Annotated in this window: 40 protein-coding genes, 3 tRNA genes, 1 other RNA gene and 1 pseudogene; 43 read left to right on the top strand and 2 right to left on the bottom strand. The window is 60.1% G+C overall.

Going from position 1 to position 41,885, the window contains the following annotated elements:
- The 38 genes and pseudogenes from AUJ55_02480 (at position 1) to AUJ55_02295 (ending at position 34,681) form a co-directional block, all read left to right on the top strand.
- Positions 1-248: pseudogene (locus tag AUJ55_02480) on the top strand (hypothetical protein).
- 97 nt (positions 249-345) lie between these two features.
- On the top strand, positions 346-969 hold the full coding sequence (locus tag AUJ55_02475; GenBank protein OIO60167.1) for an ATP-dependent Clp endopeptidase, proteolytic subunit ClpP: 624 nt from the start codon (positions 346-348) through the stop codon (positions 967-969).
- Between the two features lie 30 nt (positions 970-999).
- On the top strand, positions 1,000-2,250 hold the full coding sequence (locus AUJ55_02470) for an ATP-dependent protease ATP-binding subunit ClpX (GenBank protein OIO60166.1): 1,251 nt from the start codon (positions 1,000-1,002) through the stop codon (positions 2,248-2,250).
- A 68-nt stretch (positions 2,251-2,318) separates the two neighbouring features.
- A complete protein-coding gene (locus AUJ55_02465) occupies positions 2,319-4,766 on the top strand; it encodes an endopeptidase La (GenBank protein OIO60165.1) in 2,448 nt (815 codons plus the stop codon).
- A 73-nt stretch (positions 4,767-4,839) separates the two neighbouring features.
- The gene (locus AUJ55_02460) at positions 4,840-5,115 is read left to right on the top strand and encodes a hypothetical protein (protein ID OIO60164.1); all 276 of its coding nucleotides are present in this window, start codon (positions 4,840-4,842) and stop codon (positions 5,113-5,115) included.
- A 26-nt stretch (positions 5,116-5,141) separates the two neighbouring features.
- A tRNA-Val gene (locus AUJ55_02455) sits at positions 5,142-5,217 on the top strand.
- 115 nt (positions 5,218-5,332) lie between these two features.
- A tRNA-Val gene (locus AUJ55_02450) sits at positions 5,333-5,407 on the top strand.
- A gap of 117 nt (positions 5,408-5,524) precedes the next feature.
- Entirely contained in the window at positions 5,525-7,444 is a 1,920-nt protein-coding gene (locus tag AUJ55_02445; protein OIO60169.1) for a threonine--tRNA ligase, read from the top strand.
- Positions 7,445-7,519: 75 nt separating this feature from the next.
- A complete protein-coding gene (locus AUJ55_02440; protein OIO60163.1) occupies positions 7,520-7,990 on the top strand; it encodes a translation initiation factor IF-3 in 471 nt (156 codons plus the stop codon).
- 107 nt (positions 7,991-8,097) lie between these two features.
- Entirely contained in the window at positions 8,098-8,295 is a 198-nt protein-coding gene (locus AUJ55_02435; GenBank protein OIO60162.1) for a 50S ribosomal protein L35, read from the top strand.
- Between the two features lie 53 nt (positions 8,296-8,348).
- Positions 8,349-8,696 carry a 50S ribosomal protein L20 gene (locus AUJ55_02430; GenBank protein OIO60161.1) on the top strand — a complete coding sequence of 116 codons (348 nt, stop codon included), beginning with the start codon at positions 8,349-8,351 and terminating at the stop codon, positions 8,694-8,696.
- Between the two features lie 106 nt (positions 8,697-8,802).
- Positions 8,803-9,834, top strand: coding sequence for a phenylalanine--tRNA ligase subunit alpha (locus tag AUJ55_02425; protein OIO60160.1), 1,032 nt, complete (start codon positions 8,803-8,805; stop codon positions 9,832-9,834).
- A gap of 5 nt (positions 9,835-9,839) precedes the next feature.
- Entirely contained in the window at positions 9,840-12,182 is a 2,343-nt protein-coding gene (locus tag AUJ55_02420) for a phenylalanine--tRNA ligase subunit beta (GenBank protein OIO60159.1), read from the top strand.
- Between the two features lie 74 nt (positions 12,183-12,256).
- A complete protein-coding gene (locus AUJ55_02415) occupies positions 12,257-12,568 on the top strand; it encodes an integration host factor subunit alpha (protein OIO60158.1) in 312 nt (103 codons plus the stop codon).
- Positions 12,569-12,620: 52 nt separating this feature from the next.
- On the top strand, positions 12,621-13,046 hold the full coding sequence (locus AUJ55_02410) for a hypothetical protein (GenBank protein OIO60157.1): 426 nt from the start codon (positions 12,621-12,623) through the stop codon (positions 13,044-13,046).
- Between the two features lie 46 nt (positions 13,047-13,092).
- A tRNA-Pro gene (locus tag AUJ55_02405) sits at positions 13,093-13,169 on the top strand.
- 67 nt (positions 13,170-13,236) lie between these two features.
- The gene (locus tag AUJ55_02400) at positions 13,237-13,986 is read left to right on the top strand and encodes a 5'/3'-nucleotidase SurE (GenBank protein ID OIO60156.1); all 750 of its coding nucleotides are present in this window, start codon (positions 13,237-13,239) and stop codon (positions 13,984-13,986) included.
- A 14-nt stretch (positions 13,987-14,000) separates the two neighbouring features.
- Positions 14,001-14,669 carry a protein-L-isoaspartate O-methyltransferase gene (locus AUJ55_02395; GenBank protein OIO60155.1) on the top strand — a complete coding sequence of 223 codons (669 nt, stop codon included), beginning with the start codon at positions 14,001-14,003 and terminating at the stop codon, positions 14,667-14,669.
- Positions 14,669-15,241 (top strand): hypothetical protein, encoded by a 573-nt coding sequence (locus tag AUJ55_02390; GenBank protein OIO60154.1) that lies wholly within the window; start codon positions 14,669-14,671, stop codon positions 15,239-15,241. The genes AUJ55_02395 and AUJ55_02390 overlap by 1 nt, the downstream gene beginning before the upstream one ends.
- Before the next feature lie 16 nt (positions 15,242-15,257).
- Positions 15,258-16,052, top strand: coding sequence for a hypothetical protein (locus AUJ55_02385; protein OIO60153.1), 795 nt, complete (start codon positions 15,258-15,260; stop codon positions 16,050-16,052).
- Between the two features lie 32 nt (positions 16,053-16,084).
- Positions 16,085-16,600, top strand: coding sequence for an adenine phosphoribosyltransferase (locus AUJ55_02380; GenBank protein OIO60152.1), 516 nt, complete (start codon positions 16,085-16,087; stop codon positions 16,598-16,600).
- A 53-nt stretch (positions 16,601-16,653) separates the two neighbouring features.
- Positions 16,654-17,019: RNase P RNA component class A (gene rnpB / locus AUJ55_02375), an RNA gene on the top strand.
- Positions 17,020-17,112: 93 nt separating this feature from the next.
- Positions 17,113-18,813: an acetolactate synthase, large subunit, biosynthetic type gene (locus AUJ55_02370; protein OIO60151.1), complete on the top strand. Its 1,701-nt coding sequence runs from the start codon at positions 17,113-17,115 to the stop codon at positions 18,811-18,813.
- Between the two features lie 21 nt (positions 18,814-18,834).
- The gene (locus tag AUJ55_02365; GenBank protein OIO60150.1) at positions 18,835-19,350 is read left to right on the top strand and encodes an acetolactate synthase small subunit; all 516 of its coding nucleotides are present in this window, start codon (positions 18,835-18,837) and stop codon (positions 19,348-19,350) included.
- Positions 19,351-19,420: 70 nt separating this feature from the next.
- Entirely contained in the window at positions 19,421-20,437 is a 1,017-nt protein-coding gene (locus tag AUJ55_02360) for a ketol-acid reductoisomerase (GenBank protein ID OIO60149.1), read from the top strand.
- A gap of 60 nt (positions 20,438-20,497) precedes the next feature.
- Positions 20,498-21,148 (top strand): phosphatidylserine decarboxylase, encoded by a 651-nt coding sequence (locus tag AUJ55_02355; protein ID OIO60168.1) that lies wholly within the window; start codon positions 20,498-20,500, stop codon positions 21,146-21,148.
- 14 nt (positions 21,149-21,162) lie between these two features.
- Positions 21,163-21,963, top strand: a complete 801-nt coding sequence (locus AUJ55_02350) for a CDP-diacylglycerol--serine O-phosphatidyltransferase (protein OIO60148.1) — start codon at positions 21,163-21,165, stop codon at positions 21,961-21,963.
- Between the two features lie 3 nt (positions 21,964-21,966).
- Positions 21,967-23,499: a 2-isopropylmalate synthase gene (locus AUJ55_02345; GenBank protein ID OIO60147.1), complete on the top strand. Its 1,533-nt coding sequence runs from the start codon at positions 21,967-21,969 to the stop codon at positions 23,497-23,499.
- A gap of 50 nt (positions 23,500-23,549) precedes the next feature.
- Positions 23,550-24,848 (top strand): 3-isopropylmalate dehydratase, encoded by a 1,299-nt coding sequence (locus AUJ55_02340; GenBank protein OIO60146.1) that lies wholly within the window; start codon positions 23,550-23,552, stop codon positions 24,846-24,848.
- Positions 24,845-25,207, top strand: a complete 363-nt coding sequence (locus AUJ55_02335; GenBank protein OIO60145.1) for a hypothetical protein — start codon at positions 24,845-24,847, stop codon at positions 25,205-25,207. The genes AUJ55_02340 and AUJ55_02335 overlap by 4 nt, the downstream gene beginning before the upstream one ends.
- Positions 25,208-25,215: 8 nt before the next feature.
- Positions 25,216-25,779, top strand: coding sequence for a 3-isopropylmalate dehydratase (locus AUJ55_02330; protein ID OIO60144.1), 564 nt, complete (start codon positions 25,216-25,218; stop codon positions 25,777-25,779).
- On the top strand, positions 25,779-26,159 hold the full coding sequence (locus AUJ55_02325; GenBank protein ID OIO60143.1) for a hypothetical protein: 381 nt from the start codon (positions 25,779-25,781) through the stop codon (positions 26,157-26,159). The genes AUJ55_02330 and AUJ55_02325 overlap by 1 nt, the downstream gene beginning before the upstream one ends.
- A gap of 205 nt (positions 26,160-26,364) precedes the next feature.
- Positions 26,365-27,450 carry a 3-isopropylmalate dehydrogenase gene (locus AUJ55_02320; protein ID OIO60142.1) on the top strand — a complete coding sequence of 362 codons (1,086 nt, stop codon included), beginning with the start codon at positions 26,365-26,367 and terminating at the stop codon, positions 27,448-27,450.
- A gap of 3 nt (positions 27,451-27,453) precedes the next feature.
- The gene (locus AUJ55_02315; protein OIO60141.1) at positions 27,454-28,467 is read left to right on the top strand and encodes an aspartate-semialdehyde dehydrogenase; all 1,014 of its coding nucleotides are present in this window, start codon (positions 27,454-27,456) and stop codon (positions 28,465-28,467) included.
- 76 nt (positions 28,468-28,543) lie between these two features.
- Positions 28,544-32,458, top strand: a complete 3,915-nt coding sequence (locus AUJ55_02310) for a hypothetical protein (GenBank protein ID OIO60140.1) — start codon at positions 28,544-28,546, stop codon at positions 32,456-32,458.
- 38 nt (positions 32,459-32,496) lie between these two features.
- Positions 32,497-33,267, top strand: coding sequence for a hypothetical protein (locus AUJ55_02305; protein ID OIO60139.1), 771 nt, complete (start codon positions 32,497-32,499; stop codon positions 33,265-33,267).
- Positions 33,267-34,097 (top strand): tRNA pseudouridine(38-40) synthase TruA, encoded by an 831-nt coding sequence (locus tag AUJ55_02300; protein OIO60138.1) that lies wholly within the window; start codon positions 33,267-33,269, stop codon positions 34,095-34,097. Before AUJ55_02305 ends, AUJ55_02300 begins: the two co-directional genes overlap by 1 nt.
- Positions 34,094-34,681: a guanylate kinase gene (locus tag AUJ55_02295; protein ID OIO60137.1), complete on the top strand. Its 588-nt coding sequence runs from the start codon at positions 34,094-34,096 to the stop codon at positions 34,679-34,681. Before AUJ55_02300 ends, AUJ55_02295 begins: the two co-directional genes overlap by 4 nt.
- Here AUJ55_02295 and AUJ55_02290 read toward each other — a convergent pair.
- Positions 34,638-35,471 carry a hypothetical protein gene (locus tag AUJ55_02290; protein OIO60136.1) on the bottom strand — a complete coding sequence of 278 codons (834 nt, stop codon included), beginning with the start codon at positions 35,469-35,471 and terminating at the stop codon, positions 34,638-34,640. The genes AUJ55_02295 and AUJ55_02290 overlap by 44 nt on opposite strands.
- A gap of 25 nt (positions 35,472-35,496) precedes the next feature.
- On the opposite strand from AUJ55_02290, the gene AUJ55_02285 reads away from it, so the two are divergent.
- The 4 genes from AUJ55_02285 to AUJ55_02270 all read left to right on the top strand — a co-directional run bounded on the left by AUJ55_02285 (position 35,497) and on the right by AUJ55_02270 (position 38,914).
- The gene (locus tag AUJ55_02285) at positions 35,497-36,504 is read left to right on the top strand and encodes a biotin synthase BioB (protein OIO60135.1); all 1,008 of its coding nucleotides are present in this window, start codon (positions 35,497-35,499) and stop codon (positions 36,502-36,504) included.
- Between the two features lie 47 nt (positions 36,505-36,551).
- The gene (locus tag AUJ55_02280) at positions 36,552-36,941 is read left to right on the top strand and encodes a hypothetical protein (protein OIO60134.1); all 390 of its coding nucleotides are present in this window, start codon (positions 36,552-36,554) and stop codon (positions 36,939-36,941) included.
- Between the two features lie 10 nt (positions 36,942-36,951).
- Positions 36,952-38,133, top strand: coding sequence for a hypothetical protein (locus AUJ55_02275; protein ID OIO60133.1), 1,182 nt, complete (start codon positions 36,952-36,954; stop codon positions 38,131-38,133).
- 109 nt (positions 38,134-38,242) lie between these two features.
- Positions 38,243-38,914 (top strand): hypothetical protein, encoded by a 672-nt coding sequence (locus AUJ55_02270; protein OIO60132.1) that lies wholly within the window; start codon positions 38,243-38,245, stop codon positions 38,912-38,914.
- 74 nt (positions 38,915-38,988) lie between these two features.
- Here the strand turns inward: AUJ55_02270 and AUJ55_02265 are convergent, their stop codons facing one another.
- The gene (locus tag AUJ55_02265) at positions 38,989-40,143 is read right to left on the bottom strand and encodes a hypothetical protein (GenBank protein ID OIO60131.1); all 1,155 of its coding nucleotides are present in this window, start codon (positions 40,141-40,143) and stop codon (positions 38,989-38,991) included.
- A gap of 402 nt (positions 40,144-40,545) precedes the next feature.
- On the opposite strand from AUJ55_02265, the gene AUJ55_02260 reads away from it, so the two are divergent.
- Positions 40,546-41,604: a hypothetical protein gene (locus AUJ55_02260; GenBank protein OIO60130.1), complete on the top strand. Its 1,059-nt coding sequence runs from the start codon at positions 40,546-40,548 to the stop codon at positions 41,602-41,604.
- Positions 41,605-41,885 lie beyond the last annotated feature (281 nt).

The following is a 41,885-nucleotide window of genomic DNA, read 5'->3' as shown; positions in this document are numbered from 1 at the left end:
AACAACAGATTCTCATCAGCATGGACGGACGGGGCCGGGCGCTGGACAACGTCTTCATCGAACGTTTGTGGCGCACGGTGAAGTACGAAGAGATCTACCTGTACGACCATGCCGATGGGGTGGCGCTGCACCAGGGGCTCGACCGCTACTTCCGGTTTTACAACACCGAGCGCCCCCACAGTGCCCTCGGCGGCAAGACCCCAGAACAGGTCCATCAAACCCACGGCGGAACCACCCACCGCCACTAACCGTTTACAAATTTTCGCCCCCAAACTGTCCAAGGAGTGGGGTCCACCCCAGCAACAGCATTGAAGATTATAGATATACCCCCAAAAAGAGGTCGTAATGATTGCTGAGCACGCGCTTGGACTTGTTCCAATGGTTGTGGAGCAGACCCACAGAGGTGAACGGGCGTTCGATATCTATTCTCGTTTGCTTAAGGAGCGTATTATTTTCTTGGTGGGCCCGATTAACGACCAAACCGCCAATCTCGTTGTTGCACAGCTTCTTTTTTTGGAAGCGGATAACCCCAAGAAAGATATTTATCTGTATATCAATAGTCCTGGGGGTGTTGTAACGGCGGGCCTGGCGATCTTCGATACGATGCAGTTTATTCGTCCTGATGTTGCCACATTATGTGTCGGTCAGGCCGCCTCAATGGGGGCATTTTTGCTGGCTGCTGGCGCCAAGGGAAAACGAGCGGCATTGCCAAACAGTCGGGTCATGATCCACCAGCCCCTTGGCGGATTCCAGGGGCAAGCAACCGATATTCAAATTCATGCCCGAGAAATCCTTAAAATAAAAGATAAACTCAACAAGACGTTGAGTGAGAGAACCGGGCAGTCACTCAAACGGATCGAACGCGATACAGAGAGGGACTACTTCTTGGATGCCAACGAAGCAGTGGAGTATGGTCTGGTAGATTCGGTTTTAACCCATCGAGAAAATCTGGAATATCCTGAAAAATAGTATTAAAGAAGTATGCAAAGGTCTTAATGCATGTCATCTAATAATAATCAAACAACTCAATATTGCAGTTTTTGTGGTAAAACCACGCAGGAAGTGGAGCGCATGGTTGCCGGGTCGACTGTGCGTATCTGCAATGAATGTGTCGACTTGTGTAACCAGATTTTAAAGGACGAACGCAAAAAGGATCTGATTGATCACTCCGAAGAAATCCCCCCCCCCAAAGATATATATGACTACCTCGGCCAGTATGTTATTGGCCAAGAACGCGCAAGAAAAATTCTTGCCGTTGCCGTCCATAATCATTACAAGCGAATTCGCTTTGGTGGGGTCATGGACGATGTCGAGTTGGCAAAAAGTAATATCCTCCTTGTTGGGCCGTCAGGTTCGGGTAAAACGTTGTTAGCCCAAACCTTGGCGAGATTGTTAAACGTTCCCTTTACGATTGCCGATGCAACGACCTTAACTGAAGCCGGTTATGTTGGTGAAGATGTCGAGAATATCTTGCTTAAATTGCTTCAGTCTTGCGAATTCGATGTTCACAAGGCTGAGCAAGGAATCGTGTATATTGATGAAATCGACAAGATAGGAAGGAAAAGCGATAACCCGTCGATTACCCGCGATGTGTCGGGAGAAGGGGTGCAGCAGGCACTATTAAAATTGATTGAGGGAACCGTTGCAGCTGTGCCGCCGCAAGGTGGGCGCAAACATCCAGCCCAGGAGTTTATACAAATAAACACCGAGAATATTCTGTTTATTTGTGGCGGAGCGTTTTCAGGACTAGAAAAAATCATTCAACGGCGGCAAAAACCAGGTGGAATGGGTTTCTCCGCTGAAATATCGAATAAAGACACGGACGATGCGGCGCTGGATTATTTTTCAGATGTAGAACCTGACGATCTTTTGAAATTTGGACTCATACCGGAATTGGTTGGGCGTCTTCCGATGGTTGCGACGCTCGACAGTCTCACAGAAGAGACCATGGTTGAGATTTTAACAAAACCAAAGAACGCCTTAATCAAGCAATACCAAAAACTCTTTGAAATTGAAGGGGTTGAGTTGAAGTTCACAGATGATGCGGTTCGAGCAGTTGCCCGCAAGGCAATGTCCAGGAGGACCGGAGCGCGCGGGCTTCGGGCGATCATGGAAGAGGTCATGCTCGACTTGATGTATGCGGTCCCATCCCGAACAGACGTGCGAGAAGCGCTTATCAATCGTGAAGTCATCGAAGAGGGGGCGGAGCCGCTTTTGATCTTGGTTCAAGACATGGCGAGCGCATCGTGACCTCTTGATGCTGCATGAAGAGGCCTTATCTAAAAGGCACCGTCCAGTAGCGCAACCTAGAGGTGCATATGTCAACGATAAATGTTTTTCCAAAAGACTCAGCCGGAGGCGATGAAGGGATTCCGCTGTTGCCCCTACGCGATATCGTCGTTTTTCCTCATATGATCGTCCCCCTCTTTGTGGGGCGACCGAAGAGTATTGCTGCTTTAGAGGCGGCCATGCAGAGGACCAAACAGATCTTGCTTGTGGCACAGAAGGATCCCTCTTTGGATGATCCTTTAGCCGAAGATCTATATTCGGTTGGAACGCTTGGGAATATTCTGAACCTTCTAAAGCTTCCTGATGGCACTGTGAAGGTGCTTGTCGAAGGGGAAGAGCGCGTCCAGATCAGTCAAATTCGGGAGCAGATCGATTGTTTTGATGCCGTTGTTTCTATGTTTGAAAGTAGCGGCGAAGACGATAGAGAGTTAGAAGCTCTTATGCGTTCAGTCGTTGCTGAGTTCGAGCAATATGTCAAACTGAATAAGAAAATCCCCCCCGAAATTTTAATGACCGTGGGTGCCATTGAGGATCCGGCGCGGTTGGCAGATACGGTAGCGGCACACCTTAATTTGAGGGTAGAGGGTAAGCAGGAGTTACTTGAAATTGATGTGGTTTCAGGGCGTTTAGAGCGCCTTCTCTCCATCATGGAAGGGGAGATCGAGGTGCTTCAAGTTGAGCGTAGGATTCGATCCCGCGTTAAACGTCAAATGGAAAAATCCCAGCGTGAATACTACTTGAATGAGCAGATGAAGGCCATTCAAAAGGAACTCGGGGACGATGATGTTCGGCAAGAATTGGGGGAGCTTGAGCAGAAGATCAATGCAGCCAGAATGCCGCGAGATGCCGAGGATAAAGCACGGTCAGAACTAAAAAAACTCAAGATGATGTCGCCTATGAGTGCTGAGGCAACTGTGGTCCGCAATTATGTGGATTGGTTGGTGAGTATGCCGTGGAAAAAGCGCAGCAGGACGCGAATTGATCTAAAAGAGGCCGCACAAATTCTAGACGACGATCATTTTGGCTTAGAAAAGGTGAAGGAACGGATCATCGAGTACCTTGCGGTCTTGAAATTGGTCAAAAACATGCGCGGCCCCATCCTGTGCTTGGTGGGACCTCCAGGTGTAGGCAAGTCAAGCCTAGCCAGATCTATTGCCAGGGCGACGAACAGGAAGTTTATTCGATTGTCCCTTGGAGGGGTTCGCGACGAGGCCGAGATCCGCGGCCATCGCCGTACCTACATTGGTGCCCTGCCGGGAAAACTCGTTCAATCGATCAAGAAGGTTCAAACGAAAAACCCCATGATTCTGTTGGATGAGATTGACAAGATGGGGGCAGACTTCCGAGGGGATCCAAGCAGTGCCATGTTGGAAGTTCTGGATCCAGAGCAGAATAAAGAGTTTGTCGATCATTATCTTGAGGTTGAGTTTGATCTGTCGGAGGTCATGTTTATTGCAACTGCAAACAGCCTCAGTATCCCCCGGCCCCTGATGGATCGGATGGAAATCATTCGGCTGTCAGGGTACACGGAGGTTGAGAAAGCACAGATTGCCCGCCGCTATTTGATACCCAAAAGCGCTAAAGAGCATGGCTTGAAGCCGGATCAAATGTCCCTCTCGGATGCAGCGCTGTTGAATGTGATTCGTTTGTATACCCGTGAGGCTGGGGTTCGCAATCTGGAGCGGGAAATTGCAACCATATGTCGCAAGGTCGCAAGGACCGTTGCAGAAACTCCCGAAATTGTTCCCGTTCGGGTGACGGATCAAAACCTTGAGAAATTTCTCGGCATAGAGAAATTTAGGTTTGGGGTCGCAGAAGAAGACGATCAAATTGGTGTGGTGACGGGACTAGCATGGACAGAAGTGGGGGGCGAGCTCCTTACTATTGAGGCGGTGGTGTTACCGGGTAAGGGGCGCATGACCATAACCGGAAAGCTGGGTGACGTTATGCAGGAATCCATCCAAGCAGCAATGAGCTACGTGCGATCACGTGCGCATCATCTGGGCTTGGAAGAGGGGTTCCACCAGAAAATCGACATTCATATCCACGTGCCAGAGGGAGCGATTCCAAAAGACGGCCCCTCAGCGGGATTGGCCATGGCGACCGCAATTGTTTCGGCTTTGACTCGGATTCCCGTGCGTCGAGAGATCGCCATGACTGGCGAAATAACGCTTCGGGGCAGGGCTCTGCCGATTGGTGGTCTTAAAGAAAAGTTATTGGCGGCAATGCGTGGCGGTATCGCCAAAGTGATGATTCCGAATGAAAACGCTAAAGATTTAAGGGAGGTGCCGGCAGAAATTCTAGAAAGCCTAGAGGTTGTGCCGGTTGGCTCCATGGATGAGGTCTTGTCCTTGGCTCTTCTTGGGTTGCCGCAGCCAAGGATGGATGTTTCCAGCAATGACGAGGAAAAAACGCTTGACGGCCCGGCAAAAAACGAAGAAAAAGCCCAAACGGCAGGGGTGGTATTGCCGCACTGATTGACGAGCACGATGGGGTACGGGGACCGCCCCCGTGCGTTCTCAATATCAACTTATACCCAAGGGGGGAGTAATGAACAAAAGCCAGTTAATTGAGCGCGTGGCTGAAAAGGCTGGGATGACGAAAGCCGAGGCCGGTCGCGCGGTTGATGCAGTGGTGGCCTCTGTGGAAGAGGCGTTGGCTCAGGGCGGATCGGTCCACCTAGTTGGTTTTGGGACGTTTTCAGTGACCGAGCGCGCAGCTCGGGAGGGCCGGAATCCTGCGACCGGCGACAAGATTCAAATTGAATCGAGCAAGTCGGTTCGCTTCAAGCAGGGTAAGGGTTTGAAGGATCGCCTGAACGGCTGATCCGTTGGTCGGCATAGGGCTGCCAAGGGCGAATAGCTCAGCCGGGAGAGCACCGGCCTTACAAGCCGGGGGTCACAGGTTCGAACCCTGTTTCGCCCACCAGTATGTGCAAAAACGGCGGCTTATGGCCGCCGTTTTCATTTTGAGTTTCGGCGTTGACAAGCGGCTGCCGATTCGTAGAGTTCCCCGCCCCGAGAGAGGTTGTCTTGGGATCTGCAGGCGCGTAGCTCAGTGGGAGAGCGCTACCTTGACACGGTAGAGGTCGGCGGTTCGAAACCGCCCGTGCCTACCAACTCCAAAAGAAGGAGCACCCATGGGTGCTCCTTCTTTTTTTCTGCTCCAGCGTTTGAGTGGAGCCCCCGTACGGTCCGGCGTGAATCACTAGAGGGCAAGGACAGTGGCATCCTCGATTTCCATCATCCTCCCCGATCAGTCGCAGCGACAATTGCCCACCGGATCTACTGGTGTGGATTTGGCTGCAAGTATCGGACCGGGGCTGGCCAAGGCCGCGCTTGCTCTTGTCGTAAATGGGGCTTTTCTCGATTTAACTGCCGAATTGCACGACGGAGATCGCGTTCGGATTTTGACGGCTCGGGACAGTGAAGGGGTTGAAATTCTTCGTCATTCGATGAGTCACCTTTTGGCGGAGGCCGTCAAGGAGCTTTACCCCGAGGCGCAAGTTACCATCGGTCCCGTGATCGAAAATGGCTTCTATTACGACTTCGATTATGTCAGACCTTTTACGGAGGGGGATCTAGAAAAGATCGAAGAGCGCATGCACCAGATCGCCCTTCGAGATAAAGCGATTCATCGGGTACAGATGGATCGTGACGACGCAGTCCGCTTGTTTCTTGGAATGGGCGAGCACTACAAGGCCGAAATCATCGGGGCTATTCCTCAGGGCCAGGTGATCTCGTTGTACCGACAAGGCGAGTTTCTTGATCTCTGTAGAGGGCCTCACGCACCGCGCACCGGGGTGCTGACGGCTTTTAAGTTGTTGAAGGTCGCGGGAGCGTACTGGCGTGGCGATTCGCGAAACAGGATGTTGACCCGTATCTATGGGACCGGTTGGGCGTCTGAAAAGGATTTGAAAGGGTATTTACATCGATTGGAGGAGGCGGAAAAACGGGACCATCGCCGCCTAGCCAGGGAGATGGACCTTTTTCATATTCAGGAAGAGGCGCCTGGGATGATCTTCTGGCATGACCGCGGCTGGACCCTCTATCGGCAAGTCGAGGGGTTCGTTCGCGATGTCATGAGAGATCATGGTTACAAAGAGGTGCGTACCCCTCAGCTGGTGGATCGTAGCCTGTGGGAACGTTCCGGGCATTGGGGCAAGTTCAGGGACGAAATGTTCACGACCGCAGCTGAAAATCGCGACTACGCGGTCAAGCCCATGAATTGCCCGTGCCACATCCAAATCTTCAATCAAGGGATTCGCAGCCACCACGACCTTCCGTTGCGATTGGCCGAGTTCGGCTCTTGCCACCGAAACGAGCCTTCAGGGACGCTCCATGGCTTGATGAGACTGCGCAATTTCGTGCAGGACGACGCTCATATTTTTTGCACCGAAGAGCAGATTCAGGATGAAGTGGGGCAGTTCATCGAATTGGTCGTTCAGGTGTATCGGGCCTTTGGTTTTGAGGACATCTTGCTCAAGCTATCGACCCGCCCCGAAAACCGCATCGGGGATGATGCGCTTTGGGATAAGGCCGAAACCGCTTTGCAGCTGGCTTTAGAAGACAAAGGGTTGGCCTTCCAGCTCAATCCGGGTGAGGGGGCTTTTTATGGTCCCAAGGTTGAATTTTCCTTAAAAGACTGCCTGGGACGGGTATGGCAGTGTGGGACGATTCAGGTCGATTTTTCAATGCCGGGTCGGTTGGATGCCTCCTATGTGGACTCCGACGGAGTGCGCAAGACTCCCGTGATGCTTCATCGGGCGATCCTGGGTTCATTGGAGCGGTTTATCGGGATTTTGATCGAGCACTACGCAGGGCACTTGCCTCTATGGTTGGCGCCACTGCAGGCCATGGTTCTAACTGTGACGAGCAGGGCCGATGAACATGCCCAGGCGGTAGCAGCTCGCTTGGGCCGCGCTGGGATTCGGGTTGATGTCGACTTGCGGAACGAAAAAGTGGGCTATAAGATCCGCGGCCACTCGCTCGTCCGGGTGCCTGTTATGCTGGTTGTTGGGGATCGCGAGGTTGACGAAAACACTGTTTCCGTGCGGCTCGCGGGCGAAAACATCGGTACTATGACCGTCGACGAGTTGTTGGTGTGGTGGAATCGCGAAGGTAGTGCGCCATCCTTGGGTGCAACGTCTGATTGAGGCTCTTGAAGGGGAGGATTCGCCATCTCGAAAGAAAAAGAGGTCCGGGTTAACGAAGAGATCCGGGCATATCGTATTCGGGTTATTGCCGATGATGGAGAGCAGTTAGGGGTTCTAACTCCTCGTGAGGCACTGGCGATCGCGCAAGAGCGTGGGTTGGACTTGGTCGAGGTTGCGGCGCAAGCCGACCCGCCCGTCTGTCGTTTGATGGATTTTGGTCGGTTCAAGTATGAACAGGCCAAAAAAATGAATGAGGCGCGAAAGCGCCAGAAGATCATTCAGGTTAAAGAGATCAAGCTTCGCCCCAAAACCGACGAGCACGACTATCAGGTTAAGCTTCGGTCGGCGCTGCGTTTCTTGGAAGACGGCGACAAAGTCAAATTTACGTTGCGTTTTCGTGGACGTGAAATGGCCCACGTTGAGCTTGGAGCCAAGGTATTGCAGCGTATTGAGGCCGATCTTCTTGAGATTGGGGTGGTGGAACAGCATCCCAAGATGGAGGGCCGTCAGCTCGTGATGGTTATGGCCGCTCGCGCCAAAAAGTAAGAACCGACATGACTTGCATTCAGCTTGCCCCACCCGAGAGGTGGGGTTTTTGCTCCCTGGGTGGGGGTAGCGACCTTGGGGTCGAGGTAGATTGAGGAGTTATTGAAATGCCGAAGATGAAAACCAACCGTGGCGCGGCCAAGCGTTTTAAGAAGACCGCCAACGGCCATTACAAGTACTCCAGCGCCTTTCATAACCACATCCTCACGAAAAAGAGCCGCAAGACCAAGCGGAACTCCCGTGGGACCGAGGTGGCGTCTGCTAACGACGAGAAGTCGCTCAAGCGGCTGCTCCCCTTCGTTTGATTATTTGTGGCCTCCCCTTGCGGGTAGGCCGTAGTCGGAAGAGGTAACAAAAGATGGCTCGTGTAAAAGGTGGCGTGACCGCTAAGGCGCGGCACAAAAAAATCCTCAAGCTCGCCAAAGGGTTCCGTGGCCGGAAGAAGAACTGCTTCCGCATTGCCAACGAATTCGTTGAGCGTGCCTTAGCCTATCAATACCGGGACCGGCGCAACCGTAAGCGCGATTTCCGTCGTCTTTGGATCGTCCGCATCAACGCGGCGGCCCGTCTGCACGGTATGAGCTATTCGGTCTTCATGAATAACCTGAAGAAGGCCGGTGTTGAGCTGGACCGTAAGGTTTTGTCCGATATGGCGATTCGTCAGCCTGCTGATTTTGGGCGGTTGGTGGAGCAGGTTCGCCACTAAACGATAGGCGTATCCGGCGGGGTCGGTTTTCTGGCCGCCCGGTGCCCCCAATGAAGGGAGAGGATCGCCTCTCCCTTTTTTTTTGTGCGGGTGTGAGGTAGTGGTGATGGATGACATCATCAGGCAGATTGATACGGCAAAAAGCGAGTCATTGCAGGCCGTCGAGCTGGTGCAGACCCTTCAGGCCTTGGATGAGGTTCGGGTTCAATACGCTGGTAAAAAAGGGATCTTGACCGGCCTGCGCCGCATGTTGGGGGACCTTTCCCACGAACAACGCCCTGCGGTAGGCAAAGCCATTGGCGACGCCATCACCGCTTTCGAGCAGTCGCTGGCTTTGCGGCATGAGCTCCTTGGTGCTCAGGCGCTCAATGCCAAATTGCAAGCCGACCGGGTGGATATCTTCCTGCCTGGGCGCGGTGGTAGCGAGGCGATACGCCACCCCATTCGCCGTCAGCTTGATCGCATACTCGACATCTTTCAGTCGTGCGGTTTTGAGGTTGCAACCGGACCTGAAATCGAAGAGCAGGACTACAACTTCACCCACCTGAACATTCCCGAGCACCACCCCGCTCGGGATATGCACGACACCTTCTACCTCCCCGACGGGCGGGTGCTGCGCACCCATACCAGTCCCGTTCAAATTCGGGTGATGGAAAGTCGCCAGCCCCCCCTGGCGATAGTGGCCCCGGGCCGGGTGTTTCGCTGCGATTCCGATGTTACCCACACCCCGATGTTTCATCAGGTCGAGGGCTTCTTGATCGATGAAGGGATCTCGTTTGCCGATCTCAAAGGGACACTTTCTGCGTTCCTTGCTGCTTTTTTCGAGCGGGAAAACCTTCCTGTGCGATTCCGCCCCTCCTTTTTTCCCTTCACAGAGCCGTCGGCCGAGGTCGATATCGGCTGTGTGTTGTGCGATGGAAAGGGGTGTCGGGTTTGCAAGAACACCGGGTGGATCGAGATCCTGGGTTGCGGGATGGTCCATCCGAATGTGTTTCGGTCGTGTGGACTTGATCCCGATCGGCATCAGGGGTTTGCCTTCGGCATTGGGGTCGAACGTCTGACCATGTTGGCCGAGGGGGCCGACGATTTGCGGCGCTTCTTCGATGGAGATGTCCGCTACTTGAGCAACTGGCGGTAAGGGCTATGCGTTTTTCTCTTTCATGGTTGCAGGAGTGGATTGATCCCCAGTGGGACTTGCCGACCTTTTCCGCACGGCTCACCGCTGCGGGGCTTGAGGTTGCCGCCATTGAGGATCGTAGCCTTGGGTTGGAGGGGGTGGTTGTTGCCCACGTCGAAGCGGTGCGCCCCCATCCCGACGCTGACCGGCTTCGTTTGGTGACGGTGAATTTCGGCGCTGCCGAGCCGCTTGAGATCGTTTGCGGCGCCCCCAATGTCGCGGTGGGAATGAATGTCCCCCTGGCACAGGTCGGCGCCACCCTGCCCAACGGGTTAAAAATCAAGAAGGGCAAGATTCGCGGCATCGTATCGCCCGGCATGTTGTGCTCCGCGACCGAGCTGGGGTTGCCTCCGGTAACCGAGGATGGATTGCTGAGATTGTCCGCGCAGGCGGTACCGGGAACCCCCATGGCTCAATTACTCGGATTGGACGATCCGGTGATTGAAATTGAACTTACCCCCAATCGTGGCGATTGTCTGAGTGTGAGGGGGGTGGCCCGGGAGATCGGCGCTTTGAGTGGGCGAGAACTCAAGGGGCCTGCTATTGCTGAACTGCCTTCGCCGGATGGGACTGCGGTTCCTGCTCTGAAGATCGAGGATGTGGCTGGATGTCGCCGGTATGCATTGGCCCGGTTGAAGGTTCGCAACGGTCCCTCTCCGCAGTGGTTGATTCGGCGCCTGGAGGCGGTGGGACTTCGCCCGCGCAACATCCTGGTCGACGTCACCAACTATGTGATGTGGGAGCTGGGCCAGCCACTTCATGCTTTCGATTCCGCCCTGGTTTCTGGAGACGTGACGGTTCGTGCGGCCAAAGAGGGGGAGCGCTTCGAGGCGCTGAACGACCGGGAGGTGACACTGACCCGCGATGATTTGGTTGTTGCGGATGCCCAGGGAGCCATTGCGTTGGCCGGGGTGATGGGGGGCGCTGGTAGCGCCGTATCCGACCAGACCCAAGAAATCCTATTAGAGGCGGCTTGGTTTGCCCCCAATCGCGTTGGGCCCACGGCTCGACGCTACGGACTGGGCAGCGATTCCTCCCACCGCTTTGAACGGGGGGTCGATCCCGACGCTGTAAATCAAGCCCTTTGCCGTGCGGTTTCACTTCTGCAAGATCATGCGGACGGGCAACTGATGGGTTGGTCCCAGGTGGACTTGGGCGCTGGGCGCCGTCCGACCATCGACCTCGATTTCGACCGTTTGGCTAAACTTCTGGGGATGTCGGTACCCGACAACGAGGTGATCGCCCTGCTGGCTCGTCTCGGTGGTGTTGTGACGCAGCGAGAGGGGGGCATAAGCGTGATTCCTCCCGGGCATCGCCCCGACTGGAGCCTTTTTCAGGATCTGGCCGAAGAGGTGGCGCGGATTGTTGGACTGGATAGCATCCCCAACAAACTGCCCCAACGTCCCATGAATCCAACCACGACCATTCGCCACTTCGAGTCCCATTTGACCGAAGCGGCGCTGGCGGTGGGGGGGATTGAGGTCATTACCTTCCCCTTCCTGGCCCGAGACGACTGGGCTGCTTTTGCCGCCCCCAGTGAAGAGCCGGTGTTGTTGAGCAATCCAATCCAGGCTGATCGTCCCTGCATGCGTGGCTCCTTGCTGCCTGGTTTGGCTCGGACGGTGGCATTCAACCGAGCACGTCAGCAAGAAAACTTGCGGTTGGTGGAGTCGGGTCATGTCTTTAAGGCCGACGAGGAGCATTTGGCGTTGGGGGGGGTGTTTTGCGGCGCTCTCCGCCATTGGTCGGGCAGCCGAGCGGTCGACTTTTTCGATTTGAAGGGGTGGGTGGAGGGGGTGTTGCAGCGGCTTGGCATCGAGGCCATAACCCTGACGACAGAGGCGTTGCCCCCGTTCCTTCATCCCGGGCGCAGTGGTTGGATCGAAGCCGGGAATGTGCGCATTGGTTGGATGGGGCAGATTCATCCGCGGTTGTCGCAGATATGGGAGGGTGGCGAGTTGTACGGGTTCGAGCTCGACGCCAAAGCGATTGCCGCAGTTCAATCTTCAAGTCGAAAACTCGATATTCCCTCCGATCAGCCTATGATGCGCCGCGATCTGGCTTTGTGGGTGTCGCGGTCGATTCCCGCCTCGGCGCTTTTAACAGAGGCGGCAAAAAGTTCGGCGCTGATCCGTCATGCCGAGGTGTTTGACCGCTTCGAGCCCAATCCCGGCGCCGAACGTATCAGCCTGGGTTTAAGATTGACATTCCAGGCCTCCGACCGGACTTTGGCTTCGGAAGAGGTCGATCAAATGGTCGACAAGGTGTTGAAACGGCTTGAAGTTCGCTTTGAGGCAGGTCTGAGATAACGGTTTCTACGTTGACGCGCTCATGTAAATATCGTTAAAGTTCAGAATCTTCTAACGTTTAAGTGGAGTAGAGGATGAACAACGAGATTGATCCGGCAGGCAATACGATGACCAAGGCAGAAATCGTCGACGCGGTTTTTGAGCGTGTTGGTCTGCCCAAAAAAGACACCGCTGCGGTGGTGGAGCATGTGCTCGATTGCGTGCGGGAGACGGTTGCACGGGGTGAGACGGTAAAAATCTCGCAATTCGGCAACTTTACGGTGCGGCGTAAGGGTTCGAGGGTGGGGCGCAATCCCAAGACTGGTGTGGAGATCGAGATTCCTCCGCGCAAGGTATTGGTCTTCCGTCCCAGCCAGATTTTACGCACCCGGCTCAATGACGAATGAATGGTGTTTCTCCCCTTGAAGGGCCGACTGTCGGCCAATGAAGGAGGGCCACGTGGCGCAGGAAAACAAAGCCATCGCCTACCCCATCGCGGTTCCTGAGCTTCCGGACAAGCTGTTCTTCTCGATCCGGGAGGTCAGCGACATCTGTGGGGTGGAGCCTCATGTGCTGCGCTACTGGGAGTCGGAGTTCGACGTCATCAGCCCCACCAAGCGTTCGGGCAACCGTCGTTTCTACCGCAAAGAAGACATCGTCAACATTTTGCAAATCCGCAGTCTGCTGTACGACCGCAAATTCACCATCCGGGGTGCGCAGCAAGAGATTCAGCGTTTGCGCGACGGAGGTGAGCCTCTTGAAGAGACGATTCAGCCGATTGAGCCCCCCCACGTAAGCAACGATATGCGTCCGGTGCTGCGTGAAATCCGGGATGAACTCAAGGCGATCCTCGCCCTGCTGGACCAGCCCCAACAACGGGGTTGACGAGACGGCGCCGGATTCTTAGGATCCGCGCCCTTTCGGGAAGTGACGGGGCGTAGCGCAGCCTGGTAGCGCACTTGCATGGGGTGCAAGTGGTCGGAGGTTCAAATCCTCTCGCCCCGACCATTTCCGAAAGACCAAGCCGCCCTCGGGCGGCTTTTTTTTTGTCCCCCCTCGGGACGGAGGTGTCCTCTTGATCCTGGTCTCCAACGACGATGGCATTCGCGCGGCTGGTTTGGAGGCGTTGGCCGAGGGGTTGGCGGCTTTGGGGCGCCGAGTGGTCGTGGTCGCTCCCGACCGCGAACGCAGCGGTGCAGGCCATTCTCTGTCGTTGCACCGCCCCCTGCGGGTCGAAGAGATCGCTCCCGGCCGTTTTTCGGTCGACGGCACCCCCACAGATTGTATCAACCTAGCCCTAACCGGTCTGTTGGACGCCCGTCCCGTCCTGGTGGTCTCGGGGATCAACCATGGCGCCAACGTTGCCGACGACATCACCTATTCTGGAACCGTCGCCGCAGCCATGGAGGGAACCCTGTTCGGCATCCCTTCCATCGCTGTCTCCATCGCTTCCCGCCAAGATCAAATCTTTTCTACCGCCGCCGAATACGCGCTGCGGCTGGCCCGCGATGTCTTGGTTCACAGCCTGCCGGCCGACACCCTGCTCAACCTCAATGTCCCTAATTTGCCGCTCGAACTGGTCCGGGGGGTGCGTTTGACCCGGCAGGGAAAACGGACCTATGGCGAGTCTGCAGTGATGAACCTCGACCCGCGCGGACGCCGTTATTACTGGATTGGCGGGGTGAGCGAGGACGATCCGGTGGAGGAGGGGACCGACCGGGCGGCGCTACGCGAAGGGTTTGTGTCGGTGACCCCACTGCACATGAACCTGACCCACGATCAGTCGGCGCAGGCGTTGGGCCACTGGGGGGTCTTCGGATCATGAGTGCGGGAGCCGTCATGAACGGGGGGGGCGACCTCCATGCCCGGCGCCGTCGCCGGATGGTGGAGGAGCAACTGCGCGGTCGCGACATCAAGGATCAGCGGGTGTTGGCCGCAATGGGGCGCATCCCCCGGCACCGTTTTGTCGAGGAGGCGCTGGCTTCCCGGGCGTATCAAGATTCGGCCCTGCCCATTGGGTTTCGCCAGACGATCTCCCAGCCCTACATGGTGGCGACGATGTGTCAGCTTTTGGAATTGCAGGGGGGGGAACGGGTGCTTGAGATCGGCACCGGCTGTGGCTATCAGACTGCGGTACTGCGCCAACTGGCCGAGCAGGTTTACACCATCGAGCGGATCGAACTGTTGCTGGAACGGGCGGCGCGCAACCTCGGTGCCATCCTTGGCGATCAGGCCCATACCATCCATTTTATGGTGGGGGATGGTTACCTGGGTTGGCCCGATGCAGCCCCTTTCGACGCCATTGTTACGGCCGCGGCGGCCCCTGAAATTCCCCAAGCATTGCTGGATCAATTGGCCCCCGGTGGGCGGTTGGTGATGCCGGTGGGCGGAGGGGAGCAAACCGTGGTGCGGGTGACACGCACGGGGCAGGGTTTAAAACACGAACATTTTTTGCCCTGTTTATTTGTTCCCATGCTCGGCGGTGTGGCGTTGGGGGGTGAAGAGTGATGCAACGGGCTTACCGGGCGGCATTGCGTTGGAGCGCCCATCCTCACGCGAGCCGTTACCTGTTCGGCGTAGCGGTGGCCGAATCCTCATTCTTTCCGATTCCTCCCGATACCCTGCTGGCCCCCATGACACTGGCTCAGCCCAACAAAGCGTGGCGCTACGCCTGGATCACCACCCTGGGTTCGGTGATCGGAGGGGTGCTCGGCTGGTTGATTGGTGCCTTCGCTTTTGAGGCGCTGGCCCGCCCCATCTTGGCCCTGTACCACCTGGAGACGAAGTTTGATCAGGTGGGGGCGTGGTTCGAGGCTTATGCCGCCTGGATCATCTTTGCAGCTGGGTTCACCCCCATCCCCTACAAGGTCTTCACCATTGCCGCCGGATTATTTCAGATTCCGTTATGGTTGCTGACGGCGGTATCGATTCCAGCGCGGGGCATGCGGTTTTTCCTGGTGGCGGGGTTGATCCGCTGGGGGGGCGAGCCGTTGCAACATTGGTTGGAGCGCAACATTGCCTGGCTCACCACGGCGCTGGTGGCGGTCGCTTTCGGGTTGTGGTGGCTTTTAAAGGGGTGAGGTCGCTGGGGTAGAGATGAGGATTCAAACGGGGGCGACATCGAGGCTGGTTTGGGGGGGGCTACTCAGCCTGCTCCTGATCCTGGCTGGATGTGGACACGGCGCTTATCGCAGCGACCTGCCCCCGGTTCATGTTGTCGCCAAGGGGGAGACCCTCTATTCCATCGCCCAACGTTTCGGTGTTTCGGTCGACTACCTGATCTTCCGCAACCGCATGCAGCCCCCCCACACCATTTATGTTGGCCAAAAGCTGGCGTTGCAGCGGCAAATTCAGCCGGGTGAGGAGGTCTGGTTGGGGCGCAAGCCCGCTGGGGGGGGGGCTCCTGTCGCCGCTGCCGCACATGTCGCCCCGCACGTGGCAACCAACGGCGTGGCGAGCGCTACGACCGCCGTTGCCGCCCCAACCCGTGAAACCGGGATGACCCCTGCGGCCCAGATGGTCTGGCCGGTGGGGGGGGGGGGCACAATCATCCGTGGCTTCGACCGCAAGGGGCGCGAAAAACACGATGGACTCGACATTGCCGCGCAGGAGGGGACCCCGGTGCTGGCGGTCGCCGACGGCGAGGTGATCTATTCCGGCGACGGTTTAACCGGCTACGGCAATTTGATTCTGGTTCGACATTCCGGCGATATCGTTTCGGCCTATGCCCACAACCGGCAAAATCTGGTGCAGAAGGGGGACAAGGTCACCCAGGGGCAGACCATCGCCCAGGTTGGCGAAACCGGTCGTGCCTCAGGGCCCCATCTTCATTTCGAAGTGCGCGAGGGGGTCACGCCGACCGATCCCCGTCGCTGGGTGTCAAGGCCTTAATTCCTTTGTTCCGCCGTTTTCAGGAGCCCGTCATGGTGCAACGACTCAAAAATGCGATCCGCGATGTCCCCGATTTTCCTAAACCGGGGATTGTCTTTAAAGACATCACCACCCTGCTGGCCGACCCCGCCTCGTTCCAGCGGGCCATCGACGCGCTGGCTGATCGCTATGTGGGCCAAGAGATCCGCCGCATCGTGGCGGTCGAAGCGCGCGGCTTCATCTTCGGCGCCGCCTTGGCCTACAAGCTGGGGGCGGGGCTGATTTTGGTGCGTAAGCCGGGTAAGTTGCCCGCAGATACCCGTTCGGTCTCTTATGACCTGGAATACGGCACCGACGTGCTGGAGATCCACGCTGACGCCCTGGAGCCGGGCGACCGGGTGCTGGTGGTCGACGATGTGCTCGCCACCGGCGGAACGGTCGGGGCGGTGTGCCGCTTAGTGAACGAATTGGGCGCCGAGGTCGTCGAGGCCGCTTTCATGGCCGAGCTGACTTTTCTTGAGGGTCGCGGTCGGGTGCCGGTACCGGTCCATTCGGTGTTGCAGTTTTGACCATGGGGGCGGTTGGTTGCCACCGCCCCCCTCAACGTTCAAACTTCGCGGCCCCAGGCGGCTAGGCATTCGCTGGTTGCCCCCTTTCGAGGGGGGACGAGAGGAAAGTCCGGGCTTCAAAGGGCAGGGTGCTGGTTAACGGCCAGTGGGGGCAACCCCAAGGAAAGTGCCACAGAAAACAGACCGCCCGCACAAGCGGGTAAGGGTGAAAAGGTGCGGTAAGAGCGCACCGCGATCTTGGTGACAAGGTCGGCACGGTAAACCCCACCCGAAGCAAGGCCGAATAGGGAGACACCGGGGTGGCCCGCCCTGTCTCCGGGTTGGCTGCATGAGGGCGTCGGCAACGGCGCCCCTAGATGAATGAATGCCACCGGCGCGCAAGCGTCGGGACAAAACCCGGCTTACGGCCGCCTGGGGCCTATTTGAACCATATCCGGCGTCGGCTTTTGACCGGCGCCGTCGTCTTGTCGAGACGGCCGGGATCTCCCGGTCTGAACGAGGAACGGTTACCCGTGAAGATCAGTGGCGCAGAAATCTTCGTCCGCAGTTTGATCGAAGAGGGGGTCGATACCCTGTTCGGTTATCCGGGCGGCGCGGTGCTCAACATCTATGACGAACTCTATAAACATGCCGACCAGCTCAAGCATGTGTTGGGTCGTCACGAGCAGGCCTCGGTCCATGCCGCCGACGGCTACGCCCGTTCCACCGGCAAGGTCGGCACCGCCCTGGTGACCTCGGGGCCCGGCGCCACCAATGCAGTGACCGGTATCGCCACCGCCTACATGGATTCGATCCCCCTGGTGGTCTTCACCGGGCAGGTTCCCACTGCGTTGATCGGCAACGACGCCTTTCAAGAGGCCGACATCGTTGGAATCACCCGCCCCTGCACCAAACACAACTTTTTGGTGCAGCGGACCGAAGACCTGGCCATGACGATCAAGAAGGCCTACTACCTGGCGGCGAGTGGTCGGCCCGGCCCGGTGGTGGTCGACATCCCCAAAGATGTAACCATCAACAAGGCCGAGTTCGATTACCCGAAGGAAATCCGGCTGCGCTCCTACAACCCGACGGTGAAGGGGCATCCGGGGCAGATTCGCAGGGCGGCAAAGATGATCGCCAAGGCCAAACGGCCTTTGTTCTACACCGGTGGCGGGGTGATCCTCTCCAACGCCTGCGACGAGTTGACCGCATTGGTGCGCCGCCTGGGGTATCCGATCACCCAAACCTTGATGGGGTTGGGAGCGGTGCCCGCCTCCGATCCCAGCTTCTTGGGGATGCTCGGAATGCATGGCACCTTCGAGGCCAACATGGCGGTGAGCCAGTGCGATCTGCTCATTGCCATCGGTGCCCGCTTCGACGACCGGGTGACCGGCAAAATCGAGGCCTTCGCCCCCGATGCCGACATCATCCACATCGACATCGACCCCAGTTCGATCAGCAAAAATGTTAGGGTCGATCTGCCCATCGTGGGCGATGTGAAGGCGGTGTTGACCGACATGCTCGACTACATCGACCGGCACGATCTCGATGTGGAACACCGCGAGGCCATTGAGGGGTGGTGGGCCGAGATCGAGGAGTGGCGGGCGCGCAAATGCCTGAGCTACACCCAGAACGACACCACCATCAAGCCGCAATACGTGATCGAGCGGCTGCACGCCCTGACCAACGGGCAGGCCTATGTGACCACCGAGGTGGGGCAACACCAGATGTGGGCGGCTCAGTTTTACGGTTTTGAGCAGCCCCGGCGCTGGATGACCAGCGGCGGCCTGGGGACGATGGGGTACGGCTTCCCTGCCGCCATGGGGGCGCAGGTGGCCCATCCCGAGGCCACCGTGATCGACATTGCCGGAGAGGCTTCGATCCAGATGAACATCCAAGAACTGGCCACGGCGATGCAGTACCGCCTGCCAGTGAAGATCGCCATCCTCAACAACAGCTATTTGGGCATGGTGCGGCAGTGGCAAGAGCTGTTTTACGGTAACCGCTATTCCGAATCGGACATGTCGGTGCAGCCCGATTTCGTGAAATTGGCCGAGGCCTATGGGGCGGCGGGCTTTCGGGCGCGCACCCCTGCCGAGGTCGATGCGGTCATCAAGCAGGCGCTGGAAATCCGCGACCGCCCTGTGATTATGGATTTCATCACCGACCGGGAAGAGAACGTCTACCCGATGGTGCCGGCGGGCGCCGCTTTGAAAGAGATGATTCTGATTTGATGAAGACAGGGGCTTGAAACGATGCGCCACCTGATTTCGGTGCTGGTTGAAAACGAGTTTGGCGTTTTGGCCCGTGTGTCGGGACTTTTTGCCGGGCGAGGGTACAATATCGAGTCGTTGGCGGTTGCCGTCACCGACGATCCCGGTGTTAGCCGTATGACGATCGTTTCGCGCGGTAGCGAGCCGGTGATCGAGCAGATCGTCAAGCAGCTCAACAAGCTGGTCGACGTTATTAAGGTCATCGACCTGACCGAGGTCGACCACGTGCAGCGCGAGCTGATGCTGGTCAAGGTCAAAGCCGAGGCCGACAGCCGGGCCGAGGTATTACGCATGGCCGAGATCTTCCGGGGACGGGTCGTCGATGTCTCCGCGGGGGCCTACACCATTGAGGTCACCGGTGACGAGGGCAAGCTGGCCGCCTTTTTGGAGCTGGTCCGTCCGGTCGGAATTCTCGAAGTGGTGCGCACCGGGCAGATCGCCATGGCCCGTGGCCACCAGGGGATCGAGATCCCGCGGCAGGTTTTGACCGTCGTTTAATCTTGGGTCCGTTTCCGGCACCATTTTTCGTTTTTTTTCATCTGTTTGATCGAACCAGGAGCACCCTCCCATGAAGGTTTATTACGACGCTGACGCCAATATCGACCTGATCCGCGCTAAAGCGGTGACCATCGTCGGTTACGGCAGCCAAGGCCATGCCCACGCCCTGAACCTGCGCGACTCCGGGGTAAACGTCACCGTCGGTCTGCCCGCCGGTTCTAAATCCAAGGCGAAGGCCGAGGCCGAAGGGTTGACCGTCCAGAGTGTGGCCGACGCGGTGGCGGGCGCCGACGTGGTGATGATCCTCATCCCCGACGAGCATCAGGCGGCAACCTACCGCGAGGTGATTGAGCCCAACCTCAAGCAGGGTGCGGCGCTGGTCTTCGCCCACGGCTTCAACGTGCATTTCGGCCAGATCATCCCCCGTGCCGACCTCGACGTCTTTTTGGTTGCCCCCAAGGGTCCTGGCCACTTGGTGCGCCACACCTACACCCAGGGTGGCGGCGTCCCCTCCTTGATTGCCATCCACCAGGATGCCAGCGGCCAGGCTAAAGAGATCGCTCTGTCGTACGCCTCGGCGAACGGCGGCGGCCGCGCCGGTGTGATCGAAACATCCTTCCGCGAAGAGACCGAGACCGACCTCTTCGGCGAGCAGGCGGTGCTCTGCGGCGGCGCCTCGGCGCTGGTCCAGGCGGGTTTCGAGACCCTGGTCGAGGCGGGCTACGCCCCCGAGATGGCCTATTTCGAGTGCCTGCATGAGCTCAAACTGATCGTCGACCTGATGTACGAAGGCGGCATCGCCAACATGCGCTACTCGATCTCCAACACCGCCGAATACGGCGATCTGACCCGCGGCCCCCGCGTCATCACCGCCGAAACCAAGGCCGAGATGAAGCGGATCCTCACCGAGATCCAAACCGGCCAGTTCGCCAGGGAGTTCATCCTTGAGAACCGCGCTGGTGGCCCCATGCTTCACGGCCTGCGCCGCATTGGCCGTGAACATCAGATCGAAGAGGTGGGGGGCCGGCTGCGCTCGATGATGAGCTGGATCGGCAAGAACAAGATCGTGGATCAGAGCCGCAACTGATTCTGGCGGCCTCCCCGAATCCCTTCGGGGGGGCCTTCGTCCATCCCAGGAGTCACCGTGATCGACCCCAAACACCCTCCCATTGCCCGGGAGGGTTTTCCGTTTATTGCCCTGTTTGCTGCGGGCGCCGTCGTCGGCTGGTTTGTTTGGTGCCCCCTTGGGATCCTCTTCGCAGCCCTGACCCTTTTTGCGCTCTACTTCTTCCGTGATCCCGACCGGCAGGTCCCTGACCGCGACGACATCGTGCTCTGTCCCGCCGATGGACGGATCGTGCGGATCGTCCAGCTGGAGCGGGGGCTGCACCTCGACCAGCCGGTGCAATTGGTTTCGATCTTCATGAACGTCTTCAATGTTCACGTCAATCGGATGCCGCTGGCCTGCACGGTCAAGGCGCACCACTACCACCCCGGCAAGTTCGTGAATGCCGCGCTGGACAAGGCGAGCACCGAAAACGAGCGCTCCAGCTTGATTCTCGAATCCGAAGCGGGCGACAAGATTGAGATGGTGCAGGTGGCGGGATTGATCGCTCGGCGCATCGTCAACAAGGCCGATGCCGGTTCAAGGTGGCAGATGGGATCGCGTTACGGCTTGATCCGCTTCGGATCCCGGGTCGATCTGTACCTGCCCCCCGATTGGGCGGTGAACGTGACCCTGGGCGAGAAGACGACGGCGGGCCAGACGATCATCGCCAGTATTCCCAAGCAATCTTAAAGCGCGGAGCAACCATGGCGGACGACGGGCAAGAGCAGGTCAAGGTGGGCAAAGGGCATCGGGGACGGGCGGTTTATGTGTTGCCGAACCTTTTCACCACGGCGGGGCTCTTCTGCGGCTTCTACGCGATCATCCACGCCGCCAGCGGGCAGTTTTTCTCGGCGGCGGTGGCGATTTTGCTCGCCTCGGTTTTTGACGCCCTCGATGGTCGGGTCGCTCGGATGCTGGGGGCGACCAGCGAGTTTGGCGCCGAATACGACAGCCTCTCCGATATGGTCGCCTTTGGGATCGCCCCGGCGGCGTTGGTTTACCATTGGTCGCTGGTCCCCTTCGGTCAGCCGGGGTGGGTTGCCGCCTTTTTGTTTGCCGTGGCGGGCGCCTTGCGCTTGGCCCGTTTCAACGTCTATTCGGGCAATCAAGACAAGCGGTATTTTCAGGGGCTGCCTATTCCCGCTGCGGCGGGGGTGATCGCCTCGTTGGTTTTGCTGTATGAGGATCAGGGGTGGGATCCCTCCTACTTTTCGATCCCGATGATGCTGCTCATCTACCTGCTGGCCTTTTTGATGGTGAGCAGCATCCCCTTCAGGTCGTTCAAGGATGTCGATCTGAAGAGCCAAGAGAAATTCGGGGTTTTGGCCAAGGTGGTGGGGGTATTGATCGTGGTGGCGATGATCCCCCAGGTGGCGTTGTTTGCGATTTTGCTTGGGTATGCCCTGTCGGGGCCGCTGGCCAAAATTGCCTCGCTGCGCCGCCGCAAATTGGCCAAAGCCTCCAGCACCGATGTACCACCACCCAGCGACAGCACGGGGACGTAATTCATGTCCGATCATTTGATCGTTTTCGATACCACGTTGCGCGATGGCGAGCAGTCGCCCGGCGCCTCGATGAACACCGAAGAAAAACTGCGCATCGCCCGGCAGCTTGAGCGGCTGCGGGTTGACGTGATCGAGGCCGGTTTTCCGGTGGCCAGCCCCGGCGATTTTGACGCGGTGCACCGCATTGCTCAGACGGTGAAGGAATCGACGGTGTGCGGCCTGGCCCGCGCCCGCGAGGCCGATATCGACGCAGCGGGTCGGGCGATTGCTCCGGCGGCGCAAGGAAGGATTCACACCTTCATCGCCACCTCGCCGATCCACATGGAAAAAAAGCTGCGCATGAGCCCCGACGAGGTGGTGGCGGCGGCGATCAAGGCGATTGGCCACGCTCGCCAGTACACCGATGATGTCGAGTTTTCGGCCGAAGACGCCGGGCGTACCGAGATGGATTTTCTCTGCCGGGTGGTCGAGGCGGCGATCAAGGCTGGGGCCAAAACGATCAACATCCCCGACACGGTCGGTTACACCCTGCCTTGGATTTTCGGGGAGCGGATCGCCACCTTGATGAACCGGGTGCCCAACATCGATCAGGCGATCATCTCGGTCCACTGCCACAACGACTTGGGGCTGGCGGTTGCCAACTCCCTGGCCGCCGTTCAGGCGGGGGCCCGTCAGGTCGAATGCACCATCAACGGCATCGGGGAGCGGGCGGGCAACGCCGCCATGGAGGAGGTGGTCATGGCGCTCAAGGTGCGCCGCGACTGCTTCGGCGGGATCGACACCAACATCGACGCCACCCAGATCACCCCCGCCTCGCGGCTGCTCTCGGCGATCACCGGCATCAACGTCCAGCCCAACAAGGCGATCATCGGAGCCAACGCCTTCGCCCACGAATCGGGGATCCACCAAGACGGGATGCTCAAGGCGCAAGAAACCTACGAGATCATGACCCCCGAGTCGGTGGGGCAGACCAAAACCGAGCTGGTGCTGGGCAAACATTCTGGGCGCCACGCCTTTGCCGACCGGCTCGCCTCACTCGGGGTCAATCTTGAAGGGGACGAACTCAACCGCGCTTTTTTACGGTTTAAAGATTTGGCCGACGTCAAAAAACAGGTCTTTGACGAGGACCTGTTGGCCATCGTCGACGAGGAGATCACCCGCTCTCCCGACCGTTTCGTTCTCAAAGCGCTCAGTTGCCAATCGGGCACCGGAACCCGTCCCTCGGCCAAGGTGGTGCTGACGGTCGACGGCGAAGAAAAAGAACAGATCGGCGAAGGGGACGGTCCGGTCGACGCCGCCTTCAAGGCGATCCGGACGCTGGTGCCGGTCGAGGGGGAGCTGTTGCTTTACCAGGTCAACGCCATTACCTCGGGGACCGACGCCATGGGTGAGGTGACCGTGCGGCTGCGGCAAGGGGGCCGAGTGGTCAACGGCCAGGGGGCCGATACCGACATCATCGTCGCCTCGGCCCGGGCCTATGTGAATGCGCTGAACAAGCTGGCGGGACGGGTCCGTACCGAACACCCGCAGCTTTAATTTGAGTTTTTCGACGCCCTTTGGGGCTTGTTCTTAGGAGTCAGACGCTCATGTCGATGACGATCACCGAGAAGATTCTTGCCCGCCACGCGGGCCGCGACCGGGTTGTGCCGGGGGAAAACGTCTGGATCGACGTCGATACCCTGATGACCCACGACGTCTGCGGCCCCGGCACCATCGGGATCTTCAAGCGGGAATTCGGCGCCGATGCCAAGGTGTGGAATAAGGACGGGTTGGTCATCATCCCCGATCACTACATCTTCACCGCCGATCCCCACGCCCGGCGTAACCTCGATATTTTGCGTAGCTTTGCCGCCGAGCAGGATTTGCCGCACTTCTACGACTTCGGCACCCCTCGCTACAAAGGGGTCTGCCATGTGGCACTCGCCCACGAGGGGTTCGATTTTCCGGGCCAGGTGCTGTTCGGGACCGACTCCCACACTTGCACGGCGGGGGCGTTTGGCATGTTCGCCACCGGCATCGGCAACACCGACGCCGCTTTCATCCTTGGCACCGGCAAGCTCTGGGTGAAGGTCCCGCAGACGCTGCGTTTCGTCTTCGACGGCGAGATTCCCGATTACGTCATGGCCAAGGATTTGATCCTGCAGATCATCGGCGACATCGGGGTCGATGGGGCGACCTACTGCGCCATGGAGTTCGCCGGGTCGGGGATCGAGGCGCTGGGGATGGAAGAGCGGATGACCATTTGCAACATGGCCATCGAGGCGGGGGCCAAGAGTGGCATCATCGCCCCCGACGCCAAGACCTTCGCCTTCCTCGAAGGGCGGGCCAAGCGGGCGTTCGAACCGGTCTACAGCGATCCCGACGCCAAGGTGGCGCGGCAGATCGTCTACAAGAGCAGCGATCTTGAGCCGGTGGTGGCCAAACCCCACAGCCCCGACAACAAAGCCAAGGTTTCCGAGGTGGCGGGCACCAAGCTCGATCGCTCCTACATCGGCTCCTGCACCGGCGGCAAGACGGAGGATTTCGTGGCAGCGGCCCGCATTTTGGACGGACGCAAGGTGGCCATTCCCACCTTCATCGTTCCGGCGACCACCGATGTGGCGGCCGATCTGCGCACTGTGCGCCACAACGGCAAGAGCCTGTTCGACATCTTCGTGGCCGCCGGTTGCGACATCGGCGAGGCCTCTTGCGCCGCCTGCTTGGGCGGTCCGGCCGACACCTTCGGTCGCACCCATGGGGCCGAGCAGGTCATCTCGACCACCAACCGTAATTTCCCCGGCCGCATGGGCTCCAAGCAGTCCGCGGTCTATCTGGCCAGCCCTCTGACCGCAGCCGCTTCGGCAGTCACCGGGGTCATCACCGATCCGCGGGAGTTTTTGAAATGAGCCTGAACGTTTCCCTGGTCTGGGTGCCCGTCTCCGATATGGCCCGTTCGGTCGATTTTTTCGAGAACACCTTGGGGCTGACCCGGTTGTTTTCCTCCGACGACTGGACCGAGTTCAAGGTGGGGGCGATTCACCTCTCCTTGCACGGTCCCAACCACCGTCAGGGCAAGGATCGTCCCGCCCCCGGCAACGGCGGTGTGGTGGTCTTTCGGGTCGGCGATCTGCTCACCCTGCGGGGCAAGCTCGAAGGCAAAGGGGTGAAGTTTCTCGGCACCACCGAGGAGCAGCCCTACGGCTTGATGGCCGATTTCGTCGATCCCGACGGCAATCGTTTTCAGCTTTTCCAGGCCAAGCACTGAGGTTGAACATGGAGCAAACCCTTCGCGGCCGGGCCTACGTGCTCGGCGACGACATCGATACCGATCAGATCATCCCGGCTCAGTACCTGGTGTACTCGCTGGAGGATCCCGAGGAGCGGCTGAACTACGGGCGCTTTGCCCTTTCGTCGGTCCCTCCGGGGCAACGCGGCCTGCCCGCGGGCGACATTCCCTTCGTGCGTGAGGGGGAGCACCTGAGCGACTACGCCATCATCGTCGGCGGTAAGAACTTCGGCTGCGGTTCGTCGCGCGAGCACGCTCCGGTGGCGCTCAACATCGCCGGGGTCAAGGCGGTGGTGGCCGAATCGTACGCCCGGATTTTCTTCCGCAATTCGGTGGATGGTGGCTACCTCTACCCCATCGAGGCGAGCGCCAAACTCAACGATATGATCAAAACCGGCGATGAGGTTGAGATCGACATCGCGGCCAGCCAGTTGATTAACCACAGCAGCGGCGAGCGCTTCGCCCTCAATCCCCTGGGGGATGCGGCGGGGATCGTCGAGGCGGGGGGGATTTTTGCTTACGCCCGCAAGCACGGGCTGACCGGGACCTAATGATCGGCAAGCCCTCCTGGGCCCAGTTCGATTTCGAGGGGGGCGGCCTACAGGCCGCCCAACTTGCTTATCGGCGTCGCAGTCGCAAGCCCTGGGTGGCGCGGTTGTGGTGGCTGCTCCTGTTCCCTCTGATGGCCCACCGGGTTTATCTACAAGGGGTGAGGGGGTGGCCCTGGGTGTTGGGAATGCTGGCCTTGGTGGTGGTGTCGGGATTTGTATCGCCCTATGTGTTGGTGTTGCCGGTTGCGTTTCAAGTGGCCGATGTTTTTAAGCTCGATGCGATGCTCTCAGAGGCCAACCGACGCATCCGCCAAGAGGTTTTTCTGCGTAGCGATGTGGCTCCGGCCCCCCACTTCGACGACCCCGCGCTGAATCCCTGAAGGAAGCGCTGATTTATTCGGCGCTTCCGAGCGACCCAGGGATGGGGCGCCAAAATCGGGAACGTAAGTGACTGATTTTGCAGGCGAAGAAAAAACAACGCTTTTTGCGTAGTGTGCCGATTCAAGGCAGGATGCCTTGAGTCGGCGTTTCCTGAATCCCTTTCGCCCCGAGTTCGGGGCTTTTGCACTTTGATGGAGCACAGACATGAGCAGCTTCAAGATCGCGGTTCTTCCCGGCGACGGCATTGGCCAAGAGATCGTGGCCGAGGCGGTGAAGGTGTTGCGCAAGGTGGCCGAGCACTCCTCCGCCACCTTTGAGTTCGAGGAGGCCCCGGTCGGCGGGACCGCCTACGACCTGACCGGCACCCCCCTGCCCGAGGCGACCTTGAAGCTGGCCCAGTCCTCCGACGCGGTGTTGCTCGGCGCGGTCGGCGGTGTGAAGTGGGAGGCGCTCGATTACAGCGTCCGCCCCGAGCGGGCCTTGCTCGGCCTGCGTAAAGAGCTCGGATTGTTCGCCAACCTGCGCCCCGCCAAGGTCTACCCCCAGCTGGTCGATGCCTCTCCGCTGCGCCCCGAGATCGTCAGTGGCATCGATGTGCTGGTGGTGCGGGAGCTGACCGGCGACATCTACTTCGGCCAGCCCCGAGGGGTCGAGACCCTGCCCGACGGGCGCAAGCGTGGTTTCAACACCATGGTGTACACCAGCGACGAAGTGGAGCGGATCGCCCGCGTCGCTTTCGAAGCGGCCCGCAAGCGTTCAAGCAAGGTCTGCTCGGTCGACAAGGCCAACGTGCTCGAATGCACCGAGATGTGGCGGGGCGAGGTCATCCGGGTCCACGCCGATTACCAGGATGTGGCGCTGTCGCACATGTACGTCGACAACGCCGCCATGCAGCTCATCCGCTGGCCCCGTCAGTTCGACGTCATCGTTACCGGCAATATTTTCGGCGACATCCTCTCCGACGAGGCCTCGATGCTCACCGGCTCCATCGGCATGCTTCCTTCCGCCTCGCTGGGTGGAAAAACCGGCATGTACGAGCCAATCCACGGTTCGGCCCCCGACATTGCCGGGCAGAACAAGGCCAACCCGATCGCCACCGTGTTGTCGGCGGCGATGATGCTCAAACATTCGTTCGACCTGACGACCGAGTCCGATTGGATCGAACGCGCGGTCGAGAAGGTGCTCGACCAGGGGATCCGTACCGCCGACATCGCGGCGGGGGGGCAGGCGGTGGGCTGCGACGCCATGGGCGACGCCCTGTGCCGGGCCATTGACGAAGTGGTGGGTTAAGTCATGAGTGAGTTGGTCGATATTGCGGTTTTGGGCGCCACGGGCGCGGTGGGGGAGACAGTCTTCCGTATTTTGGAGGAGCGCAATTTCCCGGTCGGCAAGCTTTATCCGCTGGCCTCCAGCCGTTCTGCGGGGGGAGAGATCACCTTCCGCAACGAAGAGATCACGGTGCTCGACGCCGCCGAGTTCGATTGGTCGCAGGTCAAGGTGGCGATCTTCTCGGCGGGCGGTTCGGTGTCTGCCGAATACGCCCCCAAAGCGGCGGCGGCGGGGTGTACCGTCATCGACAACACCAGCCATTTTCGCATGGATCCCGATGTGCCGCTGGTGGTGCCGGAGGTCAACCCCGAGCAGATTTTCAACGCCCCGCGCGGGATCATCGCCAACCCGAATTGCTCGACGATCCAGATGGTCGTGGCCCTCAAGCCGTTGCACGACGTCAATCCGATTCGGCGCATTGTGGTCTCGACCTATCAGGCGACTTCGGGGGCGGGCCGTTCGGCGATGGATGAGCTCTTCGAGCAGACACGGGCCCTGTACACCGGCGAAGAGATGAAGCCGAAGAAATTCCCCAAGCGGATTGCGTTCAACTGCATCCCTCAGATCGACTCCTTCCTAGAAGACGGCTACACCAAGGAGGAGGTCAAGATGATGGAGGAGACCCGCAAAATCATGGGAACTCAGGCGATCCGCGTCACGGCTACCACGGTGCGCGTCCCCGTATTTTACGGCCACGCCGAATCGGTCAACGTGGAGTTTGAGCGACCGTTCGACCCCAACGAGGCCCGGGCGGTGCTCAGTGCGGCCGACGGGGTGGTGGTGATGGACGCCCCGCAGATGGGGCTTTATCCGACCCAAGCCGACTGCGGCGGCACCGATCCCGTTTATGTGGGACGTTTACGTAACGATCCAAGTCACGAGAATTGCTTGAATATGTGGATCGTGGCTGATAATTTACGTAAAGGCGCGGCTCTAAATGCTGTTCAGATTGCAGAAATCCTGATTCAAGAGCGTTGAGACGGGGGCACTGAGACCCCTCATGGGGGCTATCATGGACCGCCTTCTGGCTGAACGTTTTCGTGGGAGAGAATAGATGGCGGCGAAGTGGTGGCCCAAAATGTGGCATCGGATTCTGGCGGTTACACTAGCGGCAGGGCTGGGGGCGTGGCTCTCCAGTGCGGCCGATGCCGTTTCGTTCGGGGGAATACGGATCGTCAGTCATCTGGGCGAACCGTTTTATGCCGAAATTCCCCTGACGATGGTCGGCTCCAGCGAAGGGGAGTCGATGGTTGTCAGCATCGGCACATCCTCCGATTACCAGGTGTTGGAGGCCTTCCGGGATCCGGTGGTCGGCCAGCTCAAACCGCGCATCGCGACCATCGACGGTGAGCTTCGGGTGGTGGTCTCTTCCGAGACCGCCCTCGAAGCGCCCTTCTTCAATCTGCTATTAAAAATCGACCAAAACAGCGGGGCGGTGTACCGCAATTTCCCTGTTCTGCTCGACCCTCCTGCCTCGACCGCGATGTCGGCGCCGGTCATTCAACCGACTGCCCGTCCGGCGGCGACCACCCCTGCCGTTCAACCCCAGCAGCAGACCCCTGTGACCCCAGCGCCCCGTCCCGGCATTGTGGCGGTGGCGCCGGTCGGCGCCGTTGCTCCGGTGACTCCCGATGGGCAGGTTGCTGTGGCACCGGTAGCCCCTGCGGGCGATGTCTACAACGGCTGGGCACGTACCGACAAATACGGACCGACCCAGCGGGGCGATACCCTGTTCGAGATCGCCCGCCGTCTGCGCAAGGACGAGTCGTTGACCCTGCAACAGGTGGTGGTGGCGCTGTTCCAGGCCAATCCCGACAACTTTGTCGACGGGAACATGCACACCATCAAGAAGGGCTCCTGGTTCAAGGTGCCCGAGCGTGCCGAGGTTGCCGCCCTGTCCCATCAAGGTGCCGTGGCTGAAATCTCGCGGCAGATGAAGGAGTGGGATCGGACCCATCCCCGCTACACCGTGAAGATGGTGGTGCAGGATCAGGCCTCCGGTATGGCCGCCAAGACCCCCGCCCCCGATGCCGGTCAACACAGCGGTGAGGAGGGGTCGGGCAAGAGCGACGAGACGAGTCAGGCCCAGAATCAAAGTAGTGCGGCGCCGACCCCGACCGCCACCCTGGATGCAGCCTCCCGCCAAGAGCTGGCCCACGCCGAGGAAGAGGCGGCGGCGCTGCGCTCCAAACTCGACGACTTGGTTGCCCAGATTGCAGCTCAGAACGAGGCCCGCGACAAAGAGATGGCGATGTTGCGGGGGCAGTTGAAGGCCGCAGCACTGGGCAGGCCTGTTTCGACGGAAGAGGCTGGCCTGTTTGACGACAGCATTCTTCTTGTGGGCGCCTTGGGTGGGGTGTGCCTCGCACTGGCAGGCCTGGGCTTCGTGGTATGGCAAAACCGCAAGTTGAAGGCAGAACTTGCGGCCATCGTTGGCGGCAATTTCGAGTTCGAGGCAGCTCAGGTCGTTGCGACGCCGGTGGGAGAGGGTATTGCCCTCGTGCAGCCCGGCGCGGTTCATGCCGAGGCTCAACGCGATGATGGTTCCGAGCGGACCATGATGCTCAAAGAGCCGATGCTCGGCGTCGGTGGCACGGCTGCGGCAGCAACCCCCGAACTCGATGAGATCTCGATCGAAACCAAGAAATTGGCCGAGGGTAAAAGTCCCGACGACCTCTTCACCCAGGCCGAAATTTTCTTCAACTACGGCATGGAGGACGACGCTCTCGATCAACTCAAAGCGGGGCTGGTGGTTGCCCCGGAAGAGCAGCGTTTTTACGAGAAAATGCTGGCCATTTACGAGGCCAGAGGCGATGCGGCCGGCATGGAGTCGGTCATCCGGGTGGCGCAACGCAACATGGGCGGCGCTCTAAGCCAGTCGACCAAACTCGAATGGGATGGCCGGGCTCGGACCGTCAAAGGGGGGGGGGCTCCCAGTCTGGAAGACTCTTCGGCCAGCCTCCAGACCGTAGCTTTGGGCGCTGTAGATTCGGGGGGTGGTCTTGATCTGGACGGCTTCAACCTCGATTTCGGCAGCGACGAAACCGGGGTCGGGGGCGGATCGTCCGATGTGCCCGCCGATGCCGACGAGTTCGACCTGTCGAGCATGATGGTGGCTGATGAACCGCCTAAGAAAAGCGCAGCACCGAAGCCAGCTGCCCAGCCCGAGGGGTTTGATTTTGGTGGGGATCTTGAGCTCGACCTTTCCGATATGGATTTAAGCGGGCTTGAGCCGCTTGAGAGCAATGCGGGAAGCGATGCCACCCAGATGATGAGTGCGACCCAGATGGGTCAGATGGGCGACGGGCTTGAACTCGACTTGGACGGCATGGACCTCTCCGGCCTTGAGGCGGTAGAGGACGAGGGGACCATGCTTTCCGAGATCTCCACTGAGGGCGGGGTCGAACTCGACCTGACCGGGATGGATCTCTCCGGGGCGAGTCTGAAGAGCGACGAGGTCGACATGTCCCTGTTCTCCGAGGCCGGAGAGGGGGACATGGAGCTCGACCTCAATGGTCTCGATATGAACGCGGCGACCACGTTCGACGCCGATGCCACCGTGGTGGGTCAAGCACCCGAGGAGGGGGTCGATCTCGATTTAACCGGGATGGATCTATCCGGGGCCAGCTTGGGAGGCTCGGAGGCCGAGGCCGACCTGTTTTCAGAGGCGGCGGAAGGCGAGATGGATCTCGATCTGGGCGGGCTCGATCTTGAGGGGGTCTCCCTGCCCGGGGCAAAAACCAAGGGGGTTGAGGCCGAGGCCTCTGCCGCTCTGTCGGAGTCCGGTGCGTTCGATCTCGATCTCTTGATGAATCACCCCGAACCCGATGATGAGGAAGAGGAATTCGACCTGGGCGACATGGGCGCCACCGATATCGACGCTACGATTCAATCGGCCCTGGCCGCCAAGGACGAAGAGACCGGCGAGTTCAACGCCCTCGAATTGAGCCTATCGGGCGAGTTTGATTTGACCGCCCTTGGTTTGGAGGCGATCGACAAACCGAAGACCCCCACACCGCGTGTGCAAGAGCCCGTTGGCGACGAAATCGATCTAGACCTGAACGCCAGCCTGGATGGTTTGGCCGAGCCGATTGAATCGGATGAGGATCTGTTCGGGGGCGACGATGCCGTTGCAGCCCTGGCCGGTTCGGCCGACGACGGGGTCGATCTAAATCTCGACGAATCCAGCGAATTGCTGATGCCGGTCGAAGACGAAGAAGAGATTGAGGCTCAGGGGGGTGAAGCAGAATTTTCCCAGGCCGCCATCACCGACGATACCCCCGAGGCAACGGTGCTCATGCAGAGTGGCGCCGATCTCGAAGATCTCGATTTATCATCACTGTTGGAGGAGCACAGTACCGCCGAAGAGGGGCCGTTTGCTCAGGAGGAGGAGTCGCCCGAGAGCGTTCTGGCCGACGATTCGGTTGGTTTGGGTGACCTGGATCTGTCGGGATTGCTGGGGTCGCAAGATGAGGCAAGCGTCGCCGCTGTGGACCAAAAGCCATCTTCACAGGACGAAGTCGACGAGGTTCTCCAGGAGGAGATGGCCGATCTGGATGACCTGGATCTGTCGAGCTTGGTGGATGCCGACCATATCGGGGTTTCGCGCACCCCTTCCGAAATCACCGGCACGATGGTGATGTCGGGCTCCTTCGATCCCAGCATGATGGCCCCCCTGTCCGACCTGGCTAACGCACAGGAGGGGGACGACGACGAGGAGATGCACCTGTTCGATCCAAGCAGTATTTCTCTGGATGCCTGCCGCGCCAAATTGCAAGCGGGGGGCGACCCTCGCGACATCCTGCTCGATTTTGCCAACGCCCTTGATGAGGCTCGGACCCGCACCGAGGCGCTGAATCTGCTTCTTGATTGGTCCCAGAATGCCGAGGGCAAGGTGATTGACGAGGTGGTCCACGACCTGGAACCCCACCTTGAAGCCGAGGGGGTTCGGCTGCTGGGCCGCGCCTGATTCTTCCCGTATCGGGGCGATCCCCCAGAGTCTGAGGCATGGACCTACTCTCCGGCCGTCACAGTCGGCAAACGACGGCGCTGCACCGCATCCCCGCCACCACAAAATTGATTCTTTTTTTGGCCCTGGTGGCGGGGATGGTGCATGTCGACGGCATGGCGGAGGGGGCAACCGCCCTCGTGCTGGCGCTCTGCCTGCTGATGCTGGCTCAAATCCCCTTGGCCATGGCCGTTCAACTGGCCACCCGCTTGAAGTACTTCTTCCTGATTCTGTTGCTGCTCCACGGTGGGTTGACCCCGGGCGACCCCGTCGCGGTCTTGGGCTGGAGTACCGGCCTGTCGTGGGATGGGCTGGCGGTGGCGGCGACCCTGACCCTGCATTTGGTGGCGTTGCTGCTGCTTGCGGTCATTCTCACCCGTACCACCCCCCCTTCCGGTTTGGCGTTGGGTATCTCGACCCTGCTCGCCCCCTTGGGCAAGCTGGGGTTGCCGGTGGCCATGTTCAGCCGGGTGTTGACCCTGGCGGTCGGTTTCCTCCCCTCAACCTTCGACCTCTTCCGCGACCTGCGCCGTTCGATGCACCTGCGTTCCCCAGCGGGACCCACCCCTTTGCGGACCCGGCTGCGCGAATACGGACGTATGGTGGCGCTGGTGTTGCCACGCCTGCTGGCGATGGCCGACCTGCAGGCCGATGCCCGATTGCTGCGCAGCGGCGCTTACGACGGGTTGCCACGGTGGCCGCTGCGCCATCCCTGGTGGAGTGTTCCTGCCGCGGTGGGGGTGGCGGCTTGGACGGTATGGGTGTGGTGATGCGCCGAGTCGCCTGGGTGGTTGAGTACGAGGGTAGCGCTTTTGTTGGCTGGCAGCGGCAGAAGAATGGTGTCAGCGTGCAGGGGGCGTTGGAGGGGGCGTTGGCTCGCCATGTCGGGGTTCCCATTGCGGTTACGGCGGCGGGACGGACCGATTCGGGTGTGCATGCCACCGGGCAGGTGGTTCATGCCGATGTTCCTGCCCGTTTGCCGGTGGGGGCACTGGGGCCGGGACTCAACCGTTGGCTTCCCGAGGGGGTCAAGGTGCGGGCGCTGCGCCAGGTGCCCGGTTCCTTCGATGCCCGGCGCAGCGCCGTCAGCCGCACCTACCGCTACCGCATCCTCGACACCGTCGCCCCATCCCCTCTGCGGTTGCAGCGGGTGTGGTGGGTCAAACATCCCCTCGACGACGAGGCCATGATGGCGGCGGCGACCTGTTTTCAAGGGATGCGCGATTGGTCGGCGGTGCGGGCGGCAGGATGTGCGGCGACTCATCCGGTGCGCGACATTCATTGGACTCGCCCGGTCCGGTGCGGCGACGAGATCGAGGTCGAGGTCCGGGCCAACGCCTTTCTCTACCACATGGTGCGCAATATGGTGGCCGGGTTGGTCGCGGTGGGGCAGGGGAAGCTGAGTGTGGCCCAGATGGCTGCATTGCTCGAAGCCCGGCGGCGCGAGGATTGGCCCCCCACCGCCCCCGCCCAGGGGTTGGCGTTGGAGCGGGTCGGCTACCCCGCAGCCCGTCTGGGCGATCTGCCCGAATTTCGTTGGGGGGAGGACCGCTTGTGGGCGGTGGATCCCGATCAAGAACCGCGTAAGGAGCCGTCGTGAGTCATTGGCAAGCCATCCCTTGGATCCTCTCGGCCCCCTCGGGCACCGGCAAAACCACGGTAGCCAATGCCCTGCTGGCGCGGGTACCGGGGCTGACCCGGTTAATCACCACCACCACCCGAGCCCCCCGTCCCGGCGAGGTTGACGGGGTCGACTACCACTTCCTCAGCCGCGATGCCTTCGAACAGCGGATTGCAGCGGGAGGTTTTGTGGAGTGGGCCCAGGTGCACGGTAATCTGTACGGCTCGCAAAAGATGCATGTTGAGCAGGTGCTGAATCAGGGGCTCGATTTGCTGATGGTGATCGACGTGCAGGGGGCTGAGCAGGTTTGCGCCCAAATGGCCCAGGCCCGCACCATCTTTTTGCTACCTCCCAGCATGGAGGAGCTCAAAGCGCGGATGAACGGGCGGGGCGACCTGAGCGATGCCGACCTGATTTTAAGGCTGCACAACGCCGAAACCGAACTGGCCCAGCTGCCCCATTACGACTACGCCGTGGTCAACGACGATTTGGAACGCTGCGTCGCCGCGATCTCGGGGATCATTCAAGCCGACCGTCATCGGGTGGTGCGGCGGCGGGGCTGAGCGCCGCGATCTCTTCCCGCCATCGCGGCCGATACAGCAGTGCCCCCGCCCCCTCCAACACCCACCCCGCCCGCACCAACGCCGTTGCCGCCCGCCGTAAGGTGGTACCGGTCACCAGCAGATCGTCGATCAATACCACCCTGGGATCCTCCCCTGCAGCCGGGGGGCGCGCCTGAAAAATCCGTTGGGGCAATTTCAGCCGCTGACTGCGCCGTCTGCCCCGCTGCGACTGGGTGGTGTCGGGGGGCAGCAGGGGGTGGATGACCTTGCCTCCGACGGCATCCCCCACCCCCCAGGCGATGCGGGTGACCACCCCCAAACCCCGTTGACGCAGATGGGTTATCGATCCGGCCATGGGGACGATGGTGACTCCGGCCAGTCCGTGCTCCCCCCAGCGTTGCCCCCAAAGCGCCCCCAGCCGCCGCAACACCAAGGCCCGCTCCCCCCCTTTTTTGGCGCTGCGCAGCAGCCGCGCCGGGGCGCCGGCATCTTGAAAACCCAGCAGAAGGCGGGGCCAGGGGGGAGGGTCGCTTTGGCAGCCCAGACAGGCGGGAGTCTCTGCCACCACCCCCCGTCCGCACAGGGGGCAGCGCGGCTGGGCGAGGTGGTGAATCCCCCCCTCGCAGCAGGGGGTGCATAGGGGCAGGCTGGGAAAATCGCACAGAAAAGCGGTGGCGGGGTGGCGGGCGCACAGGGCGCAGCCGTGGGGGAGGAAGAGCCGGTCAATCAAGCCGGCGCCATTTTTGACAGATCGCAGCCAATGCTTGAAAATACAAAGACTTTTCGACATCGAACCCCCTCCTGTGGAGCCCCCCATGTCTGTCTGGAATCCCCTGATTACCGAATGTGCCGAGCGCGTGTTGAACGGCGGCGAGATCACCTTCGACGAAGCGGTCGCTCTGATCGAACTTTCGGATGAGCAAAGCCTTGAGTTTTTCGCCGCCGCCGACAAGATCCGCCGTACCTTTATGGGGCAGGCGATGGATTTGTGCGCCATCGTCAACGCCAAGTCGGGGAATTGCTCCGAAGACTGCGCCTTTTGTTCTCAGTCCAAGGTCAGCCGGGCGGCCATCGCTGAGTACAACTATATGCCGGTCGAACAGGTGGCCGAAAAGGCGCAGGAGGCTTACGCCATGGGGGCGCGCGCCTTCGGCATTGTCACCTCGGGGTGGGGGCTGCGCAGCCAAAGCCAGATGGAGACCCTCAAGGGGTACCTGGGGGCGATTAAGGTTAAATCCGACATTGGACGTTGCGCCTCCCTGGGGCCGCTGACCCATGGTCAAGCCAAGGAGCTGGCCGAGGCGGGGTTACAGCGCTACCACCACAACATCGAAACCGCCCCTTCCCATTTCGACGCCATCTGCTCAACCCATACCTTTCAAGAGAACCTGACCACGCTAGAAGCGGCGGCCGCAGCCGGGATGAGCGTCTGCGCCGGGGGAATCGTCGGCATGGGGGAGAGCCCCCGGCAGCGGGTCGAGATGGCCTTCACCCTCAAGCCCTACCCCATCGCCTCGATCCCGATCAATTTCCTCAACGCCATCGAGGGCACAACCCTGCACGACCGTGGGGTGCAAAACCTGACCCCCTTCGAGATGCTGCGCACCGTGGCGGTCTTTCGCTTCATCCATCCCAAGGCCGACATTCGCATCGCCGGGGGGCGGCACCTGCTCGGCGAGCTGCAACCGCTGCTGTTCATGGCGGGGGGCTCGGCGGCGATGGTGGGCAATTATTTGACCACCAACGGTTTAAATCCTGAGGACGACGAGCGGATGTTCCAACACCTGGGTCGCCCCCCGCTTGAGGTGGCACGCGGTCTGTAAACTGATGGTGCAAAAGGGTATCTCCAAAGGTTTTTGAGAAGCCCTTCATGACCGGGGGTGGCGGATCGTCCGCAATCCGCGAGGCGCTCGACGACGAAATCGCCCGCGACGCTGCGATGGAGCTGTGCGGTTTTTCGGACAGCATCGACATTCCCGGTGCCAGCACCCCCGCCTCGATGCCGATGTTCATGATCCCCTTCTCGGCCAACATCGAGTTGCGGGTGGGTGAAAAGGGTTTCAACCCGGTCATGGTGTTCGTGGGGCCGGTGATGTCGGTCTCCAACGCCCAGATCGATGATCTGGGCCCTATGTTGGCGGCTCCAGCTTCCGATCAGCGTCACCACAACCGATTGAGCAGCCTGCTGCAACAGGCGGCCAAGAAGGATAAGAACGAGGCGGTTAAGACCACGGTCATCCAGGTGTCGTGGCATTTCTAAAGGGGGCGGTTTGAATCGGTTGGAACAGCGGCTGCTGACTACATTGACGCGGCTCGATACCGAACACAGGCGGCGGCGCGAGACGGTATCGACCCCATCCCCGCTGGGGGGACGACGTCCCCTGGGCGCCGCCCCCCTGTGGGATCTATCGAGCAACGACTACCTGGGCTTGAGCCGCCACCCCGAGGTGGTCGCCGCCGCCTGCGCGGCGGGGGAGCACTACGGGGTGGGGGCGACCGGGTCGCGGTTGATGACCGGCACCACCCCGCTGCATCTCGAACTCGAAGCGGCGTTGGCTGCCCTCAAGGGGTGTGAAGCGGCGCTGGTGTTTCCGGCAGGGTTCCAAACCAACCTGACTCTGCTTTCCGCCCTGACCACCCGCGACGACCTGCTTTTTACCGACCGCCTCAACCACGCCTCGCTCATCGACGGCGCCGCCGCCTGCCCCGCCAAGGTCCACCGCTTTCGCCACAACGACCTGAACCACCTGAGCGATCTGCTCGCAAAACACCCCCCCCACCACGGCATCGCGTTCATCGTGGTCGACGCCGTCTTTTCGATGGATGGCGACATGGCCCCCCTGCCCGAAATCCTGGCCCTCGCCGAGCGCTTCGACGCCGTGGTGGTGATCGACGATGCCCACGGCTCCGGGGTGTTGGGTCAAGGGCGGGGGACGGCGCACCATCTGGGGGTGGCGGGGCATCCCCGATTGATCGTGATGGGGACGTTGAGCAAGGCACTGGGGGCGCAAGGGGGGTTTGTCGCCGCCAGCACCACCGTGGTCGAAGGGCTGCGCAACCTGGGGCGAGGCTACATCTTTACCACGGCACTGTCGCCTATGGTGGCGGGGGGGGCGCTCAAGGCGGTGGAGATCGCCGCAGCGGGGGAGGCGTGCGCCACCCTGCAAACCAAGGCGACTGCGCTACGCGCCGCATTGGCCGACCTGGGGCTACCCCTGACCGGTCAGGGGCCGGTTCCCATCGTTCCGGTCGTGGTGGGTTTAGAGGCGGGGGCGTTGGGATTGTCGGGCTGGCTGCGGGAGCAGGGGTACTTTGTTCAGGCGATCCGCCCGCCGACCGTTCCGGTGGGCAGCAGCCGACTGCGCATCACCGTGCGGGCCGATTTGCCTGATGAGGTCTTGGCGCGACTGCCGGGTTTGGTGGCCGAGGGAATGGCGCGGTTGGGGGGGTAACAGCGCCACGGTGGCGCCCCATACAAAATGTGCGCTGAGGCAAGATCCCGACCGGCAAAGTGGGTATGATCCGGCCCATCTTGCCCTTTTCGCTCCATAAGGCGGTTCGATGCGTGTTTTGATGGTTGTATTTGGGCTGTGGATAGCGGGCGTTGCCGCCGCCTCCCCCTTGCCTGTTGCCCAGTATGCCCCCCTGTCTGCCGATGAATGGAATCAGCTCGATCACGGCAAGGTGGTGCTCCGCCCCCTGGATTCGGGCAATCCCCATGTGCGGGCTGCCGAGTCGGTGGGAATCATCCACGCCCCGGTTTCGACAATGCTTGAGGTCCTCACCGACCATGCACGGTGCAGCGAATTCATGCCCCATGTCGCCAAGGTCGAGGTGCTGGAAAACAGCGGCGACCGGGTGATCGCCAACTACACCCTGGCGTTGCCCCTGGGCAAAACCAAACGGTACCGGCTAGAGATGGTCGTGCGGCGCGGCGATGCGGAATCGACCTTGGTTTGGCGTTTGATCCCATGGCCTGGGCTCGATCCCGCCGAAACCATCCGCGACACCACCGGCTTTTGGAGTCTGAAACCGGCTCAAAATCACCCCGATGCCACCCTGGCGGTCTACCACGTCGCCTCCGATCCGGGCGATGTGCCGTGGGGGTTTGGTTGGATCGTCGATTTTTTGAGCACCCGCAGCGTCCCCGAGGTGATGGATAAAACCCGGACCCGGGTCGAGGCGCTCTGGCAAGAGGAACGGCGTGCAACCGCCTCGACCGCCAACCCTTGAGGCAGATGTTTCTGCAACCGTAAAAAACCGCCCGATGGGCGGTTTTTTTACGGTTGCCGTTGGCAGCAGGCAGGTCAGCTACGATCCACAAAATGCTGCTGAATCAACACGATCTGCTCGGTTTGACGCCGCAGCGAGCCAACACATTCGTGATCGAGTTTGTCTTTGGCCATGGCGTCGAGCACGGTGAAGGCGGTGTCGATATCCCAGGCGGTTTTGTAGGGACGTTGGGAGGTCAGGGCGTCGAAGATATCGGAGACCGTGATGATACGGACCTCGATGGGGATCTCTTCCCCTGCCAATCCAAAGGGGTAACCCGAGCCATCCAGCGCCTCGTGATGCAGCTCAGCGACCGAGCGCAGAACGTCGAGCCCGTCCAAGGCGCTGAAGCCGAAGTAATCGACCATTTTTCCTAGGATTTGCCCTCCAATGGTGGTGTGTTGCTGCATGTGGCTCCACTCCTCGGGGTCGAGCTTGCCCGGTTTGAACAGAATGTGGTCGGGGATGCCGATTTTGCCGATGTCGTGGAAGGGTGCGAAGCGGTAGATCCGCTCGATGTGCTCGTCGCTGAAGTCGTGGATCCCCCGCTCGGCCAGATCGCGGGCGATCAAGCGGGCATAGCGACCCATCCGCTCAAGATGGCCTGAGGTTTCCAGGTCGCGCAGGGTCGAGATCTCGTACAGGGTTTTCAGGGCGGCCGAGAGGGTGTGGAAGAACCCGATCTCTTGTTGGGCTAGGTTGGCGATCAGGTGGCTGGCTAGATCGAGGGTTGGCAACACCCGATCATTGAAGGCGGTTTGTTGTTCGGCATTAAAAAAGACAAACCCGTGCAGATCACCCTGAAAAAGGATGGGGGAGGTGTAGCTGGACTGATACCCCTGGGCCAGGATGCGTTGGGTGTGTTGGTGGGTACTGGCTTGAAAGAGCGCCAGATCGTTGACCACCCTGGGCCGCCTGAGCTGGGCCACCTCGGCCAGCGAAGGGGCTTGGCTCAAGGGGATTTCGTAATGCTGGATGGGGGAGGGGGCACCCCGGTCGCTCGAAAGAAACGTCCGCACCGATTCGGTGGCTTGATCGTAGGCGGCCACGGCGATCCGGCTGATGCAGCCGACCTGTCGGTCGAGGGAACGATGGATCACCGCCAGCTTTTCGGCCAAGGGAATCGCCTCCCCCAGGGGGCCGAGCTCGTCGTTGTGGCAAAATAGGTCTTCAGTGTGAGAGGTGGGCATGATGGTCTCCATGCATCCAACGTTGACCTGCGAGAGGGGAACCCTGACTCGGGTCGGGGGACGATTCAATGCCCCTTGGGCCGATTTAGGGAAGTGCCGATTAAAGGCTCCTGCCTATTAATCGGCACGCTACAAAAAGTGTCGTTTTTGCTTCGCTTGAAAAATCAGTCACTTACGTTCCTGATTTTGGCGGACCATCCCTGGGCCGCTCGGAAGCGCTGATAAATCGGCGCTTCCTTAGAAAGTTTTTTGGCCGTGTGAGGGTTCAGGTAGAAATTCCGACCAGGTGCGCGATGGCCGATCAACGGTCCCAAACCGGGTGCGGGTAGCGCGTCGGGGCGAGGATGCGCACAATCCCCCGTCTTTTGGGCGTTTCTTCTATAGATTTAAAGGATTTGCGTCGTGCTTCCTCGCTTTGTGGCCGTGCTCCTGTTAGCGGTTTGGCCCCTGTGGGTCCATGCCGACCCCATCCCCCCCGTCGTCGATTGGACCGTCCCGGACGATCTGCCCTGGCAGACCCCGCCGAGCGCCAGTCCTGCCCATCGCTACACGGTGCCGACGGTGGGGGGCGATACAGATTTGGTGTACCACAATCCCGAGTTTTGGGACTTCATGTGGCGATTCCCCGGCGATTACGTCGCCCTTTGGGACAAGGCGATGCAGGAGGAGGCGATCCCCTACTGGGGGGCGGTGGTGCTTTCGACCGGGGTGTTGATCTATTACGACCAGAAGCTCATCAACGGCGCCCAGAATCTGGGGCGGCGCTGGGGCATAGGCAACAAAGACAACACCAAGCCCTATTTCAGCATTTTTGGCCAACCGATTCGGGGCCCCTCCGATGTTGGCTCGGCGATGTACTTCATTGGCGACGGCTGGCTTCACTCCAGCTTTGCCCTCGGTTTTTTGGGCTACGGTTACTTCGGCGAGGATTCCCGCGCCCTGAGGACCGGCTCGGAGCTGGTCGAGGGGCTGATGACCACTGCCTTCGCCACTCAAACCTTGAAACACATCACCGGACGCGAGAGTCCCATTCGGGCGACCCAGGGTGGGGGGGTGTGGCGCTTTTTCCCCAATCAGATCGATTACCACCAACACGTCCCCAGCTTCGACGCCTTCCCCTCCGGTCATTTGGCCACCGGGGTTATGACCGTCACCGTGATCGCCGAGAACTACCCCGAATATACCTTCGTTCAACCGCTGGGCTGGACGCTGCTGGGGCTGCTTTCGTTTCAGATGATGAACAACGGGGTGCACTGGGCCAGCGATTACCCCCTGGCCATCGCCATGGGGTACGGCTTCGGCAAGGTTGCCGTGGCGCGGGGGCGCGCGATTGAGGCCCATTCTGCCAACCGGGCGGCGGGGATCCGGCGCGATGCGCCCCAGGGGTGGGACGCGCTGCGGCTGGCCCCGATGGTGACCGCTGACGGGTCGATGGGAATTGGGGTTGAGTACCCATTCTAAGAGCCTGTCGGACTTGAGATCGTCCTACTCGGCAATTGCTCCTGCATTGCTCTACCTCCTGCATCCATGCAGTCGTGCGCCGGCGGGTAATCGGTCCAAATTTCCCCGGTTTTTCGTCACATAGCCACCACTATGATCCTCAAAACCGTGAAAATTTGGCCTCGATTCCCTACTCGGCTCGCTACGGACGCTCAAGCCCGACAGACTCCTAGCCGTCGTTCGCCCCCCCTGGCCGTCGTTCATGAATTAGCAAGGAAATCGCCACCTCGGGGTCATGCAAG

The sequence above is a fragment of the Proteobacteria bacterium CG1_02_64_396 genome (genome assembly GCA_001872725.1).
Classification (GTDB): Bacteria; Pseudomonadota; MNWR01; order CG1-02-64-396; family CG1-02-64-396; genus CG1-02-64-396.
The sequence above is the reverse complement of the archived record's forward strand: the minus strand, read 5'-3'. Positions and strand labels throughout refer to the sequence as shown.

Excerpts from the sequence above, each read along its gene's own strand:
- AUJ55_02305 (OIO60139.1), top strand. The coding sequence starts at position 32,497 with ATGGACCTACTCTCCGGCCGTCACAGTCGGCAAACGACGGCGCTGCAC.
- AUJ55_02335 (OIO60145.1), top strand. The coding sequence starts at position 24,845 with ATGAGCCTGAACGTTTCCCTGGTCTGGGTGCCCGTCTCCGATATGGCC.
- AUJ55_02425 (OIO60160.1), top strand. The coding sequence starts at position 8,803 with ATGGATGACATCATCAGGCAGATTGATACGGCAAAAAGCGAGTCATTG.
- AUJ55_02315 (OIO60141.1), top strand. The coding sequence starts at position 27,454 with ATGAGTGAGTTGGTCGATATTGCGGTTTTGGGCGCCACGGGCGCGGTG.
- AUJ55_02325 (OIO60143.1), top strand. The coding sequence starts at position 25,779 with ATGATCGGCAAGCCCTCCTGGGCCCAGTTCGATTTCGAGGGGGGCGGC.
- AUJ55_02460 (OIO60164.1), top strand. The coding sequence starts at position 4,840 with ATGAACAAAAGCCAGTTAATTGAGCGCGTGGCTGAAAAGGCTGGGATG.
- AUJ55_02265 (OIO60131.1), bottom strand. The coding sequence starts at position 40,143 with ATGCCCACCTCTCACACTGAAGACCTATTTTGCCACAACGACGAGCTC.
- AUJ55_02320 (OIO60142.1), top strand. The coding sequence starts at position 26,365 with ATGAGCAGCTTCAAGATCGCGGTTCTTCCCGGCGACGGCATTGGCCAA.
- AUJ55_02345 (OIO60147.1), top strand. The coding sequence starts at position 21,967 with ATGTCCGATCATTTGATCGTTTTCGATACCACGTTGCGCGATGGCGAG.
- AUJ55_02390 (OIO60154.1), top strand. The coding sequence starts at position 14,669 with ATGCAACGGGCTTACCGGGCGGCATTGCGTTGGAGCGCCCATCCTCAC.
- AUJ55_02380 (OIO60152.1), top strand. The coding sequence starts at position 16,085 with ATGGTGCAACGACTCAAAAATGCGATCCGCGATGTCCCCGATTTTCCT.
- AUJ55_02360 (OIO60149.1), top strand. The coding sequence starts at position 19,421 with ATGAAGGTTTATTACGACGCTGACGCCAATATCGACCTGATCCGCGCT.
- AUJ55_02470 (OIO60166.1), top strand. The coding sequence starts at position 1,000 with ATGTCATCTAATAATAATCAAACAACTCAATATTGCAGTTTTTGTGGT.
- AUJ55_02270 (OIO60132.1), top strand. The coding sequence starts at position 38,243 with ATGCGTGTTTTGATGGTTGTATTTGGGCTGTGGATAGCGGGCGTTGCC.
- AUJ55_02330 (OIO60144.1), top strand. The coding sequence starts at position 25,216 with ATGGAGCAAACCCTTCGCGGCCGGGCCTACGTGCTCGGCGACGACATC.
- AUJ55_02430 (OIO60161.1), top strand. The coding sequence starts at position 8,349 with ATGGCTCGTGTAAAAGGTGGCGTGACCGCTAAGGCGCGGCACAAAAAA.
- AUJ55_02300 (OIO60138.1), top strand. The coding sequence starts at position 33,267 with ATGCGCCGAGTCGCCTGGGTGGTTGAGTACGAGGGTAGCGCTTTTGTT.
- AUJ55_02465 (OIO60165.1), top strand. The coding sequence starts at position 2,319 with ATGTCAACGATAAATGTTTTTCCAAAAGACTCAGCCGGAGGCGATGAA.
- AUJ55_02285 (OIO60135.1), top strand. The coding sequence starts at position 35,497 with ATGTCTGTCTGGAATCCCCTGATTACCGAATGTGCCGAGCGCGTGTTG.
- AUJ55_02280 (OIO60134.1), top strand. The coding sequence starts at position 36,552 with ATGACCGGGGGTGGCGGATCGTCCGCAATCCGCGAGGCGCTCGACGAC.
- AUJ55_02310 (OIO60140.1), top strand. The coding sequence starts at position 28,544 with ATGGCGGCGAAGTGGTGGCCCAAAATGTGGCATCGGATTCTGGCGGTT.
- AUJ55_02340 (OIO60146.1), top strand. The coding sequence starts at position 23,550 with ATGTCGATGACGATCACCGAGAAGATTCTTGCCCGCCACGCGGGCCGC.
- AUJ55_02415 (OIO60158.1), top strand. The coding sequence starts at position 12,257 with ATGAACAACGAGATTGATCCGGCAGGCAATACGATGACCAAGGCAGAA.
- AUJ55_02365 (OIO60150.1), top strand. The coding sequence starts at position 18,835 with ATGCGCCACCTGATTTCGGTGCTGGTTGAAAACGAGTTTGGCGTTTTG.
- AUJ55_02420 (OIO60159.1), top strand. The coding sequence starts at position 9,840 with ATGCGTTTTTCTCTTTCATGGTTGCAGGAGTGGATTGATCCCCAGTGG.
- AUJ55_02435 (OIO60162.1), top strand. The coding sequence starts at position 8,098 with ATGCCGAAGATGAAAACCAACCGTGGCGCGGCCAAGCGTTTTAAGAAG.
- AUJ55_02475 (OIO60167.1), top strand. The coding sequence starts at position 346 with ATGATTGCTGAGCACGCGCTTGGACTTGTTCCAATGGTTGTGGAGCAG.
- AUJ55_02385 (OIO60153.1), top strand. The coding sequence starts at position 15,258 with ATGAGGATTCAAACGGGGGCGACATCGAGGCTGGTTTGGGGGGGGCTA.
- AUJ55_02350 (OIO60148.1), top strand. The coding sequence starts at position 21,163 with ATGGCGGACGACGGGCAAGAGCAGGTCAAGGTGGGCAAAGGGCATCGG.
- AUJ55_02290 (OIO60136.1), bottom strand. The coding sequence starts at position 35,471 with ATGTCGAAAAGTCTTTGTATTTTCAAGCATTGGCTGCGATCTGTCAAA.
- AUJ55_02395 (OIO60155.1), top strand. The coding sequence starts at position 14,001 with ATGAACGGGGGGGGCGACCTCCATGCCCGGCGCCGTCGCCGGATGGTG.